65 protein-coding genes and 6 pseudogenes (2 of these 71 only partly in view) are annotated in these 57671 nt (G+C 38.0%); 49 read left to right on the top strand and 22 right to left on the bottom strand.

What is annotated here, in order from left to right; translation table 11 throughout:
* The 5 genes in view from NSQ12_RS13960 to NSQ12_RS13940 are tightly spaced (at most 20 nt apart) and all read right to left on the bottom strand, a layout consistent with a single transcriptional unit that may run on beyond the window.
* Positions 1-60: the 5' end (the start) of a spore coat protein gene (locus NSQ12_RS13960; RefSeq protein ID WP_003246006.1), read on the bottom strand. Its footprint begins 240 nt before the window's first position; the window shows 60 of its 300 coding nt (coding positions 1-60); the start codon lies at positions 58-60; the stop codon falls past the left edge of the window.
* Positions 61-75: 15 nt separating this feature from the next.
* The gene (locus NSQ12_RS13955; protein WP_014480384.1) at positions 76-273 is read right to left on the bottom strand and encodes a hypothetical protein; all 198 of its coding nucleotides are present in this window, start codon (positions 271-273) and stop codon (positions 76-78) included.
* 18 nt (positions 274-291) lie between these two features.
* Positions 292-1428: a zinc-dependent alcohol dehydrogenase gene (locus NSQ12_RS13950; RefSeq protein ID WP_339174938.1), complete on the bottom strand. Its 1137-nt coding sequence runs from the start codon at positions 1426-1428 to the stop codon at positions 292-294.
* Positions 1429-1446: 18 nt separating this feature from the next.
* Entirely contained in the window at positions 1447-1815 is a 369-nt protein-coding gene (locus NSQ12_RS13945; RefSeq protein WP_009967868.1) for a spore coat protein, read from the bottom strand.
* Between the two features lie 20 nt (positions 1816-1835).
* On the bottom strand, positions 1836-2081 hold the full coding sequence (locus tag NSQ12_RS13940; protein ID WP_339174936.1) for a spore gernimation protein GerQ: 246 nt from the start codon (positions 2079-2081) through the stop codon (positions 1836-1838).
* Between the two features lie 264 nt (positions 2082-2345).
* Here NSQ12_RS13940 and NSQ12_RS13935 point away from each other — a divergent pair, with 264 nt between their 5' ends.
* Both NSQ12_RS13935 and NSQ12_RS13930 read left to right on the top strand, forming a co-directional pair.
* Positions 2346-2732, top strand: a complete 387-nt coding sequence (locus NSQ12_RS13935) for a VOC family protein (RefSeq protein ID WP_085186602.1) — start codon at positions 2346-2348, stop codon at positions 2730-2732.
* A 142-nt stretch (positions 2733-2874) separates the two neighbouring features.
* Entirely contained in the window at positions 2875-2976 is a 102-nt protein-coding gene (locus NSQ12_RS13930; protein ID WP_122060478.1) for a hypothetical protein, read from the top strand.
* On the opposite strand, the gene NSQ12_RS13925 is transcribed toward NSQ12_RS13930, so the two are convergent.
* Positions 2950-3075: a hypothetical protein gene (locus NSQ12_RS13925; RefSeq protein WP_258185623.1), complete on the bottom strand. Its 126-nt coding sequence runs from the start codon at positions 3073-3075 to the stop codon at positions 2950-2952. The two genes, NSQ12_RS13930 and NSQ12_RS13925, sit on opposite strands and share 27 nt — an antisense overlap.
* A gap of 172 nt (positions 3076-3247) precedes the next feature.
* Here NSQ12_RS13925 and NSQ12_RS13920 point away from each other — a divergent pair, with 172 nt between their 5' ends.
* The gene (locus NSQ12_RS13920; RefSeq protein WP_069839574.1) at positions 3248-3607 is read left to right on the top strand and encodes an SH3 domain-containing protein; all 360 of its coding nucleotides are present in this window, start codon (positions 3248-3250) and stop codon (positions 3605-3607) included.
* A gap of 50 nt (positions 3608-3657) precedes the next feature.
* Positions 3658-4014, top strand: coding sequence for an SH3 domain-containing protein (locus tag NSQ12_RS13915; RefSeq protein ID WP_339174933.1), 357 nt, complete (start codon positions 3658-3660; stop codon positions 4012-4014).
* Positions 4015-4375: 361 nt separating this feature from the next.
* On the opposite strand, the gene NSQ12_RS13910 is transcribed toward NSQ12_RS13915, so the two are convergent.
* Together NSQ12_RS13910 and NSQ12_RS13905 are read right to left on the bottom strand one after the other, a co-directional pair.
* Entirely contained in the window at positions 4376-5200 is an 825-nt protein-coding gene (locus NSQ12_RS13910; RefSeq protein WP_085186598.1) for an alpha/beta hydrolase, read from the bottom strand.
* A gap of 136 nt (positions 5201-5336) precedes the next feature.
* Positions 5337-5600: a CD3324 family protein gene (locus tag NSQ12_RS13905; RefSeq protein WP_015384191.1), complete on the bottom strand. Its 264-nt coding sequence runs from the start codon at positions 5598-5600 to the stop codon at positions 5337-5339.
* A gap of 436 nt (positions 5601-6036) precedes the next feature.
* Here NSQ12_RS13905 and csn point away from each other — a divergent pair, with 436 nt between their 5' ends.
* Positions 6037-6870 carry a chitosanase gene (gene csn, locus NSQ12_RS13900; RefSeq protein ID WP_085186596.1) on the top strand — a complete coding sequence of 278 codons (834 nt, stop codon included), beginning with the start codon at positions 6037-6039 and terminating at the stop codon, positions 6868-6870.
* A gap of 271 nt (positions 6871-7141) precedes the next feature.
* Here the strand turns inward: csn and NSQ12_RS13895 are convergent, their stop codons facing one another.
* Positions 7142-8245 (bottom strand): 2-methylaconitate cis-trans isomerase PrpF family protein, encoded by a 1104-nt coding sequence (locus NSQ12_RS13895; RefSeq protein WP_019712533.1) that lies wholly within the window; start codon positions 8243-8245, stop codon positions 7142-7144.
* A 144-nt stretch (positions 8246-8389) separates the two neighbouring features.
* Here NSQ12_RS13895 and NSQ12_RS13890 point away from each other — a divergent pair, with 144 nt between their 5' ends.
* The gene (locus NSQ12_RS13890) at positions 8390-9259 is read left to right on the top strand and encodes a LysR family transcriptional regulator (RefSeq protein ID WP_015251604.1); all 870 of its coding nucleotides are present in this window, start codon (positions 8390-8392) and stop codon (positions 9257-9259) included.
* A gap of 114 nt (positions 9260-9373) precedes the next feature.
* The gene (locus NSQ12_RS13885; RefSeq protein WP_015251605.1) at positions 9374-10690 is read left to right on the top strand and encodes a citrate:proton symporter; all 1317 of its coding nucleotides are present in this window, start codon (positions 9374-9376) and stop codon (positions 10688-10690) included.
* Positions 10691-10965: 275 nt separating this feature from the next.
* Here the strand turns inward: NSQ12_RS13885 and NSQ12_RS13880 are convergent, their stop codons facing one another.
* Positions 10966-11946 carry an aldo/keto reductase gene (locus NSQ12_RS13880; protein WP_004398762.1) on the bottom strand — a complete coding sequence of 327 codons (981 nt, stop codon included), beginning with the start codon at positions 11944-11946 and terminating at the stop codon, positions 10966-10968.
* Between the two features lie 135 nt (positions 11947-12081).
* Between NSQ12_RS13880 and sigZ the strand changes: the two genes are divergently transcribed.
* Together sigZ and NSQ12_RS13870 are read left to right on the top strand one after the other, a co-directional pair.
* Complete coding sequence (gene sigZ, locus NSQ12_RS13875) at positions 12082-12612, top strand: RNA polymerase sigma factor SigZ (RefSeq protein WP_339174928.1); 531 nt, start codon at positions 12082-12084, stop codon at positions 12610-12612.
* Between the two features lie 132 nt (positions 12613-12744).
* Positions 12745-13500 carry a metal-binding protein ZinT gene (locus tag NSQ12_RS13870; protein WP_029727159.1) on the top strand — a complete coding sequence of 252 codons (756 nt, stop codon included), beginning with the start codon at positions 12745-12747 and terminating at the stop codon, positions 13498-13500.
* A 64-nt stretch (positions 13501-13564) separates the two neighbouring features.
* On the opposite strand, the gene NSQ12_RS13865 is transcribed toward NSQ12_RS13870, so the two are convergent.
* Positions 13565-13693 (bottom strand): hypothetical protein, encoded by a 129-nt coding sequence (locus NSQ12_RS13865; protein WP_015714385.1) that lies wholly within the window; start codon positions 13691-13693, stop codon positions 13565-13567.
* Positions 13694-13745: 52 nt separating this feature from the next.
* Positions 13746-14068 (bottom strand): annotated as a pseudogene (locus tag NSQ12_RS13860) (phospholipid phosphatase); the annotation flags it as partial.
* A 339-nt stretch (positions 14069-14407) separates the two neighbouring features.
* Here NSQ12_RS13860 and NSQ12_RS13855 point away from each other — a divergent pair.
* The 8 genes from NSQ12_RS13855 (at position 14408) to NSQ12_RS13820 (ending at position 22140) form a co-directional block, all read left to right on the top strand.
* Positions 14408-14776: an MmcQ/YjbR family DNA-binding protein gene (locus NSQ12_RS13855; protein ID WP_029727161.1), complete on the top strand. Its 369-nt coding sequence runs from the start codon at positions 14408-14410 to the stop codon at positions 14774-14776.
* 478 nt (positions 14777-15254) lie between these two features.
* Complete coding sequence (locus NSQ12_RS13850) at positions 15255-16103, top strand: MerR family DNA-binding transcriptional regulator (protein ID WP_015714382.1); 849 nt, start codon at positions 15255-15257, stop codon at positions 16101-16103.
* 547 nt (positions 16104-16650) lie between these two features.
* Positions 16651-17220, top strand: a complete 570-nt coding sequence (locus NSQ12_RS13845; RefSeq protein WP_015714381.1) for a flavin reductase family protein — start codon at positions 16651-16653, stop codon at positions 17218-17220.
* 421 nt (positions 17221-17641) lie between these two features.
* Positions 17642-18478, top strand: coding sequence for a transketolase (locus tag NSQ12_RS13840; RefSeq protein ID WP_015714380.1), 837 nt, complete (start codon positions 17642-17644; stop codon positions 18476-18478).
* On the top strand, positions 18475-19428 hold the full coding sequence (locus NSQ12_RS13835; RefSeq protein ID WP_015714379.1) for a transketolase C-terminal domain-containing protein: 954 nt from the start codon (positions 18475-18477) through the stop codon (positions 19426-19428). The genes NSQ12_RS13840 and NSQ12_RS13835 overlap by 4 nt, the downstream gene beginning before the upstream one ends.
* A 22-nt stretch (positions 19429-19450) precedes the next feature.
* Positions 19451-20209 carry a 3-oxoacyl-ACP reductase family protein gene (locus NSQ12_RS13830; RefSeq protein WP_015714378.1) on the top strand — a complete coding sequence of 253 codons (759 nt, stop codon included), beginning with the start codon at positions 19451-19453 and terminating at the stop codon, positions 20207-20209.
* A 168-nt stretch (positions 20210-20377) separates the two neighbouring features.
* Entirely contained in the window at positions 20378-21718 is a 1341-nt protein-coding gene (locus tag NSQ12_RS13825) for an MFS transporter (RefSeq protein ID WP_174223075.1), read from the top strand.
* 245 nt (positions 21719-21963) lie between these two features.
* Entirely contained in the window at positions 21964-22140 is a 177-nt protein-coding gene (locus NSQ12_RS13820) for a GapA-binding peptide SR1P (protein ID WP_015714376.1), read from the top strand.
* A 99-nt stretch (positions 22141-22239) separates the two neighbouring features.
* On the opposite strand, the gene NSQ12_RS13815 is transcribed toward NSQ12_RS13820, so the two are convergent.
* From NSQ12_RS13815 to NSQ12_RS13800, 4 genes are all read right to left on the bottom strand, one after another.
* A complete protein-coding gene (locus tag NSQ12_RS13815) occupies positions 22240-22941 on the bottom strand; it encodes a FadR/GntR family transcriptional regulator (protein ID WP_015714375.1) in 702 nt (233 codons plus the stop codon).
* A 466-nt stretch (positions 22942-23407) separates the two neighbouring features.
* Positions 23408-24115, bottom strand: coding sequence for a YrpD family protein (locus NSQ12_RS13810; RefSeq protein ID WP_015483480.1), 708 nt, complete (start codon positions 24113-24115; stop codon positions 23408-23410).
* A 458-nt stretch (positions 24116-24573) separates the two neighbouring features.
* On the bottom strand, positions 24574-25371 hold the full coding sequence (murI, locus tag NSQ12_RS13805) for a glutamate racemase (RefSeq protein WP_026113666.1): 798 nt from the start codon (positions 25369-25371) through the stop codon (positions 24574-24576).
* A 347-nt stretch (positions 25372-25718) separates the two neighbouring features.
* The gene (locus NSQ12_RS13800) at positions 25719-26762 is read right to left on the bottom strand and encodes a nitronate monooxygenase (RefSeq protein ID WP_069703845.1); all 1044 of its coding nucleotides are present in this window, start codon (positions 26760-26762) and stop codon (positions 25719-25721) included.
* Between the two features lie 395 nt (positions 26763-27157).
* Here NSQ12_RS13800 and aadK point away from each other — a divergent pair, with 395 nt between their 5' ends.
* Both aadK and NSQ12_RS13790 read left to right on the top strand, forming a co-directional pair.
* Positions 27158-28012, top strand: a complete 855-nt coding sequence (gene aadK, locus NSQ12_RS13795) for an aminoglycoside 6-adenylyltransferase AadK (protein ID WP_339174922.1) — start codon at positions 27158-27160, stop codon at positions 28010-28012.
* Positions 28013-28238: 226 nt separating this feature from the next.
* A complete protein-coding gene (locus NSQ12_RS13790) occupies positions 28239-28742 on the top strand; it encodes a DinB family protein (RefSeq protein WP_038427809.1) in 504 nt (167 codons plus the stop codon).
* Between the two features lie 230 nt (positions 28743-28972).
* Here NSQ12_RS13790 and NSQ12_RS13785 read toward each other — a convergent pair.
* Positions 28973-29116: pseudogene (locus NSQ12_RS13785) on the bottom strand (TetR-like C-terminal domain-containing protein); the annotation flags it as partial.
* 289 nt (positions 29117-29405) lie between these two features.
* Here NSQ12_RS13785 and NSQ12_RS13780 point away from each other — a divergent pair.
* From NSQ12_RS13780 to NSQ12_RS13735, 10 genes and pseudogenes are all read left to right on the top strand, one after another.
* A complete protein-coding gene (locus NSQ12_RS13780; RefSeq protein ID WP_014477443.1) occupies positions 29406-29561 on the top strand; it encodes a hypothetical protein in 156 nt (51 codons plus the stop codon).
* A 45-nt stretch (positions 29562-29606) separates the two neighbouring features.
* Positions 29607-29978, top strand: a complete 372-nt coding sequence (locus NSQ12_RS13775; protein WP_339174920.1) for a YrdB family protein — start codon at positions 29607-29609, stop codon at positions 29976-29978.
* Positions 29979-30208: 230 nt separating this feature from the next.
* A complete protein-coding gene (locus tag NSQ12_RS13770) occupies positions 30209-30775 on the top strand; it encodes a cysteine hydrolase family protein (protein WP_019712537.1) in 567 nt (188 codons plus the stop codon).
* A gap of 639 nt (positions 30776-31414) precedes the next feature.
* A complete protein-coding gene (locus tag NSQ12_RS13765) occupies positions 31415-32647 on the top strand; it encodes a cytochrome P450 (RefSeq protein ID WP_339174918.1) in 1233 nt (410 codons plus the stop codon).
* 192 nt (positions 32648-32839) lie between these two features.
* Positions 32840-33102 (top strand): annotated as a pseudogene (locus NSQ12_RS13760) (barstar family protein).
* 331 nt (positions 33103-33433) lie between these two features.
* The gene (gene azlB / locus NSQ12_RS13755) at positions 33434-33907 is read left to right on the top strand and encodes an azlBCD operon transcriptional regulator AzlB (RefSeq protein WP_015251617.1); all 474 of its coding nucleotides are present in this window, start codon (positions 33434-33436) and stop codon (positions 33905-33907) included.
* 12 nt (positions 33908-33919) lie between these two features.
* Positions 33920-34684: an azaleucine resistance protein AzlC gene (gene azlC / locus NSQ12_RS13750; protein ID WP_064671004.1), complete on the top strand. Its 765-nt coding sequence runs from the start codon at positions 33920-33922 to the stop codon at positions 34682-34684.
* On the top strand, positions 34681-35013 hold the full coding sequence (gene azlD / locus NSQ12_RS13745; protein WP_003245988.1) for a branched-chain amino acid transporter AzlD: 333 nt from the start codon (positions 34681-34683) through the stop codon (positions 35011-35013). Before azlC ends, azlD begins: the two co-directional genes overlap by 4 nt.
* A gap of 165 nt (positions 35014-35178) precedes the next feature.
* Positions 35179-36501, top strand: coding sequence for a branched-chain amino acid transport system II carrier protein (gene brnQ / locus NSQ12_RS13740; protein ID WP_339174915.1), 1323 nt, complete (start codon positions 35179-35181; stop codon positions 36499-36501).
* 26 nt (positions 36502-36527) lie between these two features.
* The gene (locus tag NSQ12_RS13735; protein ID WP_225722182.1) at positions 36528-36776 is read left to right on the top strand and encodes a hypothetical protein; all 249 of its coding nucleotides are present in this window, start codon (positions 36528-36530) and stop codon (positions 36774-36776) included.
* A 157-nt stretch (positions 36777-36933) separates the two neighbouring features.
* Here the strand turns inward: NSQ12_RS13735 and gltR are convergent, their stop codons facing one another.
* Positions 36934-37824 carry a glutamate biosynthesis transcriptional regulator GltR gene (gene gltR, locus NSQ12_RS13730; protein WP_041520479.1) on the bottom strand — a complete coding sequence of 297 codons (891 nt, stop codon included), beginning with the start codon at positions 37822-37824 and terminating at the stop codon, positions 36934-36936.
* 328 nt (positions 37825-38152) lie between these two features.
* Between gltR and NSQ12_RS13725 the strand changes: the two genes are divergently transcribed.
* The 3 genes from NSQ12_RS13725 to NSQ12_RS13715 all read left to right on the top strand — a co-directional run bounded on the left by NSQ12_RS13725 (position 38153) and on the right by NSQ12_RS13715 (position 40884).
* The gene (locus NSQ12_RS13725; protein WP_153940003.1) at positions 38153-38527 is read left to right on the top strand and encodes a tautomerase family protein; all 375 of its coding nucleotides are present in this window, start codon (positions 38153-38155) and stop codon (positions 38525-38527) included.
* A gap of 284 nt (positions 38528-38811) precedes the next feature.
* Entirely contained in the window at positions 38812-39759 is a 948-nt protein-coding gene (gene czcD / locus NSQ12_RS13720) for a CDF family zinc transporter CzcD (protein WP_339174911.1), read from the top strand.
* A gap of 87 nt (positions 39760-39846) precedes the next feature.
* Complete coding sequence (locus tag NSQ12_RS13715) at positions 39847-40884, top strand: NAD(P)/FAD-dependent oxidoreductase (RefSeq protein WP_003229874.1); 1038 nt, start codon at positions 39847-39849, stop codon at positions 40882-40884.
* Between the two features lie 120 nt (positions 40885-41004).
* Here NSQ12_RS13715 and czcR read toward each other — a convergent pair whose 3' ends face one another.
* On the bottom strand, positions 41005-41871 hold the full coding sequence (gene czcR, locus NSQ12_RS13710) for a LysR family transcriptional regulator CzcR (protein ID WP_029727177.1): 867 nt from the start codon (positions 41869-41871) through the stop codon (positions 41005-41007).
* Positions 41872-41996: 125 nt separating this feature from the next.
* Here czcR and NSQ12_RS13705 point away from each other — a divergent pair, with 125 nt between their 5' ends.
* The 3 genes from NSQ12_RS13705 (at position 41997) to NSQ12_RS13695 (ending at position 44709) form a co-directional block, all read left to right on the top strand.
* The gene (locus tag NSQ12_RS13705; RefSeq protein ID WP_038427805.1) at positions 41997-42962 is read left to right on the top strand and encodes a DMT family transporter; all 966 of its coding nucleotides are present in this window, start codon (positions 41997-41999) and stop codon (positions 42960-42962) included.
* A 17-nt stretch (positions 42963-42979) separates the two neighbouring features.
* On the top strand, positions 42980-43123 hold the full coding sequence (locus tag NSQ12_RS13700; protein ID WP_014477437.1) for a YrzO family protein: 144 nt from the start codon (positions 42980-42982) through the stop codon (positions 43121-43123).
* Between the two features lie 281 nt (positions 43124-43404).
* Complete coding sequence (locus NSQ12_RS13695) at positions 43405-44709, top strand: hemolysin family protein (RefSeq protein ID WP_217024301.1); 1305 nt, start codon at positions 43405-43407, stop codon at positions 44707-44709.
* 156 nt (positions 44710-44865) lie between these two features.
* Here the strand turns inward: NSQ12_RS13695 and bltD are convergent, their stop codons facing one another.
* Positions 44866-45324 (bottom strand): spermine/spermidine acetyltransferase, encoded by a 459-nt coding sequence (bltD, locus tag NSQ12_RS13690; protein WP_217024299.1) that lies wholly within the window; start codon positions 45322-45324, stop codon positions 44866-44868.
* Positions 45325-45492: 168 nt separating this feature from the next.
* A complete protein-coding gene (gene blt, locus NSQ12_RS13685) occupies positions 45493-46695 on the bottom strand; it encodes a multidrug efflux MFS transporter Blt (RefSeq protein ID WP_217024297.1) in 1203 nt (400 codons plus the stop codon).
* Between the two features lie 116 nt (positions 46696-46811).
* On the opposite strand from blt, the gene bltR reads away from it, so the two are divergent.
* From bltR to NSQ12_RS13620, 13 genes and pseudogenes are all read left to right on the top strand, one after another.
* Positions 46812-47633, top strand: a complete 822-nt coding sequence (gene bltR / locus NSQ12_RS13680; RefSeq protein WP_014480349.1) for a multidrug efflux transcriptional regulator BltR — start codon at positions 46812-46814, stop codon at positions 47631-47633.
* 64 nt (positions 47634-47697) lie between these two features.
* Positions 47698-47829 (top strand): annotated as a pseudogene (locus NSQ12_RS13675) (hypothetical protein); the annotation flags it as partial.
* Positions 47807-47950: a hypothetical protein gene (locus NSQ12_RS13670; protein ID WP_032722385.1), complete on the top strand. Its 144-nt coding sequence runs from the start codon at positions 47807-47809 to the stop codon at positions 47948-47950. The pseudogene NSQ12_RS13675 and the gene NSQ12_RS13670, both read left to right, overlap by 23 nt.
* A 225-nt stretch (positions 47951-48175) precedes the next feature.
* Complete coding sequence (locus tag NSQ12_RS13665; RefSeq protein WP_088467287.1) at positions 48176-48736, top strand: cupin domain-containing protein; 561 nt, start codon at positions 48176-48178, stop codon at positions 48734-48736.
* Between the two features lie 384 nt (positions 48737-49120).
* Entirely contained in the window at positions 49121-49438 is a 318-nt protein-coding gene (locus NSQ12_RS13660) for a hypothetical protein (RefSeq protein ID WP_015649913.1), read from the top strand.
* Between the two features lie 21 nt (positions 49439-49459).
* Positions 49460-49720 carry a metal-sensitive transcriptional regulator gene (locus tag NSQ12_RS13655; protein ID WP_339174907.1) on the top strand — a complete coding sequence of 87 codons (261 nt, stop codon included), beginning with the start codon at positions 49460-49462 and terminating at the stop codon, positions 49718-49720.
* Positions 49721-49864: 144 nt separating this feature from the next.
* Positions 49865-50347 (top strand): DsrE/DsrF/DrsH-like family protein, encoded by a 483-nt coding sequence (locus NSQ12_RS13650; RefSeq protein WP_015251635.1) that lies wholly within the window; start codon positions 49865-49867, stop codon positions 50345-50347.
* A gap of 185 nt (positions 50348-50532) precedes the next feature.
* On the top strand, positions 50533-51090 hold the full coding sequence (locus NSQ12_RS13645) for a sulfurtransferase TusA family protein (protein WP_015251636.1): 558 nt from the start codon (positions 50533-50535) through the stop codon (positions 51088-51090).
* Positions 51091-51120: 30 nt separating this feature from the next.
* A pseudogene (locus NSQ12_RS13640) lies at positions 51121-51333 on the top strand (DsrE/DsrF/DrsH-like family protein).
* Between the two features lie 29 nt (positions 51334-51362).
* Positions 51363-52497, top strand: a pseudogene (locus tag NSQ12_RS13635) (MBL fold metallo-hydrolase).
* 33 nt (positions 52498-52530) lie between these two features.
* Positions 52531-52758, top strand: coding sequence for a sulfurtransferase TusA family protein (locus NSQ12_RS13630; RefSeq protein WP_339174904.1), 228 nt, complete (start codon positions 52531-52533; stop codon positions 52756-52758).
* A gap of 60 nt (positions 52759-52818) precedes the next feature.
* The gene (locus NSQ12_RS13625) at positions 52819-53595 is read left to right on the top strand and encodes a sulfite exporter TauE/SafE family protein (protein WP_339174902.1); all 777 of its coding nucleotides are present in this window, start codon (positions 52819-52821) and stop codon (positions 53593-53595) included.
* Positions 53596-54373: 778 nt separating this feature from the next.
* Positions 54374-55471 (top strand): glycosyl hydrolase, encoded by a 1098-nt coding sequence (locus tag NSQ12_RS13620; RefSeq protein WP_106073596.1) that lies wholly within the window; start codon positions 54374-54376, stop codon positions 55469-55471.
* A 482-nt stretch (positions 55472-55953) separates the two neighbouring features.
* Here NSQ12_RS13620 and NSQ12_RS13615 read toward each other — a convergent pair whose 3' ends face one another.
* Positions 55954-57297 (bottom strand): MATE family efflux transporter, encoded by a 1344-nt coding sequence (locus tag NSQ12_RS13615; protein ID WP_038429355.1) that lies wholly within the window; start codon positions 57295-57297, stop codon positions 55954-55956.
* A gap of 130 nt (positions 57298-57427) precedes the next feature.
* On the opposite strand from NSQ12_RS13615, the gene NSQ12_RS13610 reads away from it, so the two are divergent.
* Positions 57428-57671, top strand: partial view of a TetR/AcrR family transcriptional regulator C-terminal domain-containing protein gene (locus NSQ12_RS13610; protein WP_015714344.1) — the start only. The gene runs 437 nt beyond the window's last position; the window shows 244 of its 681 coding nt (coding positions 1-244); it begins with the start codon at positions 57428-57430; its stop codon lies beyond the right edge, outside the window.

The following is a 57671-nucleotide window of genomic DNA, read 5'->3' as shown; positions in this document are numbered from 1 at the left end:
AGCAATGATTTGGTCTGTTAGAACATTCATGCCAGTCAGATATTCTATGATAGGATTCATGATTTATTCATCTCCTCATTCGTGCTTTGCATTAGATAAAATAGAGGCAAATTCCTGCAACTGGCGTGTGGTGATATCAACATCTTGCTGCATGATTTCTTTCAGCTTCGGATCAGATACCAGTGCTTTCATTGTTTTAGATTTCGTCAAACAAAGTGTCTTAAATGCAGTCATTTCCTGAACCTCAAGCACTTCGTGTAAGGCGTATTCCATTTCTGTAACCTCCGTTTTTTAAGGCTTTAACACAACTTTGATACAATCATCCATTTTTGAATCAAAAATGTCATAGCCATGCTTGGCTTCACTAAGCGGCAGGACATGGCTGACAACATCTCCCGGATCAATTTTGCCTGTCGATACTAGTTCAAACATGTACGGCATATAGTGGATCACAGGAGCCTGTCCAGAGCGTATATTGATGTTTCGCTGCATAATATCTCCTAGCGGAAAACCGTTATATCTGCCTCCGTACACACCTGTAATTTGTATGGTTCCTCCTTTGCGAACAGCTTGAGAGGCAATGACCAATGCACTCATTGTTCCGCCATGAAGCTTTAATCCGCTGGCAAGGAACTCGAGATCGCTCATTTTACCATCCATCCCAACAGCGTCAATGACTACATCCGCTCCGCCTTTCGTGATTTCCTTTAAATAATTCCCTGTATTCTCATGGTCTTCAAAATTAACGATTTCTACTTTGTTTGTACGTTTCGCATGCTGTAAGCGATAGTTTACATAGTCAACTGCTATGACTCGTTTTGCGCCTTTTAGCCAACAAAACTTTTGAGCAAACAGGCCGACTGGTCCGCAGCCGAGAACGATAACTGTATCGCCTTTTTTTACGCCGGCATTATCCACACTCCAAAAGCCGGTGGTCATGGCATCGGCAATCACGCTTAATTTCTCATCGGGTTCCTCACAAGATTCAGGGATTTTAAAATGGGTAAAATTCGCAAACGGCACTCTTAAATATTCAGCTTGCCCGCCTGGATAACCGCCAGTTTGCCCTGAATAGCCGAAATAAGCACCCATTTCCCCATTGTCATTAGACTGATCACATTGGCTTTCCAGTTGGTTTTTACAAAAAAAGCATTCACCGCATGCTATATTAAAGGGAATAATTACCCGATCTCCCTTTTTTAGTTTAGTCACACCAGAACCAACTTCTTCAACAATTCCCATCGGTTCATGGCCGATGACATAGTCTTCTTGCATATTAGGAATGAATCCATGGATTAAATGTAAATCTGATCCGCAAATGGCTGTACTGGTGACTTTGATAATCATGTCATCGGGTTTTTCAATCTTTGGATCAGGAACATCTTTGACAACAACATTTTTAATGCCTTGATACGTTACTGCCTTCATGCTGTACAACCTCCAGTGTTAGTGTTCATCAGGTGTCCGGTCAAACATCCCTTTTCGATTTGTTTCATCAGGAAAGAGGTTCATATTGCCGACCATGATCGTGTTTTTTGCAGAGAGCTGATCCAGCTTATACTGTTCACTAAGCTCATATGGATGGAACCATTTTTTGCTGATCATCAGTTCCGTAATCTCTTGGTGCATCGCAATTCCTTGCATCAGCTGTTTCCTCAGCAGTGCTCTTACATCTGGTGAAGCGGTTTCTGTCAAAGCTACAGCAGTATTCCTTACGCCTTCCTTAGCTCGTATAAGAAAGTCCATCGCGAATGTAGTGTCTGCAAGTTCAGGCACATTCAGCGAATTAATGGGGTCTAAATGATCATTATTCAAAGAGGCTTACCTTCCTTTCTTCAATTGATGATTGGCGTTGGGCGGCTTTGAGGGACAGGGGCCTGAAATGAGGCACGCTCATAAACCGTTTGTAATTCAGTAAGGTCTTGAATGGATTGCTGTACATCTTTTTGCATCAAGTCCTTCAGTTCTTGGTCAAACACAAGTCCTTGCATTAACTTTGATTTCGCTATACAAAGTGTTTTAAAGTTCACGATTTCATGTAAGTCAACAGCCTCGTGAGCTGCTAATGTTTGATGATCCATATTGATGCAACCTCCTTTTATCAACATTACATTTCCCGAAATGCAGCTGAAGCATACAGAAAGTACTCTCGGTATCATTTTTTGTTTTAAGAATCGCTGTTTTTGCTCGTTCTTATGACATGGAATAAACTGCACTTAAATCTGAAATAAAGGTGAAGTATAAAAATTTATTCAAGGAAACTTGACATAGTGCTGTCAGGTTTCCTTTTGTATTATTAAATTGGATGACCAGTAAAAAGTATGGTTTTATAGGAGGCACTCGATATGAAGCTGTTACAAATTAGACTGTTGGTGAATGATTTTAAGAAAAGCGTCGAGTTTTACAAAGATTCATTAGGACTTCCAATAAGTTGGTTAGAGAATGAAATGGAATATGCACTCTTTGATAATGGGGAAACGAAAATAGAGCTTTTATCTCGAGAAACGATGGCTGAAATCGTTGGAGAGGAAAAAAAATCGTGGGAAGGAGAAGCTCAATCAAAATTTTTGCTTCAGTTTAAGGTAGAAGATGTTGATAAAACGTATGACGATTTACACAAAAAAGGAGTTAAATGTGTGAATAAACCGCATGATCGCAAGGAATGGAGTGCCCGAGTTGCTCACTTCAGAGATCCAGATCATAACCTAATTGAAATATATAAAATGCTGTGATTTTTCGACTCGCAAAATCATAGAATAACGGTTGATAACGTACCTCTTCATTTTTATACGCCCTGCTAAAAGAAGGCAAAGTCATAATAGGTTGCGGACACTGAACTTGCAGCATTTACGCTGATTTGTTTGGTGTCCGTTTTTGATTGGTGAAAAAGGTGGAGTATCTATGAATCGAGGAGAAGCGTGGATACAAGACAGCAGGACACTGATTGAGTTAATTGGTGGACACGAAACCGCTTGATCCATGTCCTTTTTCATAATTGTCAATCGTGATTACCGACTGGGCAAATGATGATGGCGACAAATTTAACACACCATCAATATCAAGCCTGACTGCCATTTATTTTGTATCCTTAATTGTCGAAAACATAGGAATAATTCCACTTTTGAAAGATCTAGTTTATGGTACATTGATACATATATGGAGGGAGGGGGCATGGTATCTGAAATTAGATCTTGTAACAGGAAGTAAGAAAGTTAAACGTACGGCATTTATAAGGGGAGGGTATAAGATGAATAAGCTAAAGAGACTAGGTATGCTAATGGTAATGATCGCATCATTGTTCATTTTTTCTAGTCATGCACTTGCGGCTCAGTATTATACGGTTTCAACAAGCAGCGGTGCGCCTGTAAATATGCGCAGCGGCCCAGGTACAAGTTGGGGAATTGTAACGACGATTCCGAGCGGAACCCGCATCCCGATCTATTGCTACAAAACCGGTACAACTGTAACTGGAAAGTATGGAACAAGTAATATTTGGAATTACACAGAGCGGACGCTTGCAAGCGGCGAGATCGTTCCTGGATTCGTCTCTGATACATACATGTATACAGGCTCAGACGGTCCGGTTGTTCCTAAATGCAGCTGGTAGCATTGTTCTATGATTCCTAAAATAAAGAAATTGAAGAAAGAGGGATGACATTGACTAAACTGAAAATGCTGAGTATGTTAACCGTTATAATTGCATCATTATTCATTTTTTCCAGTCAGGCACTTGCCGTTCAGTACTTTACGGTCTCAACAAGCAGCGGTGCGCCTGTTAATATGCGCAGCGGTCCTGGTACAAATTATCCTATTATGCTTTCCATTCCGAGCGGCTCCCGTGTTCCTTATTATTGTTACGCTTATGGAACAACTGTTACAGGGAAGTATGGAACGAGTAATATCTGGGACCAAATCCAGTGGAAAGATTCCCGGGGGATCGTGAATATTGGATATGTGTCTGACACATATGTGTACACAGGATCAGACGGCCCTGTCGGTTACAAATGCAATTAGCTTCGGATCAAAAGCAATATTGATATAATCGGCTTCCTCTGATGTGGCCTACTTAAAAAAACATACCAAGTATGATGGGACTGACCCCATAAGATGAAACAAATAAAAAACACATGGGGCGGGCTGTTATACTTGGGGATTGTTTCAACAACTTGTGCTTTTATACTTTCCAAATCGCGGATTACAGATGTTGGAACCTTCTGGGCAGGTTCAACTTTGATTCTAATTGGTGTGTTATTAGTTATTCGGGAAAAAAAGTAGAAGAATAAAAAGAAACCTGAGGATTCAACAAGTCCAAAGGTTTCTTTTTTATTTCAAGTTAATATAACAAAAAAGAGGAGAAATCCTCCGATTATCTGAGTTAGTTGTGCATGGTCCTATGTTTCTTTTCTTTTTCTAACATGTCGTGTAACCTCTCAGAAAATTCTTTATGGTACATTGTGTACCCCGTATGATTTCCGGGGAATTCAACCAATTCTGTTTTCAATTGTTCCGCTAGGGCGTTCGCGCAACGATAAGGAAAAAGCTCCCGAGAAGCACTTCCGCCAGCTGGGAGTATCTTCATCGGTGAAGATGTAAACACAGTTTTTAATGCTTCGAAATCTAATGTATAGTTGAGAATTCCTTGAATTTCATACTCAGTGAAATACGTTGAATTGCCGAGAAGCCGCTTTGTCAGGACAGCCTTTGATTGTTCGTCTGTCTCTAATCTTGACATTAATTTAATGACTTCACTTCGATGATTTTTCTTAAGGTCTTCCATGAATTGCTCGGCTTGTTTCAGCTCATTTCCATGCAGAAGCTGCAATAAGATTGGTTCGTGTGGGATCATGACATGTACTTGTTCGGGATGGCGTATGCACAGATCAAGCCCGATAACAGCCCCGGAGCTACTTCCAAATACGTATGCCGGTTTATTGGTGATTTTGGCTAGAAGACGGTGAGCATCGTCACTGTGTGTTTCCACACGGTAATCCTCAATCTGATTGGCGAGATTGCTGCGGGAATGGCCGCGGCGATCGTAAGTAACAACCGAGTACCAGTTAGCCAGATGATTGGCAACATGATGGAACTTGTCGGCATCACCGCCTCCGCCGTGGACCAAAAGAATGATTGGACCTGAGCCACGCACCTGATAGTGGATGTTCGCGCCGGGTACTTGCAATGTTCCATTGTTTATCGTCATTTGTAGGACCTTCCTTTCTTCTCATCTCCCTTAACTTTACACAATTGGCCAATGGTATCATATGCAGGAAATAACTAAGAAACAAACTCGCTATATAAAAAGCACTGATGATTTTTCATCAGTGCTTTCGTTTTGTTTATTTAGAGTAGACAATTTTTTTTATTGTTTCATCAGAGAGGTGATATTCATCAGATAATTGATGAATGGTTTTGCCGTTTTTAAATGCTTTTTTAATAGAAGCGTTTCTGTCATCGATCAGCTTTCTTGTTCCTGAACACGCACCCCATTTTTGATGAGAGGATTCAGGTTTAGGGATATATATTGTTTTTCCTTGAACATATTTTTGAATTTCCGATATCAGCTTTTCAGGTAAAATAGCGGTTGCTTTTACATATGCCATTTCTGCCAGCTCCTTATTTTTTTATGTCAAATAAGGTGCAAAGCCACTATATCAGAAAAGCTTACTTGGGCGATCTTTTAGAAAGTCTACCCCATGCAAAGTATCGCCTTCCTAATAATAGGCTTTGCATGGGACGTTGCGGAATCTGGCATTCTCATCTTGCTTGCCATTTACATCACCTCCCTAACGATTTTCGATGATCATCTCCATTATAAAATAGAGTAAAGCCTTATGGCATCTTGTTAATTAAAGTTGGCAGTAAGAAAGGGACCTTCCCAGTGAGAGGGGCTAAGGCTGATTGGCAATCAAAAGAGTAAGATTCAAGCTATATTACTTTAGATTCAAAATATTGACAAATTGATGTATTTTCAACAATAGGGCAGTCTCTTCATGTATACTGAGTCTGTATTTACAATATTTAGAAAGGGGAAGTGCAATGAAAATCAGTATGCAAAAAGCAGATTTTTGGAAAAAGGCAGCGATCTCATTACTTGTTTTCACCATGTTTTTTACCCTGATAATGAGCGAAACGGTTTTTGCGGCGGGACTGAATAAAGATCAAAAGCGCCGGGCGGAACAGCTGACAAGTATCTTTGAAAACGGCACAACGGAGATCCAATATGGATATGTAGAGCGATTGGATGATGGGCGAGGCTATACATGCGGACGGGCAGGCTTTACAACGGCTACCGGGGATGCATTGGAAGTAGTGGAAGTATACACAAAGGCAGTTCCGAATAACAAACTGAAAAAGTATCTGCCTGAATTGCGCCGTCTGGCCAAGGAAGAAAGCGATGATACAAGCAATCTCAAGGGATTCGCTTCTGCCTGGAAGTCGCTTGCAAATGATAAGGAATTTCGCGCCGCTCAAGACAAAGTAAATGACCGTTTGTATTATCAGCCTGCCATGAAACGATCGGATAATGCCGGACTAAAAACAGCATTGGCAAGAGCTGTGATGTACGATACGGTTATTCAGCATGGCGATGGTGATGACCCTGACTCTTTTTATGCCTTGATTAAACGTACGAACAAAAAAGCGGGCGGATCACCTAAAGACGGAATAGACGAGAAGAAGTGGTTAAATAAATTCTTGGACGTACGCTATGACGATCTGATGAATCCGGCCAATCATGACACCCGTGACGAATGGAGAGAATCAGTTGCCCGTGTGGACGTGCTTCGCTCTATCGCCAAGGAGAACAACTATAATCTAAACGGACCGATTCATGTTCGTTCAAACGAGTACGGTAATTTTGTAATCAAATAAGCAGTGAGGAAAAGAAACCGCTGCAGATGAACTCAATCTAAAAGATACCAATGATATTGGTATCTTTTTATTTGCAGTAAAAAGTATTCAATTTTCTCTATAATGATTATGTCATGCTTGAGGCAGATACATGAAAGGACCTTGGCGATTTCATAAAAAACAATATAGAGGCTTTCCTAAAGCCATGCAAGATTACAATGGATCTGTGCAAGAAGGCGCATTCAATCCATCTATTAACGATGGAAAGGGGGAGGCTTTTTGCACAGTCCATCTACATCATTTGATAGTCTCCATGCGTATAAACTGTTCCGTCCATAATACGTCGTGCGGTACGGACGATCTTTATACCAGTGGGCTCCACCATTGTTTCAATAATACCAGAAGAATGAGCTAGCCGAACCTTTGTAGAGTGGTTTTTTGCTATTCTTGCAGGGATTGCACCTTCCACTGAAAGGGCTCTTGTTGTACATATCGCTCCAGTGACAGCCAGTGCTTGATGTGGCTTTTGCATGGACATCATCCTGATGTGTAAGTCCATCTCAACGCTTGAATGCCAAGCACCTGTACTATCTTTATATTTCTCTGGTTTTGCTACTATAGCCAGTTTGGGGACAGCCGGCGATAACTTTGTAGCTGAAAATCGACTGGCAAAGCCGCATTTCTCTGCCGCAATGGATCTTAATTCTTCAAATTGAGCTAACTGTAGATCAGTAAATTCTTCTGCAAGTTCCGTTCCATCCAGGCCGATACTGCTCGCTTCCACAAAAACTAATGGATTTGCATAGTCGATAATAGACACCTCTATTTGGCCTTGACTTGTATCTAAAAACTCCGAACTATTTCCAGTAGGCAATAAATGACCGGTAACTGAACCAGCGGCATCATGAAAGTTTAAATAGATTGGAGATCCAGATCCAGGTACTCCAGATATCGTAACATCTCCGTCATATTTGACCTGACCGTCTTCCACTTCTACTTCCGCAATGATCATTTTATTCGTATTGGTATTCAGGATCCTTACCGCAGTCATTGGTTCTGTCGCTTTTACAAGTCCTTCTTCGATAGCAAATGGACCAACAGCAGCGGAGATATTTCCGCAGTTCCCCTTAAAGTCCACTTTTTCTTCTGAAATGCTGACTTGACCGAAAGTATAGTGAACATCAATATCCGAAGTATATGCTTTCTTTATTATTGCCACTTTACTAGTAAGGGAATTACCGCCACCCAAACCATCTATTTGTCTTTTATCAGGACTTCCCATGACATCAAGCAAAAAGGGCTCCCATTCGTTTTTATTGTTAGGCATGGCTGATTCGTGGAAAAAAACGCCTTTGCTTGTTCCGCCTCTCATGATTGTTACATTCGTCTTGACCATCGTCATCATCCTCATCTTAAAGGTAGTATTTTTTATGTTTTTTAGTGTAGAAGGTAAAAAAATAAAAATAAAATATAAGTTTTCTTAATATTCGATAAAAAAACTTTTATAATTGTGAAAGAAGGACTAGAAAGGAAGATGAAAATGGATGAGAAAGATTGGATTTTATTGAAAATTCTTCACGAAGAACAAAGTGTAACAAAAACAGCAGAACGATTATTTACATCACAGCCTTCCATCACTTATCGGTTGAATAAGATTGAGGAGATTTTCGGAATTGAATTATTCACCAAAAGGCATAAAGGAATTACCTTTACTGCGGAAGGAGAACACTTGGTTGCTTATGCAAGAAGAATGCTACAGGAACTTCAAGATACCAAAGATCATATCTCTAATCTAAGCAAAGAGGTGCAAGGACATCTAAGGCTGGGGGTATCAAGCAATTTCGCTCAATATAAGCTCCCTAAGTTATTAAGGGAATTTTCCACTATGTATCCTAATGTCCAATATAGTGTACAAACAGGCTGGAGCACAGATGTCATGAAATTATTAGATGCTGGTATTGTACAAGTCGGTATACTGAGAGGAAGCCATCGCTGGAAAGGGGTGGAGGAACGGCTGACACGGGAAAAATTACATATCATCTCAAAAAAACCAATAACGATAGAGCAGCTTCCTTTTTTACCTTTTATCAAATATAAAACGGATGCTTCTTTAAAAACGATTATAGAAGATTGGATGCATACGAATCTAAAACAAGCCCCCATTATTGCAATGGAAGTGGATCGACAAGAGACTTGCAAAGAGATGGTAAAGCATGGTCTTGGTTACTCCATAGCACCAGAAATTTGCCTGCAGGAATCTGATCATTTGTACACAATGGAACTGTATAATGCTAAGGGTAAGCCTCTAATGAGAGATACTTGGCTAATGTACGATCAAAAATCATTAGGAATCAAACTCGTTAAAGCATTCATTGATTTTTTAAAGGGTGAACAAATGGTAACCATTTAAAGTTATGATAGAATTTTTTTTGAAACACAGTAAAAAAATATTTATTTAACTTATTACACCGTATAAGATATGTTAATCAAAAGTCATTTGAAAGCGCATTCTTGGAGGTGTAATATGCTTACTATTTTAGGTTTTTCGATGGTAACTGTTTTTACAATATTAATAATGACAAAGAAAGTCTCGCCTATTGTTGCCTTGACCATCACTCCCATTGTTTTTGCTCTTATTGGAGGTTTTGGTAAGGGTATTGGCGACATGATTTTAGAAGGAATTCAAACAGTTGCAAGTTCAGCGGCATTGCTATTGTTTGCTATTCTTTTTTTCGGAATTTTAATTGATGCAGGTTTATTTGATCCGCTAATAGAAAAAATTTTATCTATAGTAAAGGGAGATCCTGTGAAAATAGCGATAGGGTCTGCCGTCTTGGCAATGCTTATCGCTTTAGATGGGGACGGTACAACAACCTATATGATAACAGTCTCAGCAATGTTACCTTTGTATAAAAGAATTGGTATGAATCCCATGGTTATGGCGACATTAGCAATGCTGTCGTTGAGTATCGTTAGCGGAATGACTCCATGGGGCGGACCAGCTACAAGAGCGATTTCAGTGCTGGGTTTGGATCCTTCAGATTTTTTTGTGCCATTACTTCCGACCATGCTTGGAGGTATTGCTTGTGTGATATTTCTGGCTTTTCTAATGGGAAGGAAAGAGAGGAATCGAATAGGCATCGTTCAATTAGAGCCTAGACATATAACAAAGGACAGCTCTCAATCTTATATGGCTGCTAGTTTGGAGAGTGAGCAATTGAAAAGACCACGCTTAATATATCTTAATTTATTCCTCGTTATAAGTATCATGGTGTTTATTGTGCTTGGAACTAAGCATCCGTCAGTTTTATTTTTAATTGGTTTTGTTCTTGCCCTTACTATAAATTATCCGAATGTAAAAATGCAGAAGGAGCGAATCGCCGAGCATTCTGGTAATGCCATAACTGTAGTATTATTGGTATTTTCAGCAGGAGTATTTGCTGGTATATTATCCGGGACAAAGATGGTGGATGCCATAGCAGGATCATTAATATCCGTTATTCCCTCATCAATGGGAGGGTTTTTCCCCGTTATTGTAGCACTCACTAGTATTCCGTTTACTTTTGTTTTATCAAATGATGCATATTACTTTGGTATGGTACCTATCTTTGCAGAAGCTGCCTCAGCATATGGTATAGAACCAGTAGAAATTGCAAGGGCTTCTATAATGGGGCAGCCGGTTCATCTGATGAGTCCATTGGTTGCGTCAACAGTATTGCTAGTAAGCATGCTTAAAATGGACTTGGGGTCATTTCAAAGGTTTGCCGTTAAGTGGGCTGTAATTACATCATTAGTTATTACGTTGTTAGCAATCATTACAGGGGCTATTACTATTTTGTAAAGAAACAATAATAATATTTAGACTGCCAATGAATCATTAGTTTGATTGATTTAAATACAGCTGAAAGGGGTCCCAAGCTGATCAAGCCAGTTGTCTCTCCAGTTACTCTATTGTTTAGGGTTCTTTTTTAGAAGTGGCAGCATTTTTGTCGATGTTTAGCCAGCATTTTCAGCATGATGTGGAAAAGACAAGAGACAAACATGCTCTTGTCTTTCTTAATATGATAGTTCAGTATAAATATTTAAGAAAAATGTCAGTATTGAGTAATGAATGTATCACCAGGCGTATGCCTCAGGTGTCTCTCCTCCAGGTCCGGGAAAGATATCATTTAACATGCGGAGAATCTCCTTATCCAGACTGATTTCAACGGCTTTTATCGTATCACGCAGCTGCTCAACCGTTCGTGGTCCGATGATCGGCGCAGTTAAAACTGGATTTGCCAGCACCCATGCCAAAGCCACATTTGCTTCTTTTTCTCCTAGTTCTTTGCATAAATCTGAAAATTTCTCGAGTTGCAAACGATGTTTTTCAATTAAATCTGCTCTTTTTGCTGTACGAGTTCCGGCATTGCTTTTCAATGCCTTCCCGCCAAGAAGCCCTCCTGCAAGGGGACTCCACGCCACTACTCCTAAACCAAGATCCCGTGCAGCCGGCAGCACTTCCATTTCAGCTGTTCGTTCTAATAAACTATACTTATGCTGTTCAGTGACGAGTCCCATGAATCGCCGTTTTTCAGCTTCAGCTTGCGCTTTAACTAAATGCCAGCCTGCAAAATTACTGGATCCAATATAGTCTACTTTGCCGGAGCGAACCTGAGTCTCAAAAGCTTCCCATATCTCATCCCACGGTGTCCGCCTATCGATATGATGCATTTGGTACAATTCGATATGATCTGTCTGAAGCCGCTTCAGTGATCCTTCCAGATGACGTCTGATTTTGTATAGAGACAAGCCCCTCATATCATTTGGCCCGTCATTCGGATCAGAAATCGGTTCATATACTTTTGTCGCCAGAACAACTTTCTCGCGGCGCTGTCCTCCTTGTGCAAACCATTTTCCAATGATGCTCTCTGTCAATCCTGCGTTTTTGCCCCAGCCGTAAATATTGGCAGTATCAAAAAATTGGATGCCGTTATCAAGCGCTTCATCCATGATACGGAACGCAGTCTTTTCGTCTGTATCAACTCCAAAATTCATCGTGCCTAAACATAAACGGCTCACCCGCAATCCTGTTCTCCCTAAATAGGTATACTCCACAACAAACCTCTCCTTTATCATTATTTTTTGCAACAGCTGCAATACAATTGATTCAACAATTGTTTCGCTCTTTGTTACGATTAAAAAGACGAAGCAAATGTAAAGCAGACGCAAAATTATAGGAGGTTTTTTCAAATGAATATAGAGGATCTATGGGATCAATTTCATCAGCCGTTAAAAACATATATTTCACAAAGGGTTAACGATCAATCTATCGTTGATGACCTCTTGCAAATCGTATTTATGAAAATACAAGTGCATCTCCCAAATCTGATCGATGAACAAAAGATCGACAGCTGGATTTATCGGATCACTAGAAATACGATTATTGATTTTTACCGTATAAAAAAAACAAGCGAAATATTGCCTGATGATCTACATTTTAATAACCGTGCAGAGGAAGAAAATTTCACCAAGGAAGCAGCTGTGTGTATTCGATCGACCATCAAACGGTTGCCTGAAAAGTATCGAGAGGCGCTCGAGTTAACTGAATTTCAGGGGTTATCACAGAAAGAGTTGAGTGAAAAGCTCGGCATTTCTTACTCAGGAGCAAAATCAAGGGTACAACGCGGACGGGGAAAATTAAAACAGCTGCTTGAGGGGTGCTGTCATATTGAAGCGGATCGATATGGAAATATCGTAGACTTTCGTATTTTAAAGGAATAACTGATGAACAAAGTCAGTTATTCCTTTAAAATAGTCCATCCGCATGAAGAGCATTTTCCCTTTGATGTTTGCAAGAGATGTATGTATAATATAAATCGTAATGTTTTCGATTTAATAAAAAGGAGTGTTGGAATGAACATTTTATTTTCAAAGCGGCTAGGCATATTAACGATTGGTTCATTACTCGTATTGGCAGGATGTCAGACTTCCGGTTCTTCTGCAGGTGAGTCTAATCAAACAACATCATCCTCAGCAGTTGAAGAAGACTCTTCCAAAACGCAAGAGCAAACATCTGACAGTCATACACAAGAACATTCTCACGATCATAGTCATGCGCATGATGAAGAAACAGAAAAAATATATGAAGGCTATTTTAAAAACAGCCAAGTAAAGGATCGCTTACTTTCTGATTGGGAAGGAGATTGGCAATCTGTATATCCATACCTGCAAGATGGTACTCTTGACGAAGTGTTTTCATATAAATCAGAACACGAAGGCGGCAAGACAGCTGAAGAATATAAAGAGTATTATAAAAAAGGCTATCAAACAGATGTTGACCGTATTGTAATCCAGAAAGATACTGTAACGTTCTTCAAAAATGGAAAAGAATATTCTGGTAAGTATACGTATGACGGGTACGAAATTCTCACCTATGATGCGGGCAATAGAGGGGTAAGATACATATTCAAACTAGCTAAAAAAGCAGAAGAGCTGCCTCAGTATATTCAGTTTAGTGATCATAGTATTTACCCGACTAAAGCTAGTCATTATCATCTCTATTGGGGGGACGACCGTGAAGCTTTACTTGATGAAGTCAAAAATTGGCCTACCTACTACCCGTCAAAAATGGATGGACACGATATTGCCCATGAGATGATGGCTCATTAAATGATGATTACTCTATGAAGTATGGTGTTCTTTTATCATAAAGCTGTTCTGCAACAGCCATTTATCAATGTGGAAAATGGCGCCTGTCCTTTATAGAGGTGAAATGCTTAAATGCTCCTGTGTTAGCTGCTGACTCTTCGCCAGCAGCTTTTTGTCTGTTTTCTCTCTCCGCCAGCGGTAACTTCTTTTTCATTGACTCCTAAAAAATAAACAAAACATTAATAAAACAACGTTATTGCATTAACAAAGTGAAAATATCCCTTAGCCGGGTTCGTTGAAGAATAGGGTCCGTGTAACGTATTGACCAAACTCACGATGCTGCCGAGACTGGAGCTCGTGCTGCCGGAATTGGTTCCTTTATCATTATATTTTTTCATCGTGGCATTTGCCGGGACCCTGTTAATCGTTGTCGTCGCCCCCGCCTTCATTCGATATACATTGGTAAGTGGACCAAGACCGTCAATTACACTGTAGCCTGATTTCTGCGATATCAAAATATGCGGCATTTTCCTCTCTGAAAGTACGGCGTTCTGCAATGAATGTTGGCATCCAACAAGGGGCAATTGATCAGTTGGGGGAGCCACTTCATAAAGAATATGTTTCAAGCTGGTGCTTATTGCTGCCAGCTTGTTTATGTTTATCGGTTGATGATGCCGGTAAACAGGCTAGCGGATTGCCGAAGAAAGGCAGGGGTACCAACGAAAGCCTCTGTTTGTCCAATGCGCCCGAATAGCTAAAGTAGCTTTCAGAAAAAAGCAACTGAATTTTTAATTTACTGCCCGATCTGCAAATTGTTAATCATAGTTCTTTTATTCACATATTCATTATTGTTAAATAAAGTAGAGGAAATCAATTGCTAAAGAAAAAACTTTAGGCAGTTATTTATATGTAGAAGGAGAGGCAAGCAATGAAAAATAGAGAGGAAGCAATTGATTATTGTTTGAGCTTTAAAAATGTATATGAAGATTACCCGTTTCGTGATAAAAATTGGACGTTAATGCGACACATAGAAAACAGAAAGGTGTTTGCGTGGATATTTAAAAAAAATGATTATATTTGGATCAATGTGAAGTGTGAACCCGGTTTTCTCGATTTTTGGAGACAGAAATACACTTCGGTCGTTCCAGCATTTCATCTCAATAAAGAGCATTGGAATTCTATCATTCTTGACGGAACTGTCTCAGATAAAGACATATACGATATGATAACACAAAGCTACATGTTAACTAAAACCAAGTATGCGACAGGCCCGAGGGAGAGGGGATGTAATATGTAAAGCCTTGAAGTGCTATAAGAGCCTTGCGTCTTGATATGGAATCTATAAGGTGAGCATTGGAAAGGAAAAAAGCTTAATCTTTTTAAGGATTAAGCTTTTTAAAAAGTTCAATTATATGTAACGACCTGACCCATTTACATCATCTATGCCTGTCAGTCTTGAATGACTTGCCTCATAAACTCAGCCACGACTACAGTGGATACTTTAAACATCTTCTGACAGACACTCCCCCTCCTTTTTCCAACTATTTTAAAGTTGCGTAACAAATCATAAACCCTGTTGTGACGATAGGGTCAATACTTTTCCTGCTTAACATGCAATTGTTATGAAACTGGAAAGATCATTTCTTGGCGGATCTTTTTAAGAAAACGAAAAAGAAGATAACAGATTGCTCTCAAGATTGCTCAGTTAAGATTTTGAAGGTAACCGTGTATAGTGAAGAAAGAATTCTTAGAGCTAAGACGAAAGGATGAGATGGATGAAGGAATATTTTACAATTGGCGAAACAGCCCGTCTAAATAACATCTCAATTCAAACATTGCGCTATTATGATAGGATCGGAATTTTCAAGCCTTATTATACAGATCAGGATAATGGTTATCGGTATTATCATGTCAAACAGTTCTTTTATTTAGATGTTATCAAGTATCTAAAATATATTAGGACACCTCTAGAAGAAATTAAGCGTTTCAGCTCATATACTTGCACCCCAGAAGATATGCAATACTTTCTTGAGGAGAAAGAAAGCGTTATTGTGCAAGAAATGGAAAAGCTCGAACGTGCTCGTCAATTACTTCATAGGAGACGAAAACAGCTTAATGAACAATTAGAAATATGCAGTAAAAAAGATGAAGGTTTCGTTTATTTTCGGTATATAGATAAACAAACAATATTAAAAGTAGAGACGCCTCAAGTTAATCCTCATAATCAATCCGATTTGTATTACAGAAAGCTGGCTGACGTTGTCGAAAAAATAGGGGATGTAATAGATAACTATTATGGATTCATTTATGATTTCAAGCCCTATAAGGATTCTCGTGAAATTTATTGCAATAGTATTTATACGACTGTTTGCAGTGGGAAAAAAATAGACATAGGAGAAAAAAACATGAGGTTAGATACGATCCCATCTGGTGAATATGTATGTATTGCATTTAATTGGTCTGCAAAAAATTATGATGAGTATTATCAAAAGCTTTATCAATATATTGAATCTCACGGCATCCAAACGGATGGAAAAGTATATCAAGTTTCTCTTCCAATCGACTATAACTCATTAAGAGAAGAAAACTTCCTTACAGAATTAAGAGTGCTAAAAAATAACTAACCCTTGACCCTATAGCTGCTATAGGGTTTATGATTTGTTCATCATATTCATTCATGAAAGGAAGGATGTATAAAATGACAAATAAAGAAGGTATGCGCTTCGGTTACTCATGCCGCAATGGCAAGGCGGTAACAACCCTTACGTACTCGGAGCACATTTATTAAACTGACTTGCTCCCAAAACGAATGGCCCATTTGAAGAAGTACTTGTCGATTTAGATGCGGATCTTGAAAAAGAGCAGGGGATTATTGGAAGGAGTTTTTGATTAAAGCAAGCTCGGTCTGCCAAAAGTTTAATTCAAAAGCACAGCCCTGATCGTGTTATTGTTTTTGGCGGGGCGTGCGGTGTAGAGCTTGCTCCTTTGCATACTTAATCGAAAAATACGATGGAGATACTGCTTTATTATCGGTTGATTGACATCTGACACCTCAGTCCCTGACCACCATCTCATGTACTTCTAATTTGCTGGATTAGCTTTTATCATTGTTGTTTTGCTGCATCTCAAATTTTAATAAAAATTAAATCTAAAACAAAAGGAGCGATGAAGATGAGAGCACCGATAGATGAACCAATTTGGTACGCCTACCCTGGAATGGTAGCTGTAGTTACGGCTCAATATGAAGGTGAAAAAAACGCAATGTCTTCTGGGTGGCATACGTACATTGGATCTTCTCCAGGAATGTATGGGATATCCGTAAACAAAGAGACATATACTTACAAATTGATTGAGAAAAGTGGTATTTTCGGTGTGAATTTTCTTCCAGGGAGATGTTCGGGATTAATTCAAGCATTAGGCACCCGTAGTGGTAGAGATATAAATAAGTTTGAAGCATTTCATATTCAATACGAAAAAGGGCTAAAAGCCGAGGTGCCGATTTTAACTGATGCTTATTTTGCTTATGAGTGTAAAGTACACAGTGTTTCCACGTTGGGCGATCAAGAGTGGATTGTGGGAGAAGTTTTACAGAGATATCAAGATAAAGAGCTTTTCCTGAAAAATGGAATGCCAGATTTAGAAAAACTGGATATTCCGCTTCATATTGGAGGGGCCAACTATCGAATATTAAATAGTCAAGCAGAGGAGCGTCAACATGTTTTTTATCCCAAAACTGATTGAAACATTCAGGTTTCTCCGCATAGAGTAGAGGAAACCAATCAATGAATGTATTTCCGCGGACTCCGCTGAAAATCTATTGACTTATACGAAGTAAAAAAGAGACTCAAAGACCGCAACGCTTCTCTTTAAGAAGGCTTTGCGGTCTTTTTATATTTATAAGGCTCAATTCATTTTACCCTGAAAAGGTATTTAAATTTCCATTTGCAGACTATCTGTTGTAGTAACTAGAGGGCATTTATGGATCTGAAAATGAGTCTAGTCTAGCATATAAGCTTCAATTGGTTTAATTTAAAATTTTCAAAAAACGGTAGACAAACGCTGTTAAGAATTGTATAGTGTTCTCATAAGTCACTTGTATTACAAGTTAACAAGTGACTAAGAATATAAGTTTACATTTTAAACAATGACTGAGGTGATCGGAGTGAAAAAAGCAAGTTTGGCAGAACTGCAAGCGAAAGCCATTGAGCTTAGGAAAACAGCGGTAACGATGATTTACGAAGCCCAGTCCGGGCATCCAGGAGGTTCATTATCCGCTGCTGATATCATCACAGCCCTTTATTTTAAAGAAATGAATATAGATCCTAAAAATCCCAAGTGGGAAGACCGGGATCGTTTTGTCTTATCGAAAGGCCATGTGGCACCTATTCAATACGCTGCCTTAGCGCTGCGAGGATTTGTCCCGTATGAAAGCGTATACAAATTAAGGCGGTACGGCTCGCCTTTCCAAGGCCATCCTGATATGAAGAAATGCCCGGGAATCGACATTTCAACTGGTTCATTGGGCCAAGGGCTTTCCTGTGCCGTGGGTATGGCGCTTGCAGGCAAACGGGACGGCAAAGACTACCGGGTATTCGCTATGGTAGGCGACGGAGAATGCCAAGAAGGACAAATTTGGGAAGCGGTTCAAACCGCAGTAAAATACAGCCTTGATAACTTAATTGTTTTTGTCGACAATAACCGCCTGCAAATTGATGGCTATTGTGATGAAGTAATGCCGCTGCAAGACATCGAGAAAAAGTTTGAAGTGTTTGGTTTTGAAACAAAGCGAATTGACGGACATTCGATGAAAGAGATTGTAGAGATATTAGACAAAGTGACAAAAACGAAAAATGGAAAGCCGAAATGCATTGTAGCAGACACGATTAAAGGCAAAGGCGTTTCTTACATGGAAAATATCTGCTCATGGCACGGAGTAGCGCCAAATGAGAAAGAATACGAACAAGCATTAGAGGAACTGGCAGGGGGTTTAAGATCATGAGCCAAACCGAAAAAGCATTAATCACGAAAAAAGCGACACGGGAAGCTTTTGGTGATGAAATCGTTCAATTGGGAAAAGAAAATAAAAATATTTACGTAATCGATATCGATATCGGCAAGTCATGCAAAACAGGAGAATTCATAAAACAGCTCCCTCATCAGCATGTGAACGTTGGGATTGCGGAACAGAACGGTGCCGGCCTGGCAGCAGGTTTGGCGACAACAGGTAAAATCCCATTTGTAAGCACCTATGCTGTCTTCGGTTCGCTGCGTATGGCGGAACAAATTCGCCAAGAAGTTTGCTATCCAAATTTGAATGTAAAGATCGCCTGCTCACACGGCGGATTAACACCTGGAAATGATGGCGGAAGCCACCAGGCGATTGAGGATATGGGCGTATTAAGATCATTCCCAAATATGACTGTGATCATGGGTGCTGACTACCACTCAACTAGAAAACTGATCAGGCAGGCAGCGAATATGTACGGTCCAATGTACCTGCGTTTTACCCGAGACGCGGTGCCGGTTATTTACGACGAAAATGAAGAATTTATCATTGGAAAAGCCAAGCAATTAAAGCACGGAAAAGATATCGCAATCATTGCAAATGGCGATACAGTATATCTTGCTTTAGAAGCGGTCAAACAGCTGGAAGAGCAAGGGATTTATGCAACTCTTTTAGACATGCATACGATCAAGCCTTTAGATAGAGAAGCCGTGGTAGAGTGTTTGGATCTCGGCAATATCGTGACTGTGGAGGATCACAACATCCTGAACGGGCTGGGAAGTGCTGTATGTGAAGTAGCAGCCGAAGAAGGGCGGGGCAGAGTCAAACGAATCGGAGTGCAGGACCGATTTGGAGAATCGGCTCCTTATGAGAAGCTGCTGGAAATCAACGGCATTACCATCGAAAATATTATAAAAACGGCTAAAGATATGCTTAGAATATAAAACATGAAAGTGGGAGTACGCCATGTTTACATTAAATAATCAGGTAGCTATAGTGACAGGAAGCGGTTCTAAAAAAGGAATCGGCAGAACCATTGCATTAACTCTTGCCAAACAGGGAGCTTCAATTGTAGTAGCAGATATGAATCAGACAGGTATTCAGGATACAGTAGAAGCTATCACAGAAAGCGGAGGGAGAGCGGTTGGTGTAGAAGTTAATGTAACGAATAAAGAATCAGTTGACCATATGATAGCCAAAACACTTGAAGCGTTCGGCCGCATTGATATTTTAGTGAATAACGCAGGAATTTCTCAAAAAGTAACGGTACAGGATATGACATTGGAAGATATGACAAGGGTATTTAACGTCAATATGTTTGGGTTGTTCTTGTGCACACAAGCAGTTCTAGAAACAATGAAAAAGCAGCAATATGGACGTATTATCAACCTGTCTTCTGTATCTGCAAAAAGGGGCGGCGGCGTTTTTGGCGGTGCCCATTACTCCGCTTCCAAAGCAGCCGTATTAGGCTTTTCTAAAAACCTTGCCCGTGAAGTAGGGAAGGATGGTATAACTGTGAATTGCGTAGCGCCAGGCCTTGTAAATACTGACATTTGGAAATCACTTTCTGAAGAAGATGCGAAAAAAGTCATTGATAATATCCCCGTGGGTCGCCCGGGTGAAACAAAAGAAATTGCCGCCGCAATTACGTTTTTGGCTGCTAAAGAAGCAGCCTACATCACAGGGGAAGAAATTGATATTAATGGCGGTTCACATATGGACTAATGGATCTATGCAGAGATGGTATGTTTAACATGCCTGACCCTCTCTATTAAAGACCAAACAAAACGAAAGAAAAAATGTAAGCGTTTAACAAAAGGGGGCTTTTGTTTCTGAAGACAATATGATTCTTTTATCTTTGGAGGACAACACTAGGGTTAAGGGGGAATCTTCTTGGACCAATTAGCATTAGAGCGTTCAACCACTCGTAAAGTAACAATTCGGTTAATTCCATTTTTATTCTTATGTTTTATTATCGCGATTTTAGACCGAGTTAATATCGGCTTTGCAGCTCTCCAGATGAATGAAGATCTAGGGTTTTCAAATGCTGTATTTGGACTGGGAGCCGGGATCTTCTTCCTTGGTTATTTCATATTAGAAGTTCCGGGTAGTGCTATCATGACAAAAATCGGAGCCAGAAAATGGATCAGTCGGATTATGATCACTTGGGCCATCATCGCGATATTAATGGCTTTTGTACAAGAACCATGGCAGTTTTATACTGCACGTTTTTTATTAGGTGCAGCAGAAGCTAGTTTTTATCCATGTATGGTCTTTTATTTGAGTGGTTTTTATCAAACGAAACACCATGCTAAAGCAATTGCTGGATTTATGCTGGCCATCCCCGGGGCGAATGCATTGGGTTCTCCGCTTTCTACATTTCTCTTAGGAATTGAGTGGCTTGATATATCTGGATGGCAGTGGCTGTTTATTTTAGAAGCGATTCCTGCGCTTATTCTTGGTGTAATTGCATTTTTTTACCTGGATGACAAAATTGAAGATGTGAAATGGCTGGATAAAGATGAAAAGCAGTGGCTTATTAACGTAACAACAAAAGAAAGGATGGAAAAAGAACAGGTAAAGCACTATACATTTACTCAAGCCTTAAAAGATAGGGACGTGTTAATTCTATCGATTGGTTATTTTTGCTGGATGATTGGATATTACGGCATTAATATGTTCTTGCCGACGATCTCACAAGGATTATCTGAAACGATTTCTCTAAGCACGCAGGGGATGGGCTGGCTGTTAGGGTTTATGTATTTCTGTGCTATGGTGGTTATGATTTTCGTTGGAAATCATTCTGACAAGAAAAACGAAAGGCTCTGGCATGTAGCTGCTTGTTTAACTGTAAGCGCTGTTGCAATGGTCATTAGCAGCTATGTAGCAAATTCAAGTGTTATATTAGCATTTGTATTTTTAACAATTGCGTTATGCGGCGCTTTTGGTGCCTATTCTCCGTTTTGGGCAATTCCGCCTTCTTTCTTAACAGGAGCAGCAGCGGGTGGTGCGATAGCATTAATTAATAGTATCGGAAATCTTGGCGGATTTTTCGGTCCATACATTGTCGGTTATATTAAAGATATGACAGGTTCTTTTAATATCAGTATGATTTTCTTAGGCCTAAGCATGATCCTTGCTTCTTTTATTCTTGTATTTCTAGTGAAACAGTCTGGAAAAGCGCTTAAAGTAAAAAATGCCACATATAAATCCAGCATTGAAAAATCTGGTTGAAAAAGATTTCATTAAGAGCTACTGGGTAATATTCATAAAAACAGTCATTTTTAGGGATATAGAAAATTCCAAATCTTGCAAAATATATGTGTCCATAAAAATTCGGGGCTTAATCAGCGAAAGGGATGATCCAGGAATGAATACTGTCATTCGGGCTGTGGTCACAGTTGCGAATCACTATCACTACGTGCAGACGTTGTGGGGAAGCGGCCATCAAGACTTGATTTGATGAGGGCATTTATGAAATGAAAATGATTGGAGGCAATAAAACCATGGTACAGAAATCGAAAGTGCAACAAGATACGATTGTATGCCAGGTGTGTGAAAAAGTGATCGACACAGCTGATAGTTCTGAAGGTGTTAAAGTGTTATATGGTATTTGTCAAAGATGTTTAGGATCAGGAGACCAAAAAGCAAAATAGGCAGGAAAAGGCGTATAGAAATGGAGGTCGGCTTGTAGCCACTATACGCCCGATTTTTTATTTCATTCTTTATAAACAGGGGGCTTCTTATAACAGAGTTTAGCTTTTCCAATATCGATCATATAAGTTTTGCATGTGGGCAGTCATTCGTTCAACAGCTTCTTTTTCGTTACGGTCTTCAATCGCTTTAATAATCAGTTTATGTTCCTGGAAATTCACTTCCCGGTATTCTGAACGAGTAACGGTTCGGTCACGGATAAATCGCCACATTTCCTGCTGCTTCATAGCATTCGTGATAGCGGACATGAAGGTAATAAATAAATCATTATGTGATGCTTTTGCAATCCCCATATGCAATTGTTCGTCCGTTTCAGGAACGTATACACCAGAAAGTGTTTCTTCTTCCATTTTTTTTATTGTCTTCCTAAGCTCCCGAATATCTTCGTCAGTCGCTCTCAAAGCCGCAAATTTTATAATTAAAGGCTCAATGTTCATTCTTGCTTCCACAATATCTTCCGGAGATGCTGACTCCATGGAAGCAGAAATCCCATTGGTTATTGTGGTATTCTTAACAAACACCCCTTCTCCCTGGCGAGAATAAATGACACCATTCATTTCCAAGGCACTCAAAGCCTGCCTAACCGGCGCGCGGCTGACACCAAACTGTTCGCATAGTTCCCTTTCTGAAGGCAGTTTATCTCCTACTTTAAAAGAACCTAACTGAATTTCCGAAAGGATCTGATTATAAATTTGTATGTATAATTTTTTATTGGAAACAGGATTGAATTTAATAAAAATCATTCCTTTCAATTGTCATACAAGTATATATATTATATACCTTTCAGATTTGAAGGGCAAAATAATTATTCCTCAATACGTTCATGTAATCGGGAACTAAAAAACCTCTGTGCTTACTAATACTGCTGAAATCAGAGGGGAATGAAAGCAAAAGAAGATTTATTAGAAGAGATGCCAATCCAATGACTTTTATCCTTAAGAGAGCGGTATGCCTAGTAGACAACTTTAAAAAACAGAGGAATAGAATGTAAATGAGAACCTTAATTTTTCCGCACTTATCACATAGTTTGTAGCTGAAAAGAAGGAGAACACAGAAAAGTGATTCGTTTTAAAAAGAACCGCTTACGTTGAAGCGGTTTTGCCGTACAATCCGTTAGCTGTCTTGGCTGCCAGGCGGGCTGCTCCTATCACCTTACAATGAAATGAAAAAGGGGCTTTTAAAGCCCCCTTTAAGTGTGTTTAACATGTTTTAATTTTTCACAACGGATAAACTGACACTGTTGCCTGAGACTGTTACTTTAGCGAAGTCTTGTGTATCAATTACAGGTGTTATTGCTTTGTTGTCGATGGTGATGTTTGTAAAAGATGTTGAAAAATTTGATTTGATAGATTGGCGTGAACCTGTTGTAGCAACTGTAGCAAGCGCTTTCCATTTGGAGATGGAGCCGACATTTGTTTTGCTGATTTCTGAAATGAGACGGCCGTTGTATCCCGCATTGTTCGTGCCCCAGTATGTAGCGCGGGTATTGCCGTTAAGATTTTTGTAGATGGTAAGTTGTACGGTGCTGCCGGGACGGAAGCCTTTCGTATTCGTGAATTGGCTTCCTCCTTCGAGGTACTGAACCTGATCCTGTCCTTTTGAACCGACTTTCATATATGGTTTCCATACGTTATATTTATCACTGTACTGAAACCCGATATCGGATTCTGTGCCCCCGCTAAAGCCAGAGTAGATGTAGGCTGTCCCATTTGAAACCTGAATGGAGCTAGGAAGCTGGATTTTCGTAACAAAAATGGCACCAGTGCTGTTCAAGTAAGCCCTTCCGCCGATTCCATCAGTTAGCTGTGATGCAGCTTCTGCGGTTTTTGGGCTAATAATACCCGGCACATCTACTGCACATGTGCCAAAAAGCACAGTTGCCGTAAGCGCACCCGCGAGCAGTCCTTTTTTCATCATCATTATTTCCCCCTATCATTATAATTAGAAAACGCTATCATCTTCTATTATAAAACATTATGAAAATAATTCCATAATAAACATGCAAATAGACACAGAATTTACACATTATGACTTTGTGTATCTGGCAAACGGTCGATTTCTAATCTCGAAAAATGTCCTGTGAAGTGTAAATGTTACGATAACTTTTCAATCGAGACTTGTGTTTTATTGAAATAGAAAAGCTATAGAGATGGGGTAGAAATAAGAGGGGAAAGAGCGAAAACACTGTAATCAGATATGTGTGTATAACTCAATTGTTTGTTAGAAAAAAAGTGGGCTTTTTAAGCCCGCTTCTTAGTTCATGTTTCTCTTCAGGAGATTGTCTTTTTCATTTACATTGGATAACAAACCCGAATTCATACTTCTCTCTTTTGTAAATTTACTGAAAAATTGTTTATAACCAGAGCCCCTTACATTCAATGTCCAACATGACTCCTTTGAGTTTCATCTAATATTTCAAACAATCTTTTGTACTTTGATATGATTTCTTGCTCCACAATTTTGTGGCCAGAATCGAAAAAGGTGATTGAGCCCGAGCCTTTACCAAGCTGATTACGATCTGCAAGAACTTTTTTCAACTGTTTTGCAGTACCGACACTGCCTGAAATAATATCAACTTTTATCCCAAACAGTTTTTCAAAACTGTTTTTGAAAAACGGAAAATGAGTGCATCCTAACACAATCGTTCCATATTGTTTCAGATCAAAAGAAGATAGTTCGTTCTTTAGATATTTAATGATTTTGTCTTCACTAAAATCAAAGTTCTCAGCAAATTCAACTAGTCCTGGAAGAGCTAAGCAATCAACAAGGTCATGGTGATCAATTTCTTTAACTAGATTATGAAATTTCTCTTCTTTAAGCGTCAAATTAGTAGCAACTACCAGAACTCTTTTTCTTTCCTCTGTACATTTATTTATAGCAGGCTTTACAGCGGGTTCGATTCCGATTATCGGAAAGTCGAAGTTTCTCCGAAGATCCTCTATCGCAATGCTAGTAGCTGTATTACACGCAATAACCAGAGCTTTGATATTTTGACTGGCCAGAAATTCAGCTGCATTGAAAATATATTCTTTAACTTTACCCTTTGATTTTTCACCGTATGGAACGTTTAACGTATCTGCATAAAAAATGTAATCTTCATAAGGAAGAACTTTTATGGCCTCATACAATACAGTCATGCCACCAATTCCAGAATCAAAAAATCCTATTTTCATCACTTCTCACGCTTTCTGTCTCATTCTTTTTTTATCATATGACTTTATATCATCTGAATCAAACGAAAAAGAACCATTTTACTATTCGAATTTAATATGGGAGTTATCGATTTTTCGAATAGGTAGCAAAACTTGAGAAGAGGAGATAAGATCGAAATGTTGGTGATGTATTGTGGTTGTGGTGAAATCATTAAGATCGCATCGTATCAATGGGATGATTGATAACCCGAATCAATTAGCTTTGAAAATGTAGGAGTATTGAGATTTCCAGAGTCAGGGGATGAAATTACGAAAAAAAAGCAAACTGCCTGTCGAAGTTTGCTTTTTGCTCTATCAATGAGGTGCGCCTATATTTTTATATCCTCTTGGCAAAGCTGATTTAAAAGCTGCTTAACCGAAATTTCCTCAGTCAATGACCGTATCCCTTGACCTGCCCATAAAGACATCTGATCATGGTTATTTTGAAGTGAAGCCTTCTGTCTCATTGCCTTCGTTAGTGTATTTTGATAAGGGTACGGAAGGGTTTGTGTCTCAAACTGTTCTTTTTCTTCCATCCATTTATTAACGATTCCTCTGGCCTCTTTACCTGAAAATAATGTCGTAAGCTTTGTATCTGCTTCGTTTGCTTCTAGTATTTTCTGTTTATGCACTGGATGTGCGTTACTCTCGTGACAAATTAAAAAGGCAGAACCGATTTGAACTCCTTGGGCTCCGAGGGTTAAAGCTGCTTTTACTCCTCTGTGGTCTATCATTCCCCCAGCAGCTATGACAGGTACGCTCAGTGCATCTGCTGCTTGTGGAATCAGAGCCATTAAACCTACGGCAGATTCACCTTTGGAAGGTAAGAATGCTCCGCGATGTCCACCGGCTTCACTTCCTTGAAGGACTACTATATCCATTCCCCGTTCTTCCATTAACAATGCTTCTTCTACTGTTGAAGCGGTTCCTATTAAACAGCATCCAGCGTTTTTTAGCTCCTTTACTGCGTCTTCAGGCGGCAGATCAAAAGTGAATGAGCAAGCCTTAACCTTGTATTTTAAAATTAGATCAATTTTTTGATAGAAGTCATCCCACTCTTCTTGTACAGATGTGAATTGATTTACTTGATTAGCTAACGGTATGTTTTCTTTCCACTTTTTAATCTGATCTTTTGGTGGCATCTCTAGACCTAGCGGAACAAACACATTAATTTGAAAAGGAGCGTCTGTCAGCTCAAACATTTCTTTTATTTGTTGTTCTAGGAGGTCTGGCGTAAGATACCCCGATGCTAAGCTGCCAAGAGCACCTTGATTCGAAACTGCAGATGCAAGTCGGGGCTTTGTAATACCGCCAGCCATTGGAGCTTGAATAATCGGTTTTGTTAAAGAAAACTTTTTCATAAATTCATTCATACCGAATCCCCCCGTTAAGACATGATTTTTGAAAAAAGTGTCATTTTAAAATTTACTCAAAAACTCGTATTCGTTTAAATATATCGTTTTCCTTCTTTTTGTCAATCTCTCATACCAGTTAACATGACGATAAAGCAGGGGGGATTAAAGTGCGTCAAAGATAGTGTCGTCCCATGGCGGCTCTACAAAAAACTGAATATTCATGTAGTCCGTCATAGTTGATATCTGATTTTGAGATGTCTTGCATCTTAATATTGAATGATATATAGGAGAACATCATGTAAAATAAAGCTTAGAAGAATACATCACATTCAAGAGTAAAAAAATCTATAAGACGTACAGATCAATATTCGGTTTTACAGTTAGATATTAAGGCTGAAACGGAGGAACATGAGATGCGAAGTGAGCAGGAAATGATGGACATTTTTTTGGACTTTGCTTTGAACGATGAGAGAATCCGATTGGTCACTTTGGAAGGGTCACGTACAAACAGAAATATCCCTCCTGACAACTTCCAAGATTATGACATCTCGTATTTTGTAACTGATGTAGAATCTTTTAAAGAAAATGATCAGTGGCTCGAAATCTTTGGGAAGCGCATTATGATGCAAAAACCAGAAGATATGGAGCTTTTTCCTCCCGAATTAGGTAATTGGTTTTCATACATTATTCTTTTTGAGGATGGCAACAAATTAGATCTAACCCTTATTCCAATTCGTGAAGCAGAAGATTATTTTGCTAATAACGATGGTTTGGTTAAGGTCTTGCTCGATAAGGATTCGTTCATCAACTATAAATTGACCCCAAATGATCGCCATTACTGGATGAAAAGGCCGACTGCAAGGGAATTTGATGATTGCTGTAATGAGTTCTGGATGGTTTCGACTTACGTAGTAAAAGGACTAGCAAGAAATGAAATCCTTTTTGCCATTGACCATTTAAATGAAATTGTACGTCCTAATTTATTGAGAATGATGGCCTGGCATATCGCATCTCAGAAAGGGTATTCATTTAGTATGGGGAAGAACTATAAATTTATGAAACGGTACCTTTCAAATAAAGAATGGGAGGAACTCATGTCTACATATTCTGTGAATGGGTATCAGGAAATGTGGAAGTCTTTATTTACTTGCTATGCATTATTTAGAAAGTATTCAAAAGCTGTATCAGAAAGTCTTACATATCAGTATCCTGATTACGATGAAGGCATCACTAAGTATACGGAAGGTATTTATTGCTCAGTAAAGTAATAAGAATATAGGATTGTTTTCATATGATATTTGATTCTCGCTGACAATGGAGACCAAGGAGTCACCATGTTTGTAAAAAGATGCGTAAATCGTTATGTTTAAGAAGGTCTACGCATTTTACTATGATTATTCTTGTCCAAAATTTTTGTTCTTTTTAACGAAACGAGGCATTATAATTAACCTATAGGCACATTGAAAAAACAAAAGAATAAAAAGGAGGATTTTTGTGTTTCAAACCTTAGACCATTTTTTGAAATCTTGGGAGTTCGAAGCAGATGCTACACAGAAACTATTAAATAGTCTGACTGATGAATCACTTAATCAAGAAATAACTTCACAAAATTGGACTCTAGGCCGTATTGCCTGGCACACTGTTGCTGCTATTCGCATCATTACCTCAAACACAGACTTAACGTTCCATGCCCCAGCTGAAGATTATCCTGTTCCAACTTCGGCTCAGTTTATAGCTGACAGCTATCATCAAGCCAGTAATGCATTTGTACAGGCATTAAAAACCCAATGGACTGACCATACACTTCAAGAACGTATCAACTTTATTGGACAACAATTGCCTAACGGTTCACTTTTGATGTTTTTAATTCAACATCAAAACCACCATCGGGGACAAATGACTGTTCTTATGAGACAAGCAGGTTTAACTGTTCCAGGTATTTATGGTCCAGCAAAAGAAGAATGGGCAAAATTTGGTTTGGAAGCCCCGAAAATGTAATCAACCTTTTTATAAAAAGTTACGCTAGGACAACATATAAGAAGATGTTTTGATCAATCTTTTTTCAAAACATGTTCTTTTTTTGTTCGTTTACCAATGATAAGAACATATTCGAATCATTTTTATTCCAAATCATTTCAAATGACAACGTTCTTCCGCTTTATTGTTGGCCTATTCCCAACGATGTAAGTATAATTTTTAATGCTGTCAAATCTTCTAGATACACATGTCTATAGATTCCTCTCTAACAAAACCCCCGCTTTTTCTGCCATCACTCGAGGTGGGTAAGGCATTTCATTTTTCAACCACCATTCGACTACTCCTACGTATGCATTTGTAACAAATTCAGCAACGATCTATGGTTCAGAAATTCCAATGAAACATTCAGGTGTTGCTCAATTTTTGAATAAAAGCAGCTGCGCCAAAAGGAAGCCTATTGGAAGAGTCTAGCTAAGTTGCAACAAATGGATATAAGAGAGGAACGTCTTCTCAAAAGGGAAGGTAGTGTATTACTGTAATTCATACAATGAGTAAAGCCTCCCAGCGATAAGCGAGGTCAATATTCAGCTTTTATGGTATATTCTTTACTTCGTTCGACAAATTCTGCAAATTGTAGACAACTTCCTGATTATTTGGATAATTAACTGGATAGGAGGGGAAAAGTTGTCATATTTCATTATACTTATCATCGTTCTATTAATCGGAGCATTGGTAACAGCAGCAGTCGGTATCATCTCTTCAAAAGTAGAGGTAATCTCGCCGAAAACTACAATAGAATCTAAAGAGGAAGAACAGAAAAGTTTTTATACGCTGAAATAAAGCAGAGAAAGAGCATCTCCTGCGGGGGTGTTTTTTATAGAGGAGTTGGAAAAACTGAATCAGACTAATTTACTTTTAAGATTCACCCTTGAAATCGCTGCACTAATCTCCTTAGGGGTGTTTGCTTGGATAAGCTTTAATGGTTATTTTAAATATGTTTCAACTTTGGTTTTACCTATTGCAGTTATGATTGTCTGGTCTGTATTTGCAGTACCTCATGATCCTAGTCGAAGTGGACAAACTGTAATAGCTGTAAACGGGGTAACAAGGTTAGTTATTGAATTATTGATCTTTGCACTGGCTGTTGCAACGCTTTATTTTAGTCATTTAAAACCAGTTGGTATTGTCTTTTTATGTCTAATAATACTCCACTACATCTTTTCAGCTGAGCGTATCAAATGGCTTCTAAATCAATAGTTTTTCATTTCGGCACTCGTTATTAGAGTGCTTTTTATCATTCTCTGTAGAGCCAGTGATTCTCAGATTAGATTATTGAAGGTTAACGGCTTGGGCACAGTTGCAGTTTAGAACGCATTTTCCAATAAAGAAGGCGCTCATTTGAAATTCATCATTAAACAATTGTACAAAAGTAAAATTTGTATTTAGAATGTAGTAATAAATAGAAATTCTACATAGGAGGGTATCTTGTGGAAGAAAAGAAAAAAGCTTTAATCATTGTGGATGTACAAAAAGCCTTCGATGATAAAAAATGGGGGGAACGGAATAACGTAAAGGCGGAAGAAAATATTAGTAAAATACTAAAATTATGGAGAGAAAAAGGATGGACAGTCATATACATACAACACACTTCTGATAAACCTCATTCTTTATTCCATCCAAAGAATGAAGGGTTTGCGATAAAGGAAATAGTTAAGCCTATGGATGAAGAAGTCATTATAACCAAGACAGTAAATAGCAGCTTTATTGGTACGAATTTAGAAGAATTCTTAAAATTAAATGAAATAAACACTGTAGTCATAACTGGTTTAACCACGCCTCACTGTGTATCAACCACCACAAGAATGAGTGGTAATTTAGGGTTTGATACATACCTGATTTCAGATGCAACAGCAGCCTTCGGAATGAGAGACCAAAATGATACATATTATGATGCGGCGACTATTCATAATATATCTCTAGCTACATTGCATGATGAATTTGCCACAATATTGACAACTGATCAATTAATAAATGATTTTATAAAAACTCACTGATGAAAAACATTTTGGCACAGTAAAACGGCAGGCGCCTTTCCAATAGGAAGGGCGCTTTAATTCGATTTCCTTCTTTACTTGCTCAGAGGAGATGTATCAATTTTTCTTTATCGACAAGCTAGGGCAGATGAATAAGCTAAGTGGCAAAGCTACTCCATGAATCTTTCAATCAATATCCTTTTATGGATTTACTCGTAAAACGCGAAAAAAAGATCATTCATTTATTTTTGAAATGCATAAAGTACTGACAAGAGCATATTTTAAAAAGCATTTCTTTTTTGTTGACATTCAGAATGGTGAAATGGTTGTTGCCGCTCGATTAAAACATCGTGATAAACTCGACATTAACTTGATCGATTATATAGCAGCAGGGGGGATAACATTAATCAAAATGAGGCTAAAAATCTTCAAATCCTTAAAAGAGCCGGCATAGAAGTATTAGGAGTTTCGCCATTTTATCAGGGAAAGAGTTTAGGCAGCAAAATGATTAATGACTGTCTCATATCTTTTATTTCAAAATGCGGGGGCGGCATTTTGGCCCTTATCATGAATACTGATCTCAATAGATCATTTTACAAATCGTCCTGTTTTTATATTTAAAGATTATCATAACCTTTCATAAAGATGGAGGTCGAATGAATGTCTTCAAAAGAAAAAAAGAGTGTAACCATCTTGACGGAAAGTCAATTGTCTTCGAGAGCATTTAAAGATGAAGCGTATGAATTTTATAAAGAATTGCGAAAATCACAGCCTCTCTACCCATTATCTTTAGGATCTCTGGGGAAAGGCTGGCTCATATCGAGATATGATGATGCAATACATTTATTAAAGAATGAAAAATTAAAGAAAAACTATGAAAATGTATTTACCGCAAAAGAAAAACGTCCTGCTCTATTGAAGAATGAAGAGTCTTTAACAAAACATATGCTTAATTCAGATCCCCCGGATCACAACCGCTTGCGAACTCTTGTTCAAAAAGCATTTACGCATCGGATGATTTTGCAGTTGGAAGACAAAATCCAACATATCGCAGATTCTTTATTGGATAAAGTGCAGCCCAACAAATTCATGAACCTAGTAGACGATTATGCGTTTCCATTGCCGATTATCGTGATAAGTGAAATGCTCGGCATTCCCTTGGAAGATCGTCAAAAATTCAGAGTGTGGTCGCAAGCAATTATTGATTTTTCAGATGCCCCTGAAAGACTTCAGGAGAATGACCATTTGTTAGGGGAATTTGTTGAATATCTGGAATCCTTAGTTCGCAAAAAAAGGAGAGAACCTGCAGGAGATTTAATAAGTGCATTAATTCAAGCGGAAAGTGAAGGCACACAATTAAGTACAGAAGAATTGTACTCGATGATTATGCTGCTTATCGTTGCAGGTCATGAAACAACCGTAAACTTAATCACCAATTTGACATATGCTCTGATGTGTCACCAAGATCAATTAGAAAAGCTCCGCCAGCAGCCGGACTTGATGAATTCAGCCATAGAAGAAGCATTGCGGTTTCACAGCCCTGTTGAACTAACGACAATTCGCTGGACGGCTGAACCGTTTATACTGCATGGGCAGGAGATTAAAAGGAAAGATGTGATCATCATTTCTTTAGCATCAGCAAACCGTGATGAGAAGATATTTCCAAATGCCGACATATTTGATATTGAAAGAAAGAACAACCGCCATATTGCTTTTGGCCATGGCAATCATTTTTGCCTTGGTGCACAGCTAGCCCGCTTAGAAGCAAAGATTGCGATTTCCACGTTATTACGCCGCTGTCCAAATATACAGTTAAAAGGCGAAAAGGAACAAATGAAATGGAAAGGGAATTTTCTGATGAGAGCACTCGAAGAACTGCCGCTCAGTTTTTAATTTTTTGGGGGATATGTCATTTTTAAAAACAAAATTTAGCATTATTTATGCCTACCGGGCATGAAAATGTCTTGCAAACACCAATAGTTTCATCCTATCGGTGTTTTTTATTTGTTTTCAGCCTCATTTGGACAAACAGCTGTTACATAGTAAACGTTTGTTAAGATAAAATAATGGAGGGCATAGTTTCTAATGAGAAAAATAATGATAGATGGAAGAGACTTTGAAAATATAGAAGTTTTACATGATGTTTTAAAAGATAAACTAGACTTCCCAGACTACTATGGGAGAAATTTAGACGCTTTATGGGATTGCCTGACAGGGTGGATGGATTTGCCGCTCACTTTAGTCTTGATACATTTACATTTTTAGGTTCATACGCTGACGATGTATTAGAAGTTTTACAAGAGGCTCAAGAGGAACTAAAGGACGAATTTAAAATAATAATAGAGTAGACTTTCTGTTTTGCGAATTTTAACAATTTTCGTTCGCGGAAAAAGGCAATGGGCACCGCAAATTCAATTTTCGGTGAGACCGCAATAACTTTTTGGCTTCTGATAAGTTTCTTATGATGTTGGTATCAAGTCACACAAGTACATAACTCTCCCATGACTTCTTTCTGATGTAAGTTAATTTCATTATGAGTTAATCGCGGGGATAATTTTATTCTGTGAATAATATTTTAAAGGGATTTAAATTTAAATAATATTTGATCATCGAATAAAAATTCGTTATTATTTAAATTGTATGAAATATAATTCTGTTAAAGGTATTGGGGGGTGTGAAATGGGTATTATGCTTGACGAAACTGATAAGGCCATTTTAAGAGAATTGCAGGAAGATGCTTCAATATCAAATTTAAATTTATCTAAGAAAATTGGGCTTTCACCATCAGCTTGCCTTGCAAGAACAAAGAACCTAGTAGAAGCAGGTATAATTAAAAAGTTTACGACTATTGTTGATGAGAAAAAACTTGGAATCGAAGTCACAGCACTAGCTCTCATCAACTTATCACCTTTAAATAGGGAGACAATTCATTCATTTTTAGAGGATATAAACAAATTCCCACAGGTTCAAGAATGCTACACACTTACAGGAAGCCATGACTATATGCTTAAGATTGTGGCGAAGGACATGGAGAGTTATCGGAATTTTATCATTGATTCATTAATGCAGAACCCTGCTATTAGTGGAGTTGACACAAGCATAGTCATGAGTACAGAAAAAAGAACTGTCAGTGTGCCAATTGATGAAATGTAGGAGGTTGTTGATTTGAATAAAAATAAAGAATCGTTACATTTAAGCTCTCCTGCTATAAACACTCATATGAATAAGAGAGGTCAAATATGGGCTGCATTTCGTTCTGCATTCCCATATACAATTCCGATTTTTGCGGGGTTTTTATTTTTGGGGATAGCTTATGGAATCTTTATGCATTCTTTGGGATTTAGCGCAATCTATCCAATCATCATGAGTTTTATGATATTTGCGGGCTCAATGGAGTTTGTTGCAGCGAATTTTTTACTTGGTGCGTTCAACCCTATGAATGCTCTTTTTTTGACGTTAATGGTCAATGCCCGGCATTTGTTTTATGGAATTTCCATGTTGGATAAGTACAGAGGGACTGGAAAGAAAAAGCTCTATCTGATTTTCGGAATGTGCGATGAATCATTTTCTATCAATTATACCGCTAATGTTCCGGCGAATGTTGACAAGGGCTGGTTTATGTTTTTTGTGACACTGCTTAATCATTTATATTGGGTCGCGGGGGCAGCGATAGGAGGTATTTTTGGGTCGTACGTGAAATTTAATACCGAAGGGCTTGATTTTGTGATGACTGCTCTGTTTATTGTGATATTCATAGAACAATGGATGAAAGAAAAAAAGCATTACAGTGCTCTCACAGGACTTGGACTTTCAGTAGCCTGTCTTATCCTTTTTGGCGGAAACCAATTTATTATTCCTGCTATGCTCGCCATTTTAGGGGTACTGACTGTTCTGAGAAAACCATTGGAGAAAGCTGAGGTTTCCGTATGACGATGACTATGACGCAGCAAATGATCACCATCGCAATGGTCGTGCTTGGAACAATGCTGACACGGTTCCTTCCATTCATGATTTTCCCGTCTGGCAAACCGACACCGAAATATGTACAGTATCTTGGTAAAGTGTTGCCATCAGCGGTAATCGGGCTTTTGGTCATTTATTGTTTAAAAGATGTGAGTCTACTTTCTGGAAGTCATGGCATTCCTGAATTGGTTGGAGCAGCTGCAGTTGTACTGCTTCACTTGTGGAAGAAAAATATGCTTCTTTCCATAGCGGGGGGAACCGTTGTTTATATGGTTTTGGTGCAATTGGTTTTTTAACCGATATCGGAAACGATCAAAATGATCATGCTTTTGTTGAACTTGATAAAAATATATAAAACTGACACAAACTTATTTTGGAATCAACACTGCGCCAGTTGCAAATAGCATCTGTAATGTTTCCTGGCTATTCAAGAAGTGTCTACTTTAATCGGAGGATATATAATGTCAAAAAAAGTGTCTGCTTCCTATATCATCATTATAGGATTAATGCTATTTGCATTGTTTTTTGGAGCAGGAAACCTCATTTTTCCGCCTATGCTTGGTCAAATGGCTGGGAAAAATGTATGGGTCGCTAATGCAGGTTTCTTAGTGACCGGAGTTGGATTGCCGTTACTGGCTATAACAGCATTTGTTTTTTCGGGTAAACAAAACTTACAGTCGTTAGCCAGCCGTGTTCACCCGGTGTTTGGCATTGTATTTACGACGATTCTCTATTTGGCAATCGGGCCTTTTTTCGCTATCCCAAGATCAGGAAACGTATCGTTTGAAATTGGGGTAAAACCTTTTTTATCAAATGATGCAGGCCCTGTCTCATTAATCTTATTTACAATATTATTTTTCGCATTGGCATGCTTGTTATCACTCAATCCTTCAAAAATCATTGATATAGTTGGGAAATTTTTGACGCCAATTAAGCTGACATTTATCGGATTGCTTGTAGTGGTAGCTCTTATTCGCCCAATTGGAACCATTCAAGCACCATCAAAAGGGTACACATCACAAGCGTTTTTTAAAGGATTTCAGGAAGGATACCTCACTCTGGATGCCCTTGTAGCATTTGTTTTTGGAATTATCATCGTGAATGCATTGAAAGAACAAGGAGCTTCTACCAAAAAACAGCTGATGGGTGTTTGTGCAAAAGCAGCCGCGATTGCAGCTGTACTCTTAGCAGTTATGTATACAGCCCTTTCCTATATGGGGGCTTCCAGCGTTGAAGAACTGGGGATTTTAGAAAATGGAGCAGAGGTCTTGGCTAAGGTTTCATCCTATTATTTTGGATCTTATGGTTCAATCTTATTGGGCTTAATGATTACAGTGGCGTGTCTGACGACAAGTGTTGGACTGATCACAGCGTGTTCTTCATTTTTTCATGAATTATTTCCGAACATTTCTTATAAAAAAATTGCTGTCGTTTTATCAGTGTTTAGTACACTTGTCGCAAATATAGGATTAACCCAGCTCATTAAGGTGTCAATGCCTGTCTTACTGACGATGTATCCTATCGCGATTTCCTTAATATTTTTAACGTTTTTGCATTCTGTATTTAAAGGGAAGACAGAAGTGTATCAAGGCAGTTTATTATTCGCATTCATCATCAGCTTATTCGACGGTTTGAAGGAGGCGGGAATAAAAATTGAAGTTGTGAATCATATTTTCACTCAGATTCTTCCTATGTATAACATAGGGCTGGGGTGGCTCATTCCAGCTATTGCAGGGGGAATATGCGGCTATATACTGAGTATATTCCGAGCAAAAACAAGTTGATCAATTAACAGCAATATCACTCAGATCTGCAGGATCTCCTCCATCAGTGGATACTTCAACTGTTACAATTGGATGTTCTGCCCCTGTCCAACCGAAAATATCAATCTTCCCGTTGTCACCCGAAATCTGTAGGTGAATATTTAATAGTTGTGAGAGCGATTGACGCTTTAGGAAATAGTCAGCCTTTAACTTCAAGACGCAACCAAGTGTCTAGGGCAATGACCTTCGTTCAAAATTCTTTGAATGAGGAAAATCTACATCCTAATATCGACTAGGTTTCACGATTCAGAGTGCAAAATCACGAAGAAAAAGCAAACTACATACCGAAGTTTGCTTTTTTGCTCTATACAAACATTGAGATGCGCCTATATTTTTATATCAGACAACTGATCAGGGGTATTTTGAGGCGAAGCATGCCTTCCATCCATTTATTTACGATTGATCTGGCCTCTTTATCTGAAAATGATCCCTCATATGCGTTAAAAAAGCAGATAAAGCAGGGGTAATTAAAGTGTCTTTCCGCCTTATAAACATAGTTGATACGAAAGAATATTTGTCAGAGATAGTGTGGCTGCGGATGCGGCCTTCTTTTTCATGCGAAGCAATGATTGAACGAGGCAGCAGTGAAATCCCCAAGCCGGCGCTTACACAGCCAATGATCGCTTCAAGTATGCCAAATTCCATTAATTTTATAGGTAATAAACCTTCTTCTTGCAGGATATGATTGAGCTTTGCTCTGTAAGAGCATCCTTTACGGAATACAAGCATTGTTTGTGTTTGAACATCCTGAATGGAAGAAATCACAGGGTGTGAAGCACTTGTAACAAGAACCATCTCTTCATCCAATACCTTTTCTTGAACTAAATCAGGGTGTTCAATAGGCCCTGAAATAAAAGCGCCGTTTAACTCATAATGTAAAACTGCTTGTATTTGTTGTTCCGTAGGACCGGTTACTAGGTTCAAATCAACATTTGGATAGAGGTTATTATAATGTGCAAGGAGTTGAGGAAGCCAAACTGCAGCTGTTGTTTCCATTGATCCTATACGCAGTGGCCCAGAAGGCGCGGATGATTCGCCCATGGCTGCTCTAGCTTCTTCAATAGTATGTAGAATTTTCTCTGAGTAAGAAACAAGAATTTGCCCTGGGGGAGTAAGTGTGATTCCTCGACTATGGCGATAGAATAATTTTGTCTGTAAATCGTTTTCTAGTTGTTGTATCTTATTCGTTACATTCGATTGTGCATAATTTAAAGTCTGAGCAGCCTTGGAAATACTGCCTTCACGAGCAGTAGTGAGAAAAACCTGTAACAACTGAATATTCATGCAGTCCTCCATAATTGATATCTGATTTTGAGATGTCTTCCATCTTAATTTTGAATTATATATGATAGCAGAGCTTCATGTAAACTAAAGCTTAGAAGAATAAATGATTTCTAGAGTAAGTGATAAGGCTATTTCAAAAAATGGTTAATTACTCGAAGTTGATTCTGTATATTGCCTATGGAAATACACATCATAACATAGGCTTGACTAACAACAATGAAGGGGTTATTGGGAAATTATTTTATTCTAATGTAGTAAGAATAAAAATGAGCACATTATGTAGCAGATGATTGATTAGAAATATCTGACAGTAGAAAGAGGGGATTTTATGCCATTACTTCGTTTTGACTTAATAGAAGGGCGAGATCAATCAAGTTTGAAAAAACTTTTAGATGTCGCTCACAATGTTGTAGTAGAGGCTTTTGATGTGCCTCAACAGGACCGTTATCAAATTGTGCATGAACATCCAGAAAATCATATGATTATTGAGGATACAGGCTTAGGATTTAACCGAACCAAAAATCTTGTTGTTCTTTCTGTTACAAGTAAATCCCGACCGGAAGAGAAGAAACAAAAATTCTACAGGCTGTTAGCCGAAAGACTGGAATCTGAGTGTGGTATCGCATCAACTGATTTAATTGTATCTATTGTTGAAAATGATAATGCTGACTGGAGTTTTGGACTTGGTGAGGCCCAATTTTAACAGGTAAATTGTAGTTGCATACTACAAGAAAAGGATAGAGAAACTAGGTTAGCGGAGCAAACCATGTGTTTGTTCCGCTTTTTTATGTTAATAAGAGAATAATTAAGGAGGTATTGTTGATTTCTATAAAAAATATTTTGACATTTCAGTAAAGAGCAGATATATTTATATATGAACACATGCTCATATATAAATATTATTTGCATCATGTTAGAATGCTTCATAACAGATTTGAAATAATAAATACATATGTATTAAAAACTTTAGTTAAGGAGGAGTTTTTTATGGGTCACAATCATAGTCACAATCATAATGAAGGAGCAAATAAAAAGGTTTTATTGATCTCTTTTATCATGATTACAGGTTATATGATAATAGAAGCTATAGGTGGATTTTTAACAAATAGTCTGGCGCTTTTATCTGATGCAGGCCATATGCTGAGTGATTCAATTTCATTAATGGTTGCCCTGATTGCTTTTACATTAGCTGAAAAAAAGGCAAATCACAATAAGACATTCGGCTATAAACGATTTGAGATTCTTGCAGCTGTGATAAACGGTGCTGCCTTAATTCTTATTTCTCTTTATATCATTTATGAAGCAATCGAACGCTTCTCTAATCCACCAAAAGTAGCAGCAACCGGCATGCTTACAATTAGTATCATCGGGTTAGTTGTGAATCTATTGGTCGCTTGGATTATGATGAGTGGCGGAGCTACAAAGAATAATCTGAATATAAGAGGAGCTTATTTACATGTAATAAGCGATATGCTCGGCTCTGTAGGTGCCATTTTAGCTGCCATACTTATCATCTTCTTTGGATGGGGCTGGGCAGATCCATTGGCTAGTATCATTGTGGCTATTCTTGTTCTAAGAAGCGGTTACAATGTGACTAAAGATTCCATTCACATCTTAATGGAAGGAACTCCAGAAAATATCGATGTCTCTGATATCATTCGTACAATTGAAGGGACAGAGGGAATTCAAAACATTCATGATTTACACATATGGTCTATCACAAGCGGATTGAATGCTCTTTCTTGCCATGCAGTTGTGGACGATCAACTGACCATTTCAGAAAGTGAAAATATTTTACGCAAAATTGAACATGAACTTGAGCATAAAGGCATTACGCACGTAACCATTCAAATGGAAACCGAAGCGCATAATCACGACAATGCGATCCTTTGTCAGCCCAAAATGGAGAAGCCGCGTAACCACCATCACCATTAAATTTTTTATCTAACTTTATAGTGAGGAGATCAACTAGCATTTTGCAAATTCTGTCTACTGACAATTTGAAATTGGCGGGGTGATAATGTGTACGACACTATAGTAATCGGGGCTGGTCAAGCAGGGATCTCAATAGGATATTATCTTAAGCAGTCCGATCAAAAGTTTATCATTTTGGATAAAAGTCATGAGGTGGGGGAGAGCTGGAAAGATCGGTATGACTCATTAGTTTTATTTACTTCTCGAATGTATAGCTCTTTGCCTGGAATGCATCTTGAAGGAGAAAAACATGGATTTCCTTCAAAAAATGAAATTGTTGCTTATCTAAAGAAGTATGTTAAAAAATTTGAAATTCCAATCCAATTACGGACAGAAGTAATAAGTGTCCTAAAAATAAAGAATTATTTCTTAATAAAAACAAATCGGGAAGAATATCAAACGAAGAATCTTGTCATTGCTACAGGGCCTTTTCATACCCCTAATATTCCATCAATATCAAAGGATTTATCCGATAATATTAATCAACTACACTCATCACAATATAAGAATTCAAAACAATTGGCATATGGAAATGTACTAGTAGTTGGTGGTGGGAATAGTGGTGCTCAAATAGCTGTTGAATTATCCAAAGAAAGAGTTACATATTTAGCCTGTAGTAATAAACTAGTTTATTTCCCTTTAATGATCGGAAAAAGAAGCATCTTTTGGTGGTTTGATAAACTAGGAGTTTTACATGCAAGTCATACATCAATAGTAGGCAAATTCATTCAAAAGAAAGGTGATCCAGTATTTGGGCATGAATTAAAACATGCAATAAAACAGAAGGAGATCATCTTAAAAAAAAGAGTCATTGCCGCAAAGCAAAATGAAATCATTTTTAAAGATTCATCTACATTAGAAGTAAACAATATTATTTGGGCTACTGGTTTCAGGAATCCCTTATGTTGGATAAATATAAAAGGTGTTTTGGATCAAGAAGGTCGAATCATACATCATAGAGGTGTTTCACCTGTAGAAGGATTGTACTTTATAGGTTTGCCTTGGCAGCATAAGCGAGGTTCAGCGTTGCTTCAAGGCGTAGGAAATGATGCTGAATACATTGTAAAACAAATGAACGGTGAATAAACGAAGCAGAGCAGTAACTCACATGTTTACTGCTCTATTTTTTGCGTGAATAAGGGTAGCGAAGTGGAGATGCGCTTTCTCTTTTATTTAAGAAGTTAACATAGAAAGAGAAAAAGCACTTTAAGCCATACTCATATTTTTATGTTCAACAATGGTCTTAAGGAGGCTGCGCATTGAATTTGTCAGGTACGCATCTTTATGGCGTATAAAGATTGTTGAGATACAGCTATCTTTCTCAGGCAATGGGTGACAATAAACCTTACCTTGTGCAGCTAGATGCATAACAGCAGATTCCGGTACCACTGTTATACCGAGTCCAAGTGCAACACTATTTAAGATTGTCTCCAGGATGTTAAATTCCATCATTCTGTTTGGGTGCACACCTTCATCTTTGAGCCATTGTTCAAGCCTAGACCGATACCCGCACCCCTGATTAAAAACAAGAATCGGAGTCGTTGAAAGATCCTCTATATTAAACGTTTTGTTACTGGTTACAAGAGTAAGTTTTTCAGTATAAACATCATACTGTTCCAGAATAGAATGTTTCAAAGGGCCTGAAATAAAAGCTCCGTCTAATTCGTGATTCATGACCTTTTTAATAAGTTCCTCTGTTAGACCAGCCTGCAATGATAAATCCACATTAGGATACTTTTTATAATAGGAAGCTATGATGGTCGGCAGTATCCTCACTGTTTCCACTGTACCGATTTTTAATATTCCAGATGGTATTTCAGTATCTAGAAAGACCTGCTCCAGTTCTTCAACATCTTTCAAAATTTTGTTAACGTATTCAATCATTTTTCGGCCCTCTGGGCTTAGTGAAACCCCTTTTTTATGGCGATTGAAAAGAGGTGTTTTGAGCTCATTCTCTAATTGCTTAATCCGCGCAGTTACATTAGATTGTACATAATTTAACTCTTTTGCAGCACCGGTAATACTCTTGTGATGGGCTACGCATTTGAAAATTTGTAAGTCTCGCAGTTCCATGAAGATCCCCCCTTCATTAAAGTATCATTATCAATGATGTTTTTCATCACTTTTGTTCATTTTACTTGATGCTTACTTCTTTTTATAATTCTCATTGTAATTTTAAAGAAAAGGAGGGGAATTCAATGAAAAAAAGTCAATTATTCATTGGTGCCCTTACATGTTTAGTAGCAAGTATGTCTTGGGGCGCGATGTTTCCAGTTGCAGATCATGCATTAGAATTTATTGATCCGTTTTATTTTTCATTTATTCGCTACGGTGTGGTAACGATTATGTTAGTGATTTTATTATTGGTGAGAGAAGGAAAAAAATCATTTTATTTAGAGGGTAAAGCAAAATGGATCATTTTATTTGGGGTTATGGCGTTTACTGTATACAATGTTCTTATTTTTTTAGGTCAAAGGTTGATGGGGAAGTCTGGAATTATGACAGCATCCATTGCCGAGGCACTCATGCCAATGCTTTCAATTGTTATTCTATGGGGATATAAACATGTGAAACCTAAAAAATACACAATGATCAGTATATTGATTGCCTTTTTGGGGGCTTCGATGGTCATAACCAAAGGTAATATAAGTTTCTTTTTTTTATTGGGGGATCATCTATTCTCGCTACTCTTTATATTCATTGGTGTTTTAGGGTGGGTTGTCTACACAATGGGGGGACAGATATTCCGAGAGTGGTCCACACTTCGTTATTCAACATTGACATGTTTATTCGGCACAGCTATAACAGGAATCATGACAGCTATACTTACCGCGCAAGGTTACGTGTCGGTACCGAGTATTAAAGTGATTGCAGCAATTAAGTATGATTTTTTATTTATGATTACTTTACCAGGTATCATAGCCCTCCTTAGTTGGAACTATGGCATTAAAATCCTATCATCCATTAATGGAATTTTATTTATTAACTTTGTCCCCATTACTACATTGTTAATCATGGTGATCAAAGGATATAACATAACTGCATTTGATATAGTAGGAACACTGTTTGTCATTATTGGACTCATTTTAAATAACATATATCAGCGTAAGGAAGATTATAAGCAGGTATTACAAAAAGAAAAAACAAATTTGACTATCACTTAGACGGTGGGGGATTTAAAATGTTTGAAGGTTTATTGTTTTTCATTTCAGCTGGAATTGTCTGTGAACTTGCTGCAATTAATAGAAATGGCCGCAAAAATATAAAGCAACAGGCGGAATTGATTCAAATTTTAAAAGAAAACCTTAATAAAGACATTAAATAAATCAAGACGGTTGGATATTATTAAAACACACCAGAAAATTCAGGTGTGTTTTTATTTTGCTTTCTATTTTAAGCCTTAAAACGTCACCAATCGCTAGTTGAATACTACGGGAACCACTCTCCATACGGAAAAAGATGATTATTTACATCATTCAGAGTTGATTTTAGGTTCATTTGAACTTATAATGTTATATATACTGTTTTTTGTTTATTCAGAAAAAACGGGTTATAAAAATAAATATTTATATCGGAGGTGTACGCCTTACTAGGTAAGGCAAATCATTGACAACCATTAACCTTATAATCTTTACTATTTTAATTGTCTTAACAGCATTTTTTGTTGCGACTGAATTTGCGATAGTAAAGATCAGGTCATCAAAAATTGACCAACTCATATTAGAGGGAAAAAAAGGTGCCGTATCAGCCAAAAAGGTCATTACTCATTTGGACGAATATTTGTCAGCTTGTCAATTAGGGATCACGGTTACAGCGTTGGGAATTGGCTGGGTTGGAGAATCGACTTTTGAAGTGATTTTGCACCCCTTATTTGCTCATTTTCATGTAAGTGAAACAGTCTCACATGTATTGATCTTAGTGATTGCTTTTGTGATGGCGACTTTTTTGCACGTTGTAGTTGGAGAACTTGCTCCTAAAACACTCGCTATCCAAAAAGCGGAAACCATCACTCTTTTGACTGCAAAGCCAATTATTTGGTTTTACCGCATCCTGTTCCCTTTTATATGGTTTTTAAATGGTTCAGCCCGGTTTATAGTAGGACTCTTCGGTTTGAAACCTGCATCAGAACATGAACTTGCTCATTCTGAAGAAGAACTGCGCATCTTACTGTCTGAAAGCTATAAGAGCGGTGAAATCAATCAAAATGAGTTGAAATATGTAAATAATATTTTTGAATTTGATGAAAGAATCGCCAAAGAAATTATGATTCCGAGAAGAGAGATCGTAGCGATTTCTAGTGAGGATTCTTATGAAACTATTGTTAAGACCATTAAGACAGAGAGTTATACAAGGTACCCAGTCCTAAATGGAGATAAAGATTCAATCATTGGTTTTATCAATGCTAAAGAATTCTTGTCAGCTTATATTGACACAGACCAGAAGATAAAAGAGGATTTCAAGTTAGAAAATAATATCAACCCTGTTATCCATGTTATTGAATCCGTTCCAATTCATGATTTATTGGTAAAAATGCAAAAAGAGCGAACACATATCGCTATTCTTGTGGATGAATATGGCGGAACTTCAGGTTTAGTCACTGCTGAAGATATTCTTGAAGAAATTGTCGGGGAAATCAGAGATGAATTTGATAAAGATGAAGTGCCTAATATTAGAAAAGTAAATGATAATCACTATATCTTAGATTCGAAAGTGCTCATTGAAGATGTAAATGATTTATTGGGAACGACGTTAGCAAGTGACGAAGTGGATACAATAGGCGGCTGGTTTATGACTCAACAAATAGACGCTGCAGTTGGGTCCGTTATAGAAGCCGATGGGTATATTTTTAAAGTGCACAAAACAGTTGGCCGGCATATTAATTATTTAGAAATTGTCCGGAAAAAAGAATAACATCTGGATAAAACACATGAGATTTTGACTAATAAGATGCTTAAAGCCTGAGATGAAATTTTCATCCAGGCTTTTTTAAACAATGATCTTGCAGTTTAAGTAGGTAATCATTATCGAAGTTCAAACGTTTCTCAGCAAAAAAGGAGGCCTGGATATCTATAGCTCTTTTACCATTACCTTCTCACCATTAAAGTCGAGTTCACCATTAAATTGAAAACCAAACCTTTGATAAAGGCGTATAGCATGAATATTATCTTCAAATATACTTAAATAAATTCTTTTGCATTTATATAGCTCAGCAAGGTGCTGAATGAGGGCTTTAAGCATTTTCTTCCCTAATCCTTTTCCCTGATAGCGTTCGTCAATAAAAAATCGGTCAAGCCAGACTCGTCCGTTTTTATTATCTTCATCATACTCGGGAAACAATCCATACATTGCAAAACCGACTAGATCTCCTTCATAGTAAAGCCCGACAGGTTTATAATAGTGACATTCGTTTGCATCCTCTAAACATATTTTTGTAGATTCAATATATGATAATTGATTCTGGCTGACATGTAGATCAAGAATTGCAGCACGATTATCATCAGTTACTCCTTTTATTTTTATACTCATACTACATTCTCCTTTTTTCTTATCCCGGTATCCTGATATTGCTAAAACTCAGCTTAAACTATATTCACGTCAAGCAACATGTAGCCTATCAAATTAAGTACCTTTTCTTATTGTGCCTAACCAGGGGCATTCCCTGCATCCAAATGACTTGACTTTATAGAAAATGAATTAATTCAAAGCTGCAGCATCATTCTTTTTTTCTTTCCAAACCATTGTAAGACCAAGGCCGACAATCATAACGAAACCTGCAAAAAGGAAAGGATAATGAATGTTAAGATCAAATAGTATACCGCCTAAAGCAGGTCCAAATATATTTCCCAGGCTGGTGTATGTGGAGTTCATGCCTGCTACGAAACCCTGCTGGTTACCGGCCATATTGGATAAATGAGCGGTTAAGGCCGGACGTAGCAAATCGAACGCCAGAAAAATAAAACAAGTTACAAGCAAAACAGTTAAAAATCCTGACATAACAGTAGACACGAAAGCCAAGATCGCACCGGTTATTAAGCACAGCTGAATCATTCTTTTCTCTCCAAGTTTGTTGACCAATTTCCCGAAAAGTAAAACTTGAATAACTACCGCAACAATGGAGCTAATCGTAATAATGGCTGCAATATCTTTTGGTGTGAAGCCAAATTTATGATCAGAAAACAAGCTGAATACCGTTTCATAAGCTGATAAACCAAAAGCCATTACAAAGACGATAATAAATGCAATGAAATAGACAGGATGAATGGATCTCTTCAAGTCTTTAATGAAATTTGATTCCTTTGTATGAGATGAGAGTTGATGGCGTTCTTCTATCGACAATGACTCTTTTAGTATAAAAACGGAAGTGACAGCTGCTATTAACGCGATGGCGGAGGCGAAGAAAAACGGCATGCGGATGCCAAAGCCGGCAATAAATCCTCCCGCACCAGGCCCAATAATAAAGCCGGTGCTAATTGCAGCAGAAACATACCCCATAGCCTTTGACCTTTCCTTTAGGGTTGTAATATCAGCTACATATGCTGTTACCGCGGGCATGATAAAAGCCGCACTTACACCACCCAATATCCTCGAGAAATAAAATATTGAAACATGGGTCCCTAATCCGAAAATCAACTCAGATAAACTGAATATAAGCAACCCGAGAATAATCATTTTTTTTCTCCCGAAACGGTCAACCCACCTACCTGCAAAAGGTGAAGTAATTAACTGAGAAATGGCAAAAGCCGCAACAAGATAACCCATTGTGCTGCCGGATAAATGCATGATTTTCATAAAAGAAGGCATAACTGGAATGATTAAACCGATACCAAGAAATGCTACGAAGATGTTGCTTAATAGTATAATGAATATCGCTTTTTGCTCATTTATTGATTTTTTCATCTGAATTCCCCTTTTACTCAATTGAACCCTTTTTACCTATCCTTTTCGCTTGACGCTTTTTTCAAGTACAATCAAATCATAAGGTATATGGTTACCGTATAGTCAAGGAGGTTTTTATGAGCGAAGATGTTAAGAAGTATTTCACAACAGGGGAGTTTTCGAAGCTCTGCCGTGTAAAAAAACAAACCTTATTTCATTATGATGAGATTGGTCTTTTCTCGCCGGAAATAAAAAAAGAAAATGGGTATAGATATTATTCCTATCATCAATTTGAGATTTTTCAAGTCATCAGTCTATTTAAAGAGCTTGGGGTTCCATTAAAAGAAATAAAGTGTCTAATAAAAGGAAAAACACCAGACAAGATCCTGCATGTTCTAAAAGAAAAGTCTATTGAGATTGATAAAAAAATAAATGAGCTTAAGCAGTTGCAAACGATCTTACAAACAAAAGTGACGCTTACAGAACAAGCACTTGAGACTGATTTTTCTTCAATTTCTTTTGAATATTTAAATGAAGAAACATTCATGTTAAGCCGAAAAACATTAAACTTACCAGAACGAAAATATGTGGCAGCCATTTCAGAACTCATTCATGAAGTTCAGCAATATGAATTAGATGAAGGATATCCGATAGGCGGAATCTTTGCACGGGAACAAATCTTAGAAAAAGACTTCTACAATTACAGTTACTTTTATATAAAAGTAAAAGATGGGGCAGAGAACATAAATTATCATGTACGGCCAAAAGGCCTGTATGCAGTTGGATATGAAATAGGCGGAAATACTGAAGAGGCGTACCGGAGAATCATTGAGTTCATTGAAAGAAATGGAATGCAAATAGGGGAAAATGCATATGAGGAATATATGCTGGATGAGATGGTAGTTGACGGGTATGAAAATACATATGCAAAAATCCTCCTTCAAGTTAAAGAGGTGTAAGATTACGAGATTTTCATATGGAAAAATTGTTTCTGTTGTGTGCCCAAAAAGAATATAAACTGGTTTACTAAAAGCGAGCCCACATACAGGAGACGGTACAAACGGCACTGGGAACCGCAAGTCTATCGGCGTTGAAATATGCTATAACGATTCAGGAGGCGATAAATTCTACGCTGCTGAAAAGCTGGCCATCAAGGCGCATCCAAAGGGATAAATCTAAAAGAGCTGGGATAGGGGGGACAAACAACAGAATTCCGTATACTCTGTTGTTGTGCTATGTAAATGTTCAAAAGCCATTTAGGATCGTCGACCTTTGATAATCCATCATATAAAGGTGTCATTCGATGTCTTGTTAACAAAGGCTAGTGAAATTCAACATCCAGAAAACGATTACAAGGTCGGTGATAAATTATTCATCCATGAATCAAACGGTGATCGAACATTCATTTTTGTGTTTAATATGAGTTTTCTTGATTTAGCACACTCCCTTAATAAATGCATAGGATACTATCACAAAAATTTATAATTGTGGGGATCAAAAAATGTACTATAACCCTTTTTCGCCTCAATGTTATTATTATGTGACTGTACCGATGTATAATGATGGAAGATCTGTTTATTGGACTATTCCAAATGAGATGGAGAACGTACACAGAGGTGCCGATTTGCGCTCTTCATATGAAGATAGAAACCTTCTCTTGAAGGATTATGGGCCAAAACCATTTGTTGTAAATATCAATAGAGCCACAAAACAAAACCATACGTTCCGTACTGCTTTATGGACAGGAGAGCATTTTCAAGTGACTTTGATGAGTCTTGGTATTGGAGAAGACATTGGTTTGGAAATCCATCCTAACGTTGACCAGTTCTTACGGATTGAGCAGGGGCGTGGGATCGTCAAAATGGGAAAGAGCAAAGATCATTTGAACTTTCAAAGAAATGTCTATGATGATTCTGCCATTGTTGTCCCTGCCGGCACTTGGCACAACGTAATTAATACAGGAAATACGCCATTAAAACTTTACTCCATTTATGCTCCTCCTAACCATCCATTTGGTACAGTTCATGAAACCAAAGCAGATGCAGTGGCTGCGGAAGATTAGCACAGATATTCTGCAGAATTCTATAATAATTAAAGTCACATCCAGCATGAAACATGGGGAACCAGTACCATGCTAATGAAACCCCATTTAATATCCAAGCAGCGTGTCTTGTGCTAATTTTAAGTAATTGATAAATAAAGCCGATTTAAAATTAAATCGGCTTATTGCTTTATTCGAGTTCCTTTTAGCAGAATTGGCATTATCGAATGTAAGTATTTTTTCAATCCGCGGATATCGAAATGAATCTATCAGCTCAAAGAAAGTAACTTTCACACTTGACTATATACCTATGGGGGTATATTATTGTTTTGTGAATAAACAAAGAGTTAATAAGGTGGTGTAAATAGTATCAATTATTTAGTTATTGCATTCCTGCTTATTTTTGTGATTATCATTGCAACGTATAGACGTTATTATCCTATAACCGGAATCTCTTGTATCCATAAAGATAAATTAGAGGCTATGGACATCACAATATTAGATATTCGTCATTATAACGATGTAGCCAATTTTTCGGATAATATTATTTTAAACATCCCATATGCGTATCTAAAACGTTTTTATTTAGAGATTCCACGTGATAAAATACACATAATAGCTCGTGACCGGGTGGAATTAAATTTAGGAGTGCGTTTTCTAAAGCGCAAAGGTATCCATGTAAACAGTTATGAACTGGCAACATGTAAATGTAAAAATAAATGAAAGAAAGGATTTCATTGATATATGGAGTATGATCAAAAGATTAAAAACCGCTTACGACGGATTGAAGGACAAATTAAAGGTGTATTGACTATGATGGAACAAGGAAAAGATTGTAGAGAGGTTGTGACCCAATTAGCAGCTTCCCGTAATGCGATCGATCGAGCGATGGGTTTAATTGTGAGCACAAACCTTGAACATTGTGTTCGTGAAAGTTTAGAAAAAGGCGAAGACACACAAAATTTAGTAAAAGACGCAGTCGACTTATTGGTAAAGAGCCGATAAAAATTCATCAACCTAAGGTTGACGAATTTTTATATGCGTTATATTATACCCCCTACGGTATTTAAAGAGTTGAATAAAAGCAGATCTTTCGAAAAAATTTTGACTTTAATATACCCGCTGGGGTAATTGGTTAGGAGAATCAACATGACAGAACAAACAAAACGCACAACAATTGTTTTATTTAGCGGGGATTATGATAAGGCAATGGCAGCCTATATTATTGCAAATGGTGCAGCTGCCTACGATCATGAAGTGACGATCTTCCATACTTTTTGGGGATTAAACGCTTTACGTAAAGAAGAGCTGATTCCAGTGAAAAAAGGATTTCTTGAAAAAATGTTTGGAAAGATGATGCCTCGTGGTGCTGATAAGATGGGTTTATCTAAAATGAACTTTGCAGGTATGGGCCCTAAAATGATTAAAAATGTGATGAAAAAGCATAATGCACTTCCTTTGCCTCAGTTGATTGAGATGGCTCAAGAACAGGGGGTAAAGCTCGTAGCTTGTACGATGACAATGGATCTTCTTGGTTTACAGGAAAAAGAACTATTAGATGATATTGACTATGCTGGTGTAGCAGCTTATTTGGCAGATGCTGAGGAAGGCAGTGTCAACTTATTTATCTAATGCTACTCATTTACTCATTGCTAAGCGGAAGGAGAAGTTTAAAGGGAAGTAAAAATATTGAAGAAACAAGGATTTAAAAAGATCACAAATATAAAAGGGGCATGAATACATGGTATTAACTTCTAGTGAGAAACTTTTTGTATATTTATATACCCCCACCCCTATATGAGAAAAGGAGGAAAAAAATGATGAAAGCAACTATTGTACTAGACGCTAAAGGTTTGGCGTGTCCAATGCCTATCGTAAAAACGAAGAAGAGAATGAAGGATTTAAAAGCTGGTGAAGTATTGGAAATTCAAGCAACAGATAAAGGTTCCACAGCAGATCTGGAAGCATGGGCAAAAAGTACAGGCCATGAATATCTAGGTACTGAAGCAGAGGGAGAAATACTTCGTCATTTTCTTCGAAAAGGAGGAGAGCATTCATCAGAAAATGCATCTTCAATTCCTGAGATTTCATTAGAAGCTTTCAAACAGAAAGTGGATAGTGACGAGTCTCTTAACATTTTAGATGTACGAGAGATAGAGGAGTATGAAAAAGCTCATATTCCTGGAGTTGTGCATATCCCTCTTGGTGAAGTGGAAAAGCGCTCTAATGAATTAAACAAAAATGATGAAATTTATATTATCTGCCATTCGGGAAGAAGAAGTGAAATGGCGGCCCACACCATGAAGAAACAAGGTTTTAAAAAGGTTATTAATGTTGTCCCCGGTATGCGGGATTGGACAGGTAAAACCGAATAAATAAAAAGCATGATGAACAGATGAGTAGCGATTATTGCGGCAAATGGCGGTCTGTTTGATGCTTATAAAGTATGTGCCTTCTATTCTTAACTGATTGAAATGGGAGTTGCATGATTTGATTGTCAAATAACGATGGACGTTATGGGTTTAACAAAAGATGATTTTATGGAAGGAATCGAAGTAGGCGGGGCTGTTACCTTTTTAGATTTTACTAAAGATGCTGATGTACCCTTAACATTTTAGTCCCGCTAAAAGATTTGATATAGGAGGTATTGAAACATGACCGTAAAGGCAATGACCCCAAAAGAAGTGACAAAAAAAATCTTTAACAAAGAACCTTTATTTATTTTGGATGTGCGTAATGAAAATGATTTTAGTGATTGGAAGATAGAAGGGCATGACTTTGACCATTTGAATGTTCCTTATTTTGATCTTTTAGATGGCGTAGAAGATATATTGGAGAAAATTCCTTCTGATAAAGAAGTGCTGGTCGTTTGTGCAAAAGAAGGTTCATCCGTCATGGTATCCGAAATGCTATCTGAAGCAGGTCATTCTGTATCCTATCTTAAGGGGGGAATGAAAGCATGGAGCGAACATTTAGAGCCGGTAAAAGTCGGGGATTTAAAAGATGGCGGTGAGATGTATCAGTTTGTTCGAATCGGTAAAGGCTGCCTGTCATACATGGTCATTTCCAATGGTGAAGCAGCAATTATTGATGCGACACGTATGGTAGATTTCTTTATGGATTTTGCGAAGGAGAAGGGTGCAACGATTACTCACGTATTTGATACACATCTTCACGCGGACCATATTTCAGGCGGCAGAGTCATTGCTGAAAAAACAAAAGCAACCTACTGGTTACCGCCTAAAGATGCTGAAGAAGTGGTATTCGATTATCAGCCGTTGGAAGAAGGAAACGACATGATCATTGGAAATACAACGATTAAAATTCAACCGATTTATTCTCCGGGACACACGATTGGGTCCACTTCTTTCATTGTCGATGATCTGTATCTTCTTTCAGGTGATATTTTGTTTATTGATTCAATCGGCAGACCAGACTTAGCCGGTATGGCAGAAGATTGGGTAGGAGATTTAAGAAAAACGCTTTATAGCCGTTACAAAGCGTTATCAAAGGATTTAATTGTATTACCGGCACACTTTATGATCATTGACGAGCTAAATGAGGATGGAAGTGTTGGTAAAAAACTAAGTACATTATTTAGCGAGAACCATGGTTTGAACATTGCGGATGAAACAGAATTTAGACACCTAGTAACAGATCATTTGCCTCCGCAACCAAATGCATACCAAGAGATTCGAGAAACAAACATGGGGAAAATCAGCCAAGATGAAGAAAAACAGCGTGAAATGGAGATTGGCCCAAACCGCTGTGCAATACGGTAACACAAGTTTCTATTAATAAGAGGAGAGATGAACATGAAATCAGATAAAGTATTAGACGCAAAAGGCCTGGCATGCCCAATGCCAATCGTCAGGACAAAAAAAGCGATGAATGAACTGGAATCAGGTCAAATATTAGAAGTGCATGCAACAGATAAGGGAGCTAAAAATGATCTTGTAGCCTGGTCTAAATCAGGCGGACATGACCTTTTAGAGCAAACGGACGAGGGCGATGTATTGAAATTTTGGATTCAAAAAGGCTAATGAATGTGAAAGGGTATCGAATAGAAAGATACCCTTTTCCTTTGATAGGAGGAAACCAAAGTGGATATTGCCTTTATCACAACTCTTTTCATTATAGGGTTTATTGGTGCCTTTATTTCCGGAATGATTGGTATTGGCGGAGCAGTTATTAATTATCCAATGCTGTTGTATATTCCCTCTTTAGTGGGAGTGATGTCATTAACTGCCCATGAAGTTTCAGGGATAGGGGCTATTCAAGTTTTCTTTGCGACACTTGGCGGTGTTTGGGCTTATCGTAAGAGTGGTCTTCTAAATAAAGCATTAATAATTTACATGGGAAGCAGCATCCTTTTAGGGAGTGTATTGGGGAGTTACTTTTCTCATTATATATCTGAAAAAGGAATTAACTTTATATACGGAATTCTGGCTATTATAGCAGTTATTTTAATGTTTATACCTAAAAGAGGACAAGCCCATAGAGAAGGCGAAGAAGTGATATTTAATAAATGGTTAGCTTCGTCCCTAGCGTTTATCATTGGTGGCGTATCAGGTATTTTAGGAGCTGGCGGCGCCTTTATCCTAGTCCCCATTATGTTATCGATTTTAAATATTCCTGTTAGAATCACAGTCGCTTCATCTCTTGCGATTACATTTCTTTCATCTATTGGCGCAACAGTTGGAAAAGTAATGACGGGCCAGGTTCTTTTTGTACCAGCCCTGGTTCTTATGATTGCTAGTTTAATTGCATCTCCTATTGGTGCATCAGTTGGGCAAAAAGTAAATACAAAATTCCTGCAATGGGTTTTAGCGCAATTAATAGGTGCGACAGCTATTAAAATTTGGTTAGAGCTCCTTTGATATGAGTCATCGGGTAAAATGAAAGATTAACAGGTTGATACTGCTGAAGTTTTTGAAAATCAAATGAATATGAAACATCAATTGAGGGTTTTTTATTGAATGGTTTAAAATTGACTATGAGTCAGAGAGAAAAAGGCAATAGGGCACCGCAAATTAAAATTCTCAGTAGATCAAAATAACTTTTGGATTGGTATTAGAATCTTGATTATATGCTGCGGAGAAAGTGACGGGTTGGAACTGCTGTTAAGGAAAACATCAGATTATGAAAAACCAAGAAGAAAGAAACTAAGTTAGAGGAGTAAACCATACGTTTGCTCCTCTTTCTGTTTATAAAGGACTTTGTACCAAAAGTAACGTTGGTTGCTATGAATAGGGATCAAAATGATTTGTTTTTTGATTATTTTTTAAAATAATTTAAAAGGATAAAAAAAGAGAGTGAAAATCATCCACCACTTAATATCGAAAATAATTCGACTTAATGAAATAGGTAATAAGGTTTAAATGCAAAAGGAAAAGTTTGCTTTATAGTCTGTGAGGCATACAGTAAAAAACAGGTGAAACGTCTGATGAAAGAAGATATTTTTCGGTTTAATATAATTAATGCCCAAAAAATGGAGATTTACAATGGGTAAATGCAAATATCTCTAAGGAAGGTCTCTCTTATTTTAAATATGAAAGGGGATGAAAAAGCGTAAATGACTTAATAGATTCTGTGCTTTATAAATCTTTAACAGAATAAATGATTAAAATAATAAAAAGTAGAAGACGGAGAATATATATGTATAAAAAAATTGGTGTTTTTATATTACTATCTTTCATAATCGTTTCATCTTTTTCACAGTCGGCTCTTGCTCATACAGTTTACCCTGTGAATCCTAATGCACAGGCAACAACGAAAGAGTTGATGAATTGGCTGGCTCATCTGCCAAACCGATCTGAAAATCGCATACTGTCAGGTGCATTCGGCGGATTCACAAATGCTTCGTTTTCCATGAAAGAAGCCAACCAAATTAAGAATGCTACAGGCCAGCTACCCGCAATTTATGGTTGTGACTATTCCAGTGGATGGTTGGAGAAGCCCTATATTTCTGATATTACTGAGACGATCGACTATAGTTGCAACAGTGACTTAATCTCATATTGGAAAAGTGGTGGAATACCACAGATTAGCTTACATCTAGCTAATCCTGCATCCAGTACTTTTGGGAAAAATGCTTCCCATATTTCAAACAGTGAGTATGAAAAGATCTTAGACTCATCAACTACAGAGGGCAAGCGGTTAGAGGCTGTTCTGAGCAAAGTTGCAGATGGCCTTGATCAGTTAAAAAATGAAGGTGTTCCTGTTCTATTCAGGCCTCTTCATGAAATGAATGGAGAATGGTTTTGGTGGGGACTAACCGAATATAACAAAAAAGACAGCCAGCGCTTCTCACTTTATAAACAACTGTATCAAAAAATCTATCATTATATGACTGATACAAGAGGTTTGGACAACCTGATATGGGTTTACTCACCGGACGCCAATCGAGACTTTAAGACTGACTTTTATCCTGGATCTTCATATGTTGATATTGTTGGATTAGATGCGTATTTCTCAGATGATTTTACAATTCAAGGATATGATGAGTTAACAGCTCTTAATAAGCCATTTGCGTTCACAGAAATCGGCACACAAAAACAAGATGGTAATTTGGATTATTCTGCGTTTCTTAATACAGTCAAACAAAAATATCCGAAAACCGTGTACTTTCTAACTTGGGATGAGGTTCACAGCCCTTCGGTTAATAAAGGTGGGTCTAATTTTTATAATGACAGCTGGACCCTTAATAAGGGAGAGGTATGGGCTGGTAGTTCACTTACACCAATAGTTGAATAACTGAAATGACAAAGGACATAAACAATTTCTTCATGTCGTTGAGTAACACTTGTTGAATTTCTTACAGAAAAATTGATCCAAAGAAGATACTAGACGTTGTGCAAAGAAAAACGTTAAGACGCAGACATCGGTTTGCTCCTCTTTTTCTGTCCATGAAAAGAGGAGTGGTGACTTTTGCGTAAATCGCAATTTGTGTAAATATCATTATTGTTTTTGATGATTCTAATCGTGTATTTAAAAGGAAGAGAGTAAAAAAGCCCGACGTTTACTGTTTTGAGCTCACTTTTTAATATATAAGCTTCATAATCAATGATAGTGAGCGGAATAACTCGTGCGGGTTCAATTCTTCTAAACCACATTAATAATAAAGTGGGAGGATTTGAGAAGGGGATAGTTTAGCCGATTATGAGGGCTAAACTATCTTTTTTTACATATTTGATTAGTTTACAATACGGATTTAAATGTCATATGTTTACTAGCACTTAACTATTCAATTCAGGCTGCAATTTGTTCCTCAAAGCATAAAGCATGATGGCACCTACAAGGAATGCGACTGTATCTGCAATGACAAGTGACCAAACCACCCCATGAAAGCCGTTCACCTGATTGGCGATGAACAATACAGGAATCAGAGTAATTCCTTGAATAAATGACATAACAAAAGCGGCCGTTCCTTGCGCGGTAGCTTGGAAGATACCAGTAAATAATGAGGACATCCCTGTAATAAATATGGATAAAAACGTAACATGTAGAATGTAGCTGCCTATTTTAATTAATTGCGGGTCATTTGTAAATAAACCTATTAGATGGTCGGAAATTAAATAGACGATAACGCCAAACATTACTGCTAGCGTCACAATCGCTTTTAATGTAAATCCAATGGTATTTTTCATGCGTAATTTATCCGCTGTAAAAGAGAATGCAATTAACGGTACAACCCCTTCACATAGTCCCATCAAAATAAATTCAGGAAATTGAAATAAGCGGGATGAAATTCCGTATGCAGCAACGGCTTTGTCCCCATATTCGACAAGAAAATGATTAAAGATAAGAGACATTGCCCCCAAAAAAATACTCATAATAAAGACCGGAATGCCGATTTTTAATACATTGCTCAGAATATCCAGGCCAACCTTGAACCACTTTACGGAGACAGTTAAGAACTGGCTCTTATATCCCATGTGGAAGGCATAGAATGAACTCGCAGCCAAGTTGGAAATGACGGTAGCAGACGCAACTCCGATTACACCCCAATGGCATACGAAGATGACTAACGCATCAAGCATAATATTTACAACAACACTGAGAATCATACCGGTCATCGACGTGATTGCTGAACCCTCTGAGCGCACGATATTCTCCAGCGTGAAAAATAATACGACGAAAGGTGAACCAATAAGCATAACCATGACATAGTCCTTCGTGAAGCCGAAGGAGTCAGATGTTGCCCCCAGGCCATGAACAATTGGATCGATTAAAGGGAGACCCACTGCCATCACAATAAGACCAAGAACTAAACTGCTGTAAAAGGCAAATGAGGATACATGCTTTACATCATCATATTTTTTCTCCCCGAGCAAACGGGAGATGAATGTACCGCTGCCCATGCCAATCAAGTTGCCTAGCGCCATAATGATTGCAAATAACGGCAAGGTTAATGCGAGTGCGGTTAATATGGCGGTATTATGGAGTGTACCAAGGAAAAAGGCATTTAGAATGGAATATATGACACTCATTGATGTACCTAGCATCATCGGTATAGCGAAGTGAGCAACAGCTTTTGCGATCGGTGCTTTTTCAAAATAATAGAGGTTTTCTGTATCCATTATATTTCACTTCTTTCTTGTTTATATTTAATCTAACACTGTTAGTTTGAGTCTTACAGTGTTAGATGGTATCATCATTTTATAAACCTGTAAAGAGAAACTTACACTGTTAGATAAAAGGACGGATAATATGAAAAAGCAACAGCCTCAGATTTCAGAGGAAAAGATTTTAGAAACCTCGTGGGAACTTCTTGGGGAGGGAGGCATCGAAACATTCAGCATGAGACGATTGGCCAACAGGCTAGGGATTCAGGCTCCCTCTCTGTACTGGTATTTCAAGAGCAAACAGAAGCTTTACCAGCGTCTGGCTAACCAAGTATCGAAAATGATTCTGGAGGAGTTCCACTCCGAGGGAGACTGGAAGGAGCAGCTGA

Origin of the sequence: Bacillus sp. PS95 (assembly GCF_037963565.1) — a bacterium.
GTDB lineage: Bacteria > Bacillota > Bacilli > Bacillales > Bacillaceae > Bacillus > Bacillus subtilis.
Note: the sequence above shows the minus strand (reverse complement) of the source record. Positions and strands in the feature narration are given on the sequence as shown.

Excerpts from the sequence above, each read along its gene's own strand:
- NSQ12_RS13955 (WP_014480384.1), bottom strand. The coding sequence starts at position 273 with ATGGAATACGCCTTACACGAAGTGCTTGAGGTTCAGGAAATGACTGCA.
- NSQ12_RS13950 (WP_339174938.1), bottom strand. The coding sequence starts at position 1,428 with ATGAAGGCAGTAACGTATCAAGGCATTAAAAATGTTGTTGTCAAAGAT.
- NSQ12_RS13940 (WP_339174936.1), bottom strand. The coding sequence starts at position 2,081 with ATGGATCATCAAACATTAGCAGCTCACGAGGCTGTTGACTTACATGAA.
- NSQ12_RS13935 (WP_085186602.1), top strand. The coding sequence starts at position 2,346 with ATGAAGCTGTTACAAATTAGACTGTTGGTGAATGATTTTAAGAAAAGC.
- NSQ12_RS13925 (WP_258185623.1), bottom strand. The coding sequence starts at position 3,075 with ATGGCAGTCAGGCTTGATATTGATGGTGTGTTAAATTTGTCGCCATCA.
- NSQ12_RS13920 (WP_069839574.1), top strand. The coding sequence starts at position 3,248 with ATGAATAAGCTAAAGAGACTAGGTATGCTAATGGTAATGATCGCATCA.
- NSQ12_RS13910 (WP_085186598.1), bottom strand. The coding sequence starts at position 5,200 with ATGACGATAAACAATGGAACATTGCAAGTACCCGGCGCGAACATCCAC.
- NSQ12_RS13905 (WP_015384191.1), bottom strand. The coding sequence starts at position 5,600 with ATGGCATATGTAAAAGCAACCGCTATTTTACCTGAAAAGCTGATATCG.
- csn (WP_085186596.1), top strand. The coding sequence starts at position 6,037 with ATGAAAATCAGTATGCAAAAAGCAGATTTTTGGAAAAAGGCAGCGATC.
- NSQ12_RS13895 (WP_019712533.1), bottom strand. The coding sequence starts at position 8,245 with ATGGTCAAGACGAATGTAACAATCATGAGAGGCGGAACAAGCAAAGGC.
- NSQ12_RS13890 (WP_015251604.1), top strand. The coding sequence starts at position 8,390 with ATGGATGAGAAAGATTGGATTTTATTGAAAATTCTTCACGAAGAACAA.
- NSQ12_RS13885 (WP_015251605.1), top strand. The coding sequence starts at position 9,374 with ATGCTTACTATTTTAGGTTTTTCGATGGTAACTGTTTTTACAATATTA.
- sigZ (WP_339174928.1), top strand. The coding sequence starts at position 12,082 with ATGAATATAGAGGATCTATGGGATCAATTTCATCAGCCGTTAAAAACA.
- NSQ12_RS13870 (WP_029727159.1), top strand. The coding sequence starts at position 12,745 with ATGAACATTTTATTTTCAAAGCGGCTAGGCATATTAACGATTGGTTCA.
- NSQ12_RS13865 (WP_015714385.1), bottom strand. The coding sequence starts at position 13,693 with ATGAAAAAGAAGTTACCGCTGGCGGAGAGAGAAAACAGACAAAAAGCT.
- NSQ12_RS13855 (WP_029727161.1), top strand. The coding sequence starts at position 14,408 with ATGAAAAATAGAGAGGAAGCAATTGATTATTGTTTGAGCTTTAAAAAT.
- NSQ12_RS13850 (WP_015714382.1), top strand. The coding sequence starts at position 15,255 with ATGAAGGAATATTTTACAATTGGCGAAACAGCCCGTCTAAATAACATC.
- NSQ12_RS13845 (WP_015714381.1), top strand. The coding sequence starts at position 16,651 with ATGAGAGCACCGATAGATGAACCAATTTGGTACGCCTACCCTGGAATG.
- NSQ12_RS13835 (WP_015714379.1), top strand. The coding sequence starts at position 18,475 with ATGAGCCAAACCGAAAAAGCATTAATCACGAAAAAAGCGACACGGGAA.
- NSQ12_RS13830 (WP_015714378.1), top strand. The coding sequence starts at position 19,451 with ATGTTTACATTAAATAATCAGGTAGCTATAGTGACAGGAAGCGGTTCT.
- NSQ12_RS13820 (WP_015714376.1), top strand. The coding sequence starts at position 21,964 with ATGAAAATGATTGGAGGCAATAAAACCATGGTACAGAAATCGAAAGTG.
- NSQ12_RS13815 (WP_015714375.1), bottom strand. The coding sequence starts at position 22,941 with ATGATTTTTATTAAATTCAATCCTGTTTCCAATAAAAAATTATACATA.
- NSQ12_RS13810 (WP_015483480.1), bottom strand. The coding sequence starts at position 24,115 with ATGATGAAAAAAGGACTGCTCGCGGGTGCGCTTACGGCAACTGTGCTT.
- murI (WP_026113666.1), bottom strand. The coding sequence starts at position 25,371 with ATGAAAATAGGATTTTTTGATTCTGGAATTGGTGGCATGACTGTATTG.
- NSQ12_RS13800 (WP_069703845.1), bottom strand. The coding sequence starts at position 26,762 with ATGAATGAATTTATGAAAAAGTTTTCTTTAACAAAACCGATTATTCAA.
- aadK (WP_339174922.1), top strand. The coding sequence starts at position 27,158 with ATGCGAAGTGAGCAGGAAATGATGGACATTTTTTTGGACTTTGCTTTG.
- NSQ12_RS13765 (WP_339174918.1), top strand. The coding sequence starts at position 31,415 with ATGTCTTCAAAAGAAAAAAAGAGTGTAACCATCTTGACGGAAAGTCAA.
- azlB (WP_015251617.1), top strand. The coding sequence starts at position 33,434 with ATGGGTATTATGCTTGACGAAACTGATAAGGCCATTTTAAGAGAATTG.
- azlD (WP_003245988.1), top strand. The coding sequence starts at position 34,681 with ATGACGATGACTATGACGCAGCAAATGATCACCATCGCAATGGTCGTG.
- brnQ (WP_339174915.1), top strand. The coding sequence starts at position 35,179 with ATGTCAAAAAAAGTGTCTGCTTCCTATATCATCATTATAGGATTAATG.
- gltR (WP_041520479.1), bottom strand. The coding sequence starts at position 37,824 with ATGAATATTCAGTTGTTACAGGTTTTTCTCACTACTGCTCGTGAAGGC.
- NSQ12_RS13725 (WP_153940003.1), top strand. The coding sequence starts at position 38,153 with ATGCCATTACTTCGTTTTGACTTAATAGAAGGGCGAGATCAATCAAGT.
- czcD (WP_339174911.1), top strand. The coding sequence starts at position 38,812 with ATGGGTCACAATCATAGTCACAATCATAATGAAGGAGCAAATAAAAAG.
- czcR (WP_029727177.1), bottom strand. The coding sequence starts at position 41,871 with ATGGAACTGCGAGACTTACAAATTTTCAAATGCGTAGCCCATCACAAG.
- NSQ12_RS13705 (WP_038427805.1), top strand. The coding sequence starts at position 41,997 with ATGAAAAAAAGTCAATTATTCATTGGTGCCCTTACATGTTTAGTAGCA.
- NSQ12_RS13700 (WP_014477437.1), top strand. The coding sequence starts at position 42,980 with ATGTTTGAAGGTTTATTGTTTTTCATTTCAGCTGGAATTGTCTGTGAA.
- bltD (WP_217024299.1), bottom strand. The coding sequence starts at position 45,324 with ATGAGTATAAAAATAAAAGGAGTAACTGATGATAATCGTGCTGCAATT.
- blt (WP_217024297.1), bottom strand. The coding sequence starts at position 46,695 with ATGAAAAAATCAATAAATGAGCAAAAAGCGATATTCATTATACTATTA.
- bltR (WP_014480349.1), top strand. The coding sequence starts at position 46,812 with ATGAGCGAAGATGTTAAGAAGTATTTCACAACAGGGGAGTTTTCGAAG.
- NSQ12_RS13665 (WP_088467287.1), top strand. The coding sequence starts at position 48,176 with ATGTACTATAACCCTTTTTCGCCTCAATGTTATTATTATGTGACTGTA.
- NSQ12_RS13655 (WP_339174907.1), top strand. The coding sequence starts at position 49,460 with ATGGAGTATGATCAAAAGATTAAAAACCGCTTACGACGGATTGAAGGA.
- NSQ12_RS13650 (WP_015251635.1), top strand. The coding sequence starts at position 49,865 with ATGACAGAACAAACAAAACGCACAACAATTGTTTTATTTAGCGGGGAT.
- NSQ12_RS13645 (WP_015251636.1), top strand. The coding sequence starts at position 50,533 with ATGATGAAAGCAACTATTGTACTAGACGCTAAAGGTTTGGCGTGTCCA.
- NSQ12_RS13630 (WP_339174904.1), top strand. The coding sequence starts at position 52,531 with ATGAAATCAGATAAAGTATTAGACGCAAAAGGCCTGGCATGCCCAATG.
- NSQ12_RS13620 (WP_106073596.1), top strand. The coding sequence starts at position 54,374 with ATGTATAAAAAAATTGGTGTTTTTATATTACTATCTTTCATAATCGTT.
- NSQ12_RS13615 (WP_038429355.1), bottom strand. The coding sequence starts at position 57,297 with ATGGATACAGAAAACCTCTATTATTTTGAAAAAGCACCGATCGCAAAA.